50 protein-coding genes and 1 pseudogene (1 of these 51 running past the window's edge) are annotated in these 57,671 nt (G+C 47.0%); 44 read left to right on the top strand and 7 right to left on the bottom strand.

What is annotated here, in order from left to right; translation table 11 throughout:
• A protein-coding gene (locus tag A6049_RS11005; protein ID WP_063564691.1) for an AraC family transcriptional regulator crosses the window boundary here: on the bottom strand, positions 1-354 show its beginning. Its footprint begins 528 nt before the window's first position; 354 of the gene's 882 nt are visible here — the first part of the coding sequence; its start codon is at positions 352-354; its stop codon lies off the left edge, out of view.
• Positions 355-557: 203 nt separating this feature from the next.
• On the opposite strand from A6049_RS11005, the gene A6049_RS11000 reads away from it, so the two are divergent.
• The gene (locus A6049_RS11000) at positions 558-2,072 is read left to right on the top strand and encodes a tagaturonate reductase (protein WP_063564690.1); all 1,515 of its coding nucleotides are present in this window, start codon (positions 558-560) and stop codon (positions 2,070-2,072) included.
• Positions 2,072-3,586, top strand: coding sequence for a UxaA family hydrolase (locus A6049_RS10995; protein WP_063564689.1), 1,515 nt, complete (start codon positions 2,072-2,074; stop codon positions 3,584-3,586). Before A6049_RS11000 ends, A6049_RS10995 begins: the two co-directional genes overlap by 1 nt.
• Positions 3,587-3,695: 109 nt before the next feature.
• Here A6049_RS10995 and A6049_RS10990 read toward each other — a convergent pair whose 3' ends face one another.
• The 3 genes from A6049_RS10990 to A6049_RS10980 all read right to left on the bottom strand — a co-directional run bounded on the left by A6049_RS10990 (position 3,696) and on the right by A6049_RS10980 (position 7,814).
• The gene (locus tag A6049_RS10990) at positions 3,696-4,382 is read right to left on the bottom strand and encodes an AlkZ-related protein (RefSeq protein ID WP_063564688.1); all 687 of its coding nucleotides are present in this window, start codon (positions 4,380-4,382) and stop codon (positions 3,696-3,698) included.
• A 19-nt stretch (positions 4,383-4,401) separates the two neighbouring features.
• Entirely contained in the window at positions 4,402-5,373 is a 972-nt protein-coding gene (locus A6049_RS10985; protein WP_063564687.1) for a helix-turn-helix transcriptional regulator, read from the bottom strand.
• 413 nt (positions 5,374-5,786) lie between these two features.
• Complete coding sequence (locus A6049_RS10980; protein ID WP_063564686.1) at positions 5,787-7,814, bottom strand: beta-galactosidase; 2,028 nt, start codon at positions 7,812-7,814, stop codon at positions 5,787-5,789.
• Between the two features lie 133 nt (positions 7,815-7,947).
• Here A6049_RS10980 and A6049_RS10975 point away from each other — a divergent pair, with 133 nt between their 5' ends.
• The 16 genes from A6049_RS10975 (at position 7,948) to coaD (ending at position 28,090) form a co-directional block, all read left to right on the top strand.
• Positions 7,948-8,781 (top strand): AraC family transcriptional regulator, encoded by an 834-nt coding sequence (locus A6049_RS10975; RefSeq protein WP_063564685.1) that lies wholly within the window; start codon positions 7,948-7,950, stop codon positions 8,779-8,781.
• A gap of 200 nt (positions 8,782-8,981) precedes the next feature.
• Positions 8,982-9,770, top strand: coding sequence for an alpha/beta hydrolase (locus tag A6049_RS10970; RefSeq protein ID WP_095206049.1), 789 nt, complete (start codon positions 8,982-8,984; stop codon positions 9,768-9,770).
• A gap of 99 nt (positions 9,771-9,869) precedes the next feature.
• On the top strand, positions 9,870-10,532 hold the full coding sequence (locus tag A6049_RS10965) for an SGNH/GDSL hydrolase family protein (RefSeq protein WP_063564684.1): 663 nt from the start codon (positions 9,870-9,872) through the stop codon (positions 10,530-10,532).
• Between the two features lie 15 nt (positions 10,533-10,547).
• Positions 10,548-11,444 (top strand): SMP-30/gluconolactonase/LRE family protein, encoded by an 897-nt coding sequence (locus tag A6049_RS10960; RefSeq protein ID WP_063564683.1) that lies wholly within the window; start codon positions 10,548-10,550, stop codon positions 11,442-11,444.
• Between the two features lie 364 nt (positions 11,445-11,808).
• A complete protein-coding gene (locus A6049_RS10955; protein ID WP_063564682.1) occupies positions 11,809-14,892 on the top strand; it encodes a X2-like carbohydrate binding domain-containing protein in 3,084 nt (1,027 codons plus the stop codon).
• Positions 14,893-15,275: 383 nt separating this feature from the next.
• Positions 15,276-16,823, top strand: a complete 1,548-nt coding sequence (locus A6049_RS10950) for a response regulator transcription factor (RefSeq protein WP_063564681.1) — start codon at positions 15,276-15,278, stop codon at positions 16,821-16,823.
• A 19-nt stretch (positions 16,824-16,842) separates the two neighbouring features.
• Positions 16,843-18,609: a cache domain-containing sensor histidine kinase gene (locus tag A6049_RS10945; RefSeq protein ID WP_063564680.1), complete on the top strand. Its 1,767-nt coding sequence runs from the start codon at positions 16,843-16,845 to the stop codon at positions 18,607-18,609.
• A 373-nt stretch (positions 18,610-18,982) separates the two neighbouring features.
• Positions 18,983-20,266 carry an ABC transporter substrate-binding protein gene (locus A6049_RS10940; RefSeq protein WP_371121407.1) on the top strand — a complete coding sequence of 428 codons (1,284 nt, stop codon included), beginning with the start codon at positions 18,983-18,985 and terminating at the stop codon, positions 20,264-20,266.
• A gap of 152 nt (positions 20,267-20,418) precedes the next feature.
• A complete protein-coding gene (locus tag A6049_RS10935) occupies positions 20,419-21,306 on the top strand; it encodes a carbohydrate ABC transporter permease (protein ID WP_053783937.1) in 888 nt (295 codons plus the stop codon).
• A complete protein-coding gene (locus A6049_RS10930; protein WP_063564679.1) occupies positions 21,299-22,129 on the top strand; it encodes a carbohydrate ABC transporter permease in 831 nt (276 codons plus the stop codon). Before A6049_RS10935 ends, A6049_RS10930 begins: the two co-directional genes overlap by 8 nt.
• A 174-nt stretch (positions 22,130-22,303) precedes the next feature.
• Positions 22,304-25,351: a beta-galactosidase, LacZ type gene (gene lacZ, locus A6049_RS10925; RefSeq protein WP_063564678.1), complete on the top strand. Its 3,048-nt coding sequence runs from the start codon at positions 22,304-22,306 to the stop codon at positions 25,349-25,351.
• A 142-nt stretch (positions 25,352-25,493) separates the two neighbouring features.
• Positions 25,494-25,799: a hypothetical protein gene (locus A6049_RS10920; protein ID WP_063564677.1), complete on the top strand. Its 306-nt coding sequence runs from the start codon at positions 25,494-25,496 to the stop codon at positions 25,797-25,799.
• A 105-nt stretch (positions 25,800-25,904) separates the two neighbouring features.
• The gene (locus A6049_RS10915) at positions 25,905-26,204 is read left to right on the top strand and encodes a hypothetical protein (protein WP_139209279.1); all 300 of its coding nucleotides are present in this window, start codon (positions 25,905-25,907) and stop codon (positions 26,202-26,204) included.
• 1 nt (position 26,205) lies between these two features.
• Complete coding sequence (locus tag A6049_RS10910; RefSeq protein WP_063564675.1) at positions 26,206-26,631, top strand: hypothetical protein; 426 nt, start codon at positions 26,206-26,208, stop codon at positions 26,629-26,631.
• A 339-nt stretch (positions 26,632-26,970) separates the two neighbouring features.
• Positions 26,971-27,582, top strand: a complete 612-nt coding sequence (gene rsmD / locus A6049_RS10905; protein WP_063564674.1) for a 16S rRNA (guanine(966)-N(2))-methyltransferase RsmD — start codon at positions 26,971-26,973, stop codon at positions 27,580-27,582.
• A gap of 1 nt (position 27,583) precedes the next feature.
• The gene (gene coaD / locus A6049_RS10900) at positions 27,584-28,090 is read left to right on the top strand and encodes a pantetheine-phosphate adenylyltransferase (protein ID WP_090807427.1); all 507 of its coding nucleotides are present in this window, start codon (positions 27,584-27,586) and stop codon (positions 28,088-28,090) included.
• Here coaD and A6049_RS10895 read toward each other — a convergent pair.
• Positions 28,068-29,324: a nucleoside recognition domain-containing protein gene (locus A6049_RS10895; protein WP_095206048.1), complete on the bottom strand. Its 1,257-nt coding sequence runs from the start codon at positions 29,322-29,324 to the stop codon at positions 28,068-28,070. The genes coaD and A6049_RS10895 overlap by 23 nt on opposite strands.
• A gap of 203 nt (positions 29,325-29,527) precedes the next feature.
• Between A6049_RS10895 and A6049_RS10890 the strand changes: the two genes are divergently transcribed.
• The gene (locus A6049_RS10890) at positions 29,528-30,568 is read left to right on the top strand and encodes a SepM family pheromone-processing serine protease (protein WP_063564673.1); all 1,041 of its coding nucleotides are present in this window, start codon (positions 29,528-29,530) and stop codon (positions 30,566-30,568) included.
• 286 nt (positions 30,569-30,854) lie between these two features.
• Here the strand turns inward: A6049_RS10890 and A6049_RS10885 are convergent, their stop codons facing one another.
• Positions 30,855-32,087, bottom strand: a complete 1,233-nt coding sequence (locus tag A6049_RS10885) for a nucleotidyltransferase (protein WP_063564672.1) — start codon at positions 32,085-32,087, stop codon at positions 30,855-30,857.
• Positions 32,088-32,571: 484 nt separating this feature from the next.
• Here A6049_RS10885 and A6049_RS10880 point away from each other — a divergent pair, with 484 nt between their 5' ends.
• From A6049_RS10880 to A6049_RS10785, 20 genes are all read left to right on the top strand, one after another.
• Positions 32,572-33,078, top strand: coding sequence for a YceD family protein (locus A6049_RS10880; protein WP_063564671.1), 507 nt, complete (start codon positions 32,572-32,574; stop codon positions 33,076-33,078).
• 68 nt (positions 33,079-33,146) lie between these two features.
• Positions 33,147-33,320 (top strand): 50S ribosomal protein L32, encoded by a 174-nt coding sequence (gene rpmF, locus A6049_RS10875; RefSeq protein ID WP_017689233.1) that lies wholly within the window; start codon positions 33,147-33,149, stop codon positions 33,318-33,320.
• 449 nt (positions 33,321-33,769) lie between these two features.
• A complete protein-coding gene (gene fapR, locus A6049_RS10870) occupies positions 33,770-34,318 on the top strand; it encodes a transcription factor FapR (RefSeq protein WP_063564670.1) in 549 nt (182 codons plus the stop codon).
• On the top strand, positions 34,315-35,310 hold the full coding sequence (gene plsX, locus A6049_RS10865; RefSeq protein ID WP_063564669.1) for a phosphate acyltransferase PlsX: 996 nt from the start codon (positions 34,315-34,317) through the stop codon (positions 35,308-35,310). The genes fapR and plsX overlap by 4 nt, the downstream gene beginning before the upstream one ends.
• An 8-nt stretch (positions 35,311-35,318) precedes the next feature.
• Positions 35,319-36,308, top strand: coding sequence for a beta-ketoacyl-ACP synthase III (locus tag A6049_RS10860; RefSeq protein ID WP_063564927.1), 990 nt, complete (start codon positions 35,319-35,321; stop codon positions 36,306-36,308).
• Between the two features lie 27 nt (positions 36,309-36,335).
• Entirely contained in the window at positions 36,336-37,268 is a 933-nt protein-coding gene (gene fabD, locus A6049_RS10855; protein WP_063564668.1) for an ACP S-malonyltransferase, read from the top strand.
• 37 nt (positions 37,269-37,305) lie between these two features.
• Positions 37,306-38,055 (top strand): 3-oxoacyl-[acyl-carrier-protein] reductase, encoded by a 750-nt coding sequence (gene fabG, locus A6049_RS10850; RefSeq protein ID WP_063564667.1) that lies wholly within the window; start codon positions 37,306-37,308, stop codon positions 38,053-38,055.
• A 151-nt stretch (positions 38,056-38,206) separates the two neighbouring features.
• Positions 38,207-38,440 carry an acyl carrier protein gene (gene acpP / locus A6049_RS10845; RefSeq protein ID WP_024630176.1) on the top strand — a complete coding sequence of 78 codons (234 nt, stop codon included), beginning with the start codon at positions 38,207-38,209 and terminating at the stop codon, positions 38,438-38,440.
• 180 nt (positions 38,441-38,620) lie between these two features.
• Positions 38,621-39,859 carry a beta-ketoacyl-ACP synthase II gene (fabF, locus tag A6049_RS10840; protein WP_024630177.1) on the top strand — a complete coding sequence of 413 codons (1,239 nt, stop codon included), beginning with the start codon at positions 38,621-38,623 and terminating at the stop codon, positions 39,857-39,859.
• A gap of 13 nt (positions 39,860-39,872) precedes the next feature.
• Complete coding sequence (rnc, locus tag A6049_RS10835) at positions 39,873-40,571, top strand: ribonuclease III (RefSeq protein WP_024630178.1); 699 nt, start codon at positions 39,873-39,875, stop codon at positions 40,569-40,571.
• Positions 40,572-40,760: 189 nt separating this feature from the next.
• The gene (smc, locus tag A6049_RS10830; RefSeq protein ID WP_063564666.1) at positions 40,761-44,330 is read left to right on the top strand and encodes a chromosome segregation protein SMC; all 3,570 of its coding nucleotides are present in this window, start codon (positions 40,761-40,763) and stop codon (positions 44,328-44,330) included.
• A gap of 75 nt (positions 44,331-44,405) precedes the next feature.
• Positions 44,406-45,419, top strand: a complete 1,014-nt coding sequence (gene ftsY, locus A6049_RS10825) for a signal recognition particle-docking protein FtsY (protein ID WP_063564665.1) — start codon at positions 44,406-44,408, stop codon at positions 45,417-45,419.
• Between the two features lie 137 nt (positions 45,420-45,556).
• Positions 45,557-46,204 (top strand): PAQR family membrane homeostasis protein TrhA, encoded by a 648-nt coding sequence (gene trhA / locus A6049_RS10820; protein WP_063564664.1) that lies wholly within the window; start codon positions 45,557-45,559, stop codon positions 46,202-46,204.
• Positions 46,205-46,465: 261 nt separating this feature from the next.
• Positions 46,466-46,816 (top strand): putative DNA-binding protein, encoded by a 351-nt coding sequence (locus A6049_RS10815; RefSeq protein ID WP_063564663.1) that lies wholly within the window; start codon positions 46,466-46,468, stop codon positions 46,814-46,816.
• Between the two features lie 65 nt (positions 46,817-46,881).
• On the top strand, positions 46,882-48,258 hold the full coding sequence (ffh, locus tag A6049_RS10810) for a signal recognition particle protein (RefSeq protein WP_063564662.1): 1,377 nt from the start codon (positions 46,882-46,884) through the stop codon (positions 48,256-48,258).
• A 54-nt stretch (positions 48,259-48,312) separates the two neighbouring features.
• Positions 48,313-48,585, top strand: a complete 273-nt coding sequence (gene rpsP / locus A6049_RS10805) for a 30S ribosomal protein S16 (RefSeq protein ID WP_024630184.1) — start codon at positions 48,313-48,315, stop codon at positions 48,583-48,585.
• Positions 48,586-48,608: 23 nt separating this feature from the next.
• A complete protein-coding gene (locus A6049_RS10800) occupies positions 48,609-48,839 on the top strand; it encodes a KH domain-containing protein (protein WP_063564661.1) in 231 nt (76 codons plus the stop codon).
• Positions 48,840-49,078: 239 nt separating this feature from the next.
• Positions 49,079-49,591 carry a ribosome maturation factor RimM gene (rimM, locus tag A6049_RS10795; RefSeq protein WP_063564660.1) on the top strand — a complete coding sequence of 171 codons (513 nt, stop codon included), beginning with the start codon at positions 49,079-49,081 and terminating at the stop codon, positions 49,589-49,591.
• A 1-nt stretch (position 49,592) separates the two neighbouring features.
• Positions 49,593-50,360 carry a tRNA (guanosine(37)-N1)-methyltransferase TrmD gene (trmD, locus tag A6049_RS10790; protein WP_063564659.1) on the top strand — a complete coding sequence of 256 codons (768 nt, stop codon included), beginning with the start codon at positions 49,593-49,595 and terminating at the stop codon, positions 50,358-50,360.
• 215 nt (positions 50,361-50,575) lie between these two features.
• Entirely contained in the window at positions 50,576-51,832 is a 1,257-nt protein-coding gene (locus tag A6049_RS10785) for a hypothetical protein (protein ID WP_063564658.1), read from the top strand.
• Position 51,833: 1 nt separating this feature from the next.
• Here A6049_RS10785 and A6049_RS10780 read toward each other — a convergent pair whose 3' ends face one another.
• A complete protein-coding gene (locus A6049_RS10780) occupies positions 51,834-52,799 on the bottom strand; it encodes a polysaccharide deacetylase family protein (protein WP_063564657.1) in 966 nt (321 codons plus the stop codon).
• Positions 52,800-53,313: 514 nt separating this feature from the next.
• Between A6049_RS10780 and rplS the strand changes: the two genes are divergently transcribed.
• The 5 genes and pseudogenes from rplS to A6049_RS10755 all read left to right on the top strand — a co-directional run.
• On the top strand, positions 53,314-53,655 hold the full coding sequence (rplS, locus tag A6049_RS10775; RefSeq protein ID WP_024630190.1) for a 50S ribosomal protein L19: 342 nt from the start codon (positions 53,314-53,316) through the stop codon (positions 53,653-53,655).
• 256 nt (positions 53,656-53,911) lie between these two features.
• Positions 53,912-54,532, top strand: coding sequence for a signal peptidase I (lepB, locus tag A6049_RS10770; RefSeq protein WP_063564656.1), 621 nt, complete (start codon positions 53,912-53,914; stop codon positions 54,530-54,532).
• A 166-nt stretch (positions 54,533-54,698) separates the two neighbouring features.
• Complete coding sequence (ylqF, locus tag A6049_RS10765) at positions 54,699-55,562, top strand: ribosome biogenesis GTPase YlqF (RefSeq protein ID WP_063564655.1); 864 nt, start codon at positions 54,699-54,701, stop codon at positions 55,560-55,562.
• Positions 55,563-55,964: 402 nt separating this feature from the next.
• Positions 55,965-56,669 carry a ribonuclease HII gene (locus A6049_RS10760; protein WP_090805376.1) on the top strand — a complete coding sequence of 235 codons (705 nt, stop codon included), beginning with the start codon at positions 55,965-55,967 and terminating at the stop codon, positions 56,667-56,669.
• A gap of 31 nt (positions 56,670-56,700) precedes the next feature.
• A pseudogene (locus A6049_RS10755) lies at positions 56,701-57,671 on the top strand (hypothetical protein); the annotation flags it as partial.

Here is a 57,671-nt window from a genome sequence, read left to right as displayed (position 1 = left end):
GCGTTTGCGGCAGCGTTCAAATAGAGAGAGCATGGCTGACGCATTGCCTCCCGCTGTGGAGGCCAGTAATCCTGGACTGAAGAATAAGGCCGACGAAGTCACCAGATTCCCGGCATCAGGCAATGCGCGATGTACCGTGCTGCCAGGAATGATGAACAAATCACCCTCCTGCATGTCTTCAAGACCGGTATCAATGAAAATGGTGCCTTGACCCCTATATACATAAATAATTTCATGCCAGTCATGAAGATGATCCGGCAACTCGTTCTGGGGGGACTTGGTATCTGCATACACCAGACGAAAGGGAATCCCCGATTCCGCCTGAATGGTTGTACGAACGGGCGAACGTTCCATTCGATCTCCTTTCAAAACAGTGCTTACAAAAAAAAGTGGTTATTTCTGATCATGAAAGAGTACATTTACCGCAATATAAGCAATTAAATTTCCTTTTATTGATGATACAATGAATTTAAAGCGTTTTCAATGGAAGCTAAGCGGCTGTGTGCCGTGCAGCGGGACATCTAATGTTGACAAATAAAACGATGAGGTGAGTGTTCATGTCGGCGAGCACGAAAAGACCAAGGCTAAAGCTGAATCTGCTTGGAAGTGATAGCCAGCGCAAGTGCAAAGAAGTGATGGAACGTCCCGTAAAGGTACTACAGATTGGGGAAGGCAACTTTCTGCGTGGGTTTGCAGATTGGATGCTTCATGAGAGTGCCAGACAAGGCAAATTCCATGGAAGTGTTGCGGTGACCCAGCCTCGGCCTGGGGGAAAGGCAAAGCTGGAACAAATTCGTGATCAGGACGGATTGTATACGATGATTACCCGGGGGCTGTCACAGGGAAAAGCAGTGGAACGGACGGAAATGATCTCGATTTTTTCACAGTGTATTAATCCATACGAAGAATGGCAGGATTTTCTGAAACTAGCGGAATTGCCCTCCCTGGAGTTTGTCATCTCCAATACAACCGAATCGGGATTGAAATATACGCATTCAGAGTACACGCAGGGTGAACCGATACTATCATTTCCGGGTAAGCTGACGGTCTTCTTGCATCAACGTTATCTGCGGTTTGATGGGGACCCATCCCGAGGGTTGATTCACCTGCCGTGTGAGTTGCTTGAGGGCAACGGGGATGTACTGCGCAGTTGTGTGCTGCAGCATAGTGAAGATTTCGGTTATTCTGAAGGCTTCCGTTCATGGATTGAGAACCATAACTTGTTCCTGAACAATCTGGTTGACCGGATTGTCACGGGTGCACCGACTTCGGAAGAAGCCGATTCCCTGACCAATCGCTGGGGATACGAGGATCAACTGGTCAATACGGCAGAGCCATATCATTTCTGGGCCATTCAGGCAGATGAAGCACTGGATAAGAAACTCCCCCTGAAACAGGCGGGACTCAACGTACATTGGGTGAAGGATTTGAAACCTTTTCAGCTGCGCAAGGTTCGTATTTTGAATGGTGCTCATACCCTCATGTCTTCGCTCGGCATTCTGCAAGGCAAGGAACATGTGAGAGAAACGATGGAAGACCCAGAGTTTGGCTCTTGGGTCAGAGAAGCGGTACATCAGGAGATCGTGCCTGCACTGGATATGCCGGATCATCATCTGGATCAGTACGCAGGGGAAGTGTTTGAACGTTTCCTCAATCCGTATATTAATCACAAGCTGCAGGATATTGCATTAAATACAGTAGGAAAGTTCAAGGTCCGTGTGCTGCCTACACTTTTGGCCTATGAGCAAAATCAGGGAACCTGGCCGGCTCGGCTCGTGAAAGGATTTGCGGGATTATTGTGTCTGTATCGTCCAGTGAACACGCCGGACGGTTATATGGCACAACGATTGAACGGTGAGTCTGTCCTGCTTCGGGATGATGCGGATGTACTGGCTGCACTCGCCATACATTGGGATCGTTATGATCCTCTGAAGAGGGATACGCAGCAATTAGACCAGAGTGTCGCTGCTGTATTATCTGATGTATCGATCTGGGGAGAGAATCTGGATGATCGACAGGGGCTTCGCGAAGCACTCGTTCACGAAATTGGTTTGCTGGAAGGTGAGAGTTAATGAACACAACACGTACAGTCAATGACTGGATTGCGATTCAACCGCAGGATGATGTCATTATAGCTCTTCGGGATTATGTAAAAGGGGAAAGTATTATACTGCCAGACAGCACTACTTTTACACTAAGGGATGATGTGCCCAAAGGTCATAAAATTGCTGTGCATACCCTCGCACCGGGCGAGGATGTTATGAAATATGGTTTTTCCATTGGGATAGCCAAGGAACAGATCGAACAGGGGAGCTGGATTCACAGTCACAATCTGAAAACAGGACTTCACGGTTTACTTGAATACCAGTATCAGCCGGGACCATCTGTCCAGACGGACATGCCTCCGGAACATCTACGTTCATTTGATGGGTATCTGCGTCCTAACGGTGAAGCAGGTATCCGTAATGAAATCTGGATTGTAAATACGGTCGGCTGCATTAATAAAGTATGTGAGGCATTGGCTCGTATGGGCCTGTCGCAGTTCGGCAGCAGGGTGGATGGTGTATATCATTTCCCACACCCATTCGGATGCTCGCAGCTTGGAGATGACCTGAAATATACGCAGCAGGTATTGGCTTCCCTAGTGGAACACCCGAATGCTGGCGGCGTGCTGGTCATTGGTCTGGGTTGCGAAAATAATCAGGTAGACCAGTTCCGCGAATGTATCGCACCGGAATATCAGGGGAAAGTCCGTTTTCTCAAAGCGCAGGAAACAGATGACGAACTTGAGGAAGGACTGCGTCTGATGGAAGAACTCGTGGAGCTCGTCGAACATGAACAGCGTCAGCCACTACCTTTGAGCAAGCTCAAAATTGGATTGAAGTGCGGCGGTTCGGACGGTCTGTCCGGGATTACGGCGAACCCGCTCGTTGGCTCCGTTGCGGATATGCTGGTTGCTGCCGGAGGTACGGCTATTTTGACCGAAGTTCCCGAGATGTTTGGTGCAGAGACCATACTGATGAATCGGGCGGCCAATGAGCAGGTGTTTGATAATTTGGTAGACTTGGTGAACGGCTTCAAGCAATACTTTGTGAACCACGGTCAGAATATATATGAAAATCCTTCACCAGGGAATAAAGCAGGCGGGATTACCACGCTGGAAGAAAAGTCTTTGGGATGTACGCAAAAGGGAGGACGTTCTTCCGTAGTTGATGTACTTCGTTACGGCAAACGTGTCACTCAAACCGGCCTGAACATCGTGGAGGCTCCGGGGAATGATCTCGTGTCTGTTACAGCACTGTCAGCTGCGGGTGCGCACATTGTTCTTTTCACGACAGGTCGCGGAACGCCGTTTGGAGGCCCGGTACCTACTGTCAAGATTGCAACCCAATCTGACCTCGCAAATCGGAAAAAGCACTGGATCGATTTTAACGCAGGTCAACTGCTGGAAGGTAAGACGATGGAAGACGTGAAAGTGCAGCTGTTCAGTCAACTGATCGATATTGCTTCAGGACGGGCGCATACGCTTAGCGAGCAGCATGGATTTCGGGAAATTGCGATATTCAAGGATGGAGTTATCCTGTAATTGTACTCGTTCGTTGCTTTATATCTGTTGCATGTATAGTAAAGGTATATACAGCAAATCCCGGTGGCCCTCTTCGGCTTCCGGGATTTGTCGTTTATAAGTATTTCAATCAATGTATCGCAAAAGATTTTTTGATTTTGGTCAGTGCGGCAGCAGAAGTGTGTTTCTCCAATTGCTGTACCAGGAGTTCGCTCGCATCTGCAACGCTGCCCTCAAACGGTTCAATACCTTGACGCTTCATCCAGCAGCCTGAGGTCTCATAAGCAGAGCTGTTCCAAGCGACCTTGCCTTCAGCGAGGCCTTCTTTTTCTTTGGTGCCGCAGATGACAATGGCGCTAATGCCTTGAAGGTCCAGCAGCCCCTGGTCAAATGCTTTTTTGTCCTCTTTGGCTCCAAAACCTGCTTGTGAACGCAGCGTCCGTCCATCAATCCCCTCATGCTTCTCGATTATCTCATACAGTTTGAATGCTTCTCGAGAGAGCAAACCCGCGTCATATTGTTCCTCCATGACTCTGGAGTCCGCTAGCAGACGGTGTACCCATGGGAAATATTCGCGTGAGACAAGAATGGCTTTCTTTTTGAGAAATTTGCCATAAGCAGCGATCCCTTCCTCAGCCAGACGTGAACGCCACAACCAGGGATCAAGCGCGTTATCTTTGTGCCAGTTTTCTTGAGGCGTTATGGAGGACAGTGAAGGGTATTCAGGAAATAAAGGGGCGAGTGGGAGCAGTCCCACAGCCTCTATTCGCTGCACAGCTTCTTCGTAAGTTACGATCGATTCATGCTCATTCATCATGATTTTGGCAAGCTCCTTTTTAGCGTGTGCTACAACGATTATTGTTGGAGGTAAGATACATCTGGTATACTTCCTCGGCATGTTTGCGAATCTCGCAGCGAAGGTTCTCGGGTTCAAGTACTTCTGCTTCACTTCCAAGTCGATAAAAGAATCGTACGGCCCAAGCCCACTCACCGGGAGGGCAGAGAAAGGACAGTTCCCATACATCCGGAGCAATCTCGGTCATCCGTTCGCCAATATGCTTGTCCTGTTCTGCCTCGATCATTCCGCTGTAACTCAGACGTGCGGTAACACGTGTCGGAGAAGGTTCGGGAGATTTCGGTTTGCTGCGCTGTCGCTTTGCCTGTTCTGCCAGCTGTTGTGATTCAAGCAGCTCAACCGGTGTAATGTCCAGAATGCGGTCTGCCCTGAACAGGCGCTGTTCACCGTGCTCCTCTGAATACGCTTCACAATACCAGAAACCGGCTGAAGCATACACTCGAATGGGGCAGATCGTTAGCCAGCGTTGACGGGAAGCAGAGCGGTACAACATACGCAACCACCCTTGTTCCGGGATACAAGCCATAAGCGGTTCCAGATGATGAAGGATGTAGTTTCGTTCGGGAACATCATGCTTCAGTTGTTTGAGCATAGGATCCATCCTTGCTTTGACATCATCCGGAATAATGCTTTTGATTTTGTCCATTAATGTCCAGCGTTTCTCTTGAAAAGGGGTATCTGCATAATGGCTTAGGCCTTCGAGAGCAAAGATGAGAGTAGCTGCTTCAACCGGGTCTAATTGCAGTGGGGGCAGTACATACCCCTCCATAAGTCTGAAGCCGCCTCCGGGACCGGAGATAGCAATGATCGGGACATTCATCTCTGAGAGAGATTGGATATCCCGCAGGATGGTACGGCGGGAAACTTCAAACTTTTCTGCAAGTGAATGTGCCGTTTCGTGACCGTGCTGCAATGCCATAACGATGGCGGCAAGCCGATTTGTTCTATTCATGTCAGCCACTCCGTTTCGAGGGTTGCGCCGCCGGAAAGGATGCTGGAGTGTTCCTCCCATTGTAGCAGTGTATAAGTGACATCATGATTGTCACCAATATTTCGCAGCATTATATTATTTATTCTATACAGTGCAGCGCCTACTTTCGGAGGGCCGCTTCCTTTTCCCGGCGGGGCGTCGTTAAATTGTGTGTCTCGTCCAATTCGCTTCGCTTCTCGGTATTTCCTTCTAACCGATAGCCTCACAAATAATGACAAAAAACCGTATCCGGTCTAAACGGATACGGGAAGTAGCAGATTGAAACAAGTTCAATCATATAATACTTTAAATTTTAACAATTGACACGCTTTTAAGCCACAAATAACGATCAGTGCGATCTCCATGTAACATGTTGTATCATCGATTTTCGAATATTATTTCATTTCAAGCAGTTGTACACCGCGTCCTTCAATCTCGATCGTACCTGAAAGGGACCGATCTGTAAGCAAATCATGAGCCTCTGCTTTACCCAAATCATAGGATTGAGCGGTAGCATTGTGATTCATGATAAACAGGTACTGTTGTCCATCCTTGGTACGAGCAGTCACTTCGACACCTTCCGGAGTATCCAGAAGAGAAGCAATATTTTTGGTTGCAGCCAGTTGTCCCAGCAAGCCGTCCAGGAATCGATCTTCCGGGTCGGAAGCTACGTACCAGGCTTCACCTTGACCAAATGTGTTACGGGTTACCACAGGCATGCCTTTGTAGAAGTCGTCTCCATACTCGGCAATGATCTCTGCACCTTCACTGTGCAGCAAGTCACACAACATGCCGCAACCATAGTCTCCTTGAAGATCGCCATAAGCCTCTTTCATGACCATACGGTTTCTTTGCTCAGGCAGCAGTGCATCAATTTCTTCAACCCAGATACCGAGCAGTTTGCGAAGTTCACCCGGATAACCCCCGGTTGTTACGATATCACTCTCATTGACGATACCACTGAAGAAGGTTGTCAGGAATGTACCACCTGCTTCAACGAACTTCTCCAGTTTGGACGCAAAGCCTGGTTTAACCATATAGAGCACCGGAGCGAGCACGATGTCGTATTTGCTGATATCGGTATCCACACTAACGATGTCCACCTGAATGTTGCGGCGGAAGAAGGCAGCGTAGTATTTGTGAATTTGATCTACATAGTTCAGTGCAACCGTAGGTCCGCTGGATTTCTCGATTGCCCACCAGTTATCCCAGTCAAACACAATCGCGACTTTGGCATCCACAGTAGCATCCAGCGTTTTGTCTCCCAGCAACTGTAACTCCTTGCCCAGCTCCGCGACTTCACGGAATACACGGGTATGCTCATGTCCTACATGTTCAATGACTGCACCGTGATATTTCTCGCAGGCGCCCACAGAGCGGCGGAGCTGGAAGAACATGATCGTATCCGCACCATGGGCAACGGACTGGTAGCTCCACAGACGCATGACGCCGGGGCGTTTCAATGAGTTATAAGGCTGCCAGTTCTGCTGGCTTGGTGTCTGTTCCATGAGCATGAACGGCTGTCCGTCCTTCAATCCACGCATCAGATCATGAGCCATAGCTGTGAAACTTACCGGAGTCGCAAGACCCGGATAGCTGTCCCAGGAGACGATATCCATATATTTGGCCCATTTGAAATAGTCCAGCTGTTTGAAGAATCCCATCAGATTGGTCGTAACGACCGAATCCGGGATATGTTTTTTGATCGCATCATATTCCAGACGGTAACAATCGAGCATACTGTCGGAGTTGAAGCGGGAGTAATCAAGTGAGATGCCCTGGAAGGTGGAATTGTTGTTTCCCCAGTGCTCGCTCAGGTTACTTGGCAGTACAATCTCATCCCAATCGTAGAATGTATGCCCCCAGAAATTGGAGTTCCATGCTTTGTTGAGCTGCTCCAGGGTCTGATAACGTTCTTTGAGATACACGCGGAACGCTTTCTCGCAGTTATCACAATAACAGTCGCCGCCATATTCGTTGGAGATATGCCATACAAGCACACCAGGGTGATCCTTATAACGTTCCGCCAGCTTGTCTGCAATTTTCTCGGAGTATTTGCGGTAGGTTGGGCTATTCGGACAGGAGTTATGCCGTCCACCGAATTTGCGTTTACGTCCATCTGCATCCACACGCAGTACATCCGGGTATTTCTTCGCCATCCATGCTGGATGAGCAGCAGTGCTTGTCGCTAGGCAAATGTAAACGCCGCTTTCATAGAGACTGTTAATTAACTGGTCGAGTCCTTCAAAATTATAAGTGACTTCATCAGGCTGAATCAGTGCCCATGAAAATACGTTGATGGTCGCAATATCAATACCTGCCAATTGGAACATGCGCAGATCTTCAAGATGAGTCTCATGATCCCATTGTTCAGGGTTATAGTCGCCGCCGTAGAACATTTTGGGTAACTTGCTGCTAATCAAATGTGTTCACCTCTTGTATAAGAATAAATCTATACTATATGATGGATATGACTTTTAAAATATAAGAAAAGTAATGAGACATATAAGAATACGGAACTGTAATTTTGCTTTTTGTTCAAAGGAGAGAATCCCTATGCTCATCACACCCGATCATCGGCGCTATTTTATGACCCCACGGGATCAGCCGCTTCCGCTCTACATCGAGAGTATAGGATATAACGGCAATCAGGAGAATGTGTACAGACCTGCTGGATATCCTTGTTATCACTGGCTCCAGACGGTAAAGGGAGCTGGAGAGTTCAGATTTGCAGGTTCAACTGTACAGCTAGGGGAGACATCCGGCATTTTGCTGCCGCCGAATGAGCCTCACGAGTATGTGCGCTCGCAAGGAGAATGGGAGACCCTCTACATTACATTTGGAGGCTCCCAGTGCCCGGCCATTACAGAGTCGCTTGGTTTGGGGGAGGCAGCCCTTCACCAGTGGGACTCAGAGAGCCCGCTTGAATATTATGGCAGGGAAGTGCTGGGTTCCATCAGCAGTGACCAGGATTTATCCGGTTTGGAAGCGTCAGCGGACATGTACCGATTTCTGATTTTGCTCAAAAAACATGGCATGACGGGCAGTCGTTCTTCGATCTCCCATGCCGTGGAACGGCTGGCTCCTTTAATTTCATTTATGAATGAACACTATGCCGATCCCGAAATCGGTCTTGAACAGATGGCCGCCATACCAGGCATTACGCCTAGGCATCTGAATACCCTTTTCAAACAATCCTTTGGCATGACCGCCTACAGTTATTTCATTCTCCTTCGTATTCGCAAATCGAAAGAATGGATGACAGGGGACAGCAAACTAACCGTCAAGGAAACGGCAGCGAAGGTTGGTTTTCGGGATGCGAGTCATTTTGTGGCTACGTTTCGGCGGATTGAGGGCGTAACTCCTGAGCAGTATCGAACGTTATATTAATCATTCTGAGGTTTAAATGTGCTATAAAACACTGTTCAAGTATGAGGATTCCGTGTAACCTGTTACAAATTGAACAAAAAGTGATGCCAGGAAGGTATTGATGCGCAAGGGTGCTTCCCGTTATGATGATATCGATTCCTTAGATTGGAAAATGACTATACGGATCAACGTATCCGTTCAACTTAGAGAGGATGATAGAAGTGATAGCAACTATACCATTGTGGGACCATGCAGCACCTTATGCAGCCAAGGGTCATGAGGATGAAATGCCCCATCTGATTCCATTTATTCAGCCGGGTTCCGAGAGCGCTGTCATTATATGTCCGGGTGGGGGTTATGGATTTTTGGCCGATCATGAAGGAGCCCCAATCGCTGAATTGCTGAACCGTGCTGGAATTAGCGCATTTGTGCTGAAGTACCGTGTGGCGCCCCACCAGCATCCGGCACCCATGACAGATGGTCAGCGTGCGATTCGTTATGTACGGGCTCATGCCGAGCAATATGGCATTCAACCTTCCAAAATTGCCGTACTTGGTTTCTCGGCGGGCGGTCATCTTACAGCCACGTTGGGAACCTTGTATGACGAGGGTCAACCAGATCACGAGGACCCTATTGAAAGGGAGAGTTCACGCCCGGATCGGGTTATTCTTTGTTATCCGGTAATAACGATGGACTCCTATGGACATGCCGGTTCTCGTGAAAATCTGCTTGGGTCAGATGTGTCTGCTGAACAGATCAAGGCTTTCAGTGCAGAGCAGCAGGTGAAAGCAGACGCTCCTGAAGCATTCATCTGGCATACGAGTGATGATCAAGCGGTCCCTGTAGAAAACAGTTTGCGTTACGCGCTTGCTCTGGGTGCACACGGCATTCCTTATGACTTGCATGTATTCGAAAAAGGTTCACATGGTCTGGGATTGGCAGAGGATGATCATGCCGTTCGGGCTTGGTCTGATCTGTGCCTGACCTGGCTTAAGAATCAAGGGTGGTAACCCGGCACTTGGCTGATCTATGTCTTCCCTGAATATGAAATGTGAATACGAGTGATCTCACATATTTTAACGCTTATGAGAGCGAAGGAGAAAACGACAATGAAATTGCAAAAGAATGATAAGCTGCTTTTTATCGGAGATTCAATCACAGATTGTGGCCGTGAACATCCTGTTGGTGAAGGGAGTTCTGGACTGGGGCACGGCTATGTGGCGCAAGTGTATGCCTTGCTGCGTTCCATATATCCGGAATTGATGCTGCGGATTCAGAATGTGGGTAATAGTGGGAATACAATCCGGGATTTGAAGCAGCGCTGGGACCGTGATGTGCTTGATCTCAAACCGGATTGGCTAACGATTATGATCGGGATCAATGATGTATGGCGTCAATTTGACAATCCGTTATCCACAGAATCGCAAGTTTTTCTGGAAGAGTATGAATCCACACTACGAGATCTGGTTGCTTCTGTTCGTCCTGGGTTGAAAGGACTTGTTCTGATGTCTCCTTATTATTTGGAAGCCAATCCGGAAGATCCGATGCGGGCTACGATGGATATATACGGTGAGGCTGTTCGTAGAGTAGCCGCTGAAAATGACGCCATTTTCGTGGATACACAGGCTGCATTTACTCCATTCTGGGATCATTTCTATACGTCTGTGCTGACTTACGATCGGGTTCATCCCGATGCAACAGGCCATATGGTGCTTTCCAAAGCGTTCTTGGATGCCATTGGTTTCGAATGGTCAGGCGGCGTCAAATCTTAAAAAGGACGTGATGGCATGAGCGATTTGAACATTGCAGTACATACCCCGGCACTGTTGGGCGAAGGTCCTAGCTGGGATGCTGAACACAATCGATTATTATGGGTGGATATTGAAAGCTACAAGATCCATGTATACGTTCCAGCTACAGGAGAAGATCGGACTTATGATGTTGGCGAGCATGTAGGTGCGGTTGTGCCATACCATGATGATGAGGTTGTCGTTGCTTTGCGCAGTGGCTTCCACAGCTATAACTTGCTCACGGGAGAGTTACAGCCGATTGAAGATCCGGAGAAAGGCAAGGACAACAACCGTTTCAATGACGGGAAGTGTGACGCTCTTGGACGCTTCTGGGCAGGGACGATGAGCATGAACAATGAAAGCAAGGCAGGGGCGTTTTATTGCCTGGAGGAAGGACAGCCTGTTCGAACGTTGTTCAGGGATGTATCCACATCCAATGGTTTGGGCTGGAGCCCGGATCAACAGAAGATGTATTACATTGATACGCCGACACGATCCATTGACCGTTTTGATTTTGATCTGGCTGCTGGAGAGATAACGAACCGGACAAGTGTAATTGCTATACCGGAGGAATTTGGCTATCCGGATGGAATGACTGTAGACAGTGAGGGAATGCTGTGGGTTGCCCACTGGGGCGGAGGAAGAGTTACTCGCTGGAATCCGCATACAGCAGAGCTGATGCAACAGATTGAGGTACCTGCAGATCAGGTGACATCCTGCTGTTTCGGAGGGCCGGAGTTGGAGGACTTATATATTACGACTGCCCGAATCGGTATTCGAGAAGAGCGGCTGACGGAGACGCCGAATGCTGGATCTCTATTTGTAATTAAACCGGGTGTGAAAGGGCAGAAAACCTACGCTTTTGGCGGGGGAGCACAGTCGGATACCGAATAAATGAAGGACACAGTGTTACTAGAATTTTGTTCTTCGTCTATAAAATATTTATCAATGGAGAAGGGTGCTGTTTAAACAGCATCCTTTTTTTATGTTTTCAAAAGCGATATGCAGAAAAAAATACAAAAAATAGAATTTGGGCAGAAGGGGTTTTTTAATTGCCATCGAATGTTATTTATTGCAAGGTTAATCCAATGAATGGTAATCAAAATTGATTTATGAAAGCGTTTTATAAAAATAGAGAGGAGGTGGGGCTGGTTGCCTGTTCCAATGCATTAAATGTCTGACACTGCACTCATCAACATGATGACACAGCGGGGTTTACCGGATGCGATGAACATATTGAAGAGGAGGCTAAGTAATTATGAAAACGTTTTTGGGAAAGCTGCGGGTGATGAGTTTGACGGTTGCTGTTGCAGCAGTTTCGTTGGGAGTACTCGTTGGAACAACAGATGCGGCACCGAGTGATTCATACCAGTGGAAAAATGTCGTGACCGGGGCTGGCGGCGGTTTTGTGCCGGGGATTATTTTCAATGAGTCAGAGAAGGATTTGATCTATGCCCGGACGGATATCGGAGGAGCCTATCGCTGGAATCCTGCGAATGAGAGTTGGATTCCACTCACCGATTTTGTTGGCTGGGATGATTGGAACAAAAACGGTGTCGATGCGCTGGCAACAGACCCGGTTGATCCGAATCGAGTGTATATGGCTGTCGGCACGTACACGAATTCATGGGACAAAAACAACGGCTCTATTCTGCGTTCTACGGACCGTGGTGATACTTGGCAGACTACCACTCTTCCGTTCAAAGTCGGCGGAAACATGCCGGGACGTTCCATGGGGGAACGCCTGACCGTTGATCCGAATAAAAATAGCATTTTGTATTTTGGTGCACGTAGTGGCAACGGACTCTGGAAAAGTACGGATTACGGCGTAACCTGGAACAAAGTAACGAGCTTCCCGAATCCGGGCACGTATGTGGAGGACCCGTCTTATGAGTATACCAGTGACATCGTAGGTCTTTCCTGGATCACGTTTGACAAATCAACAGGTTCTGCTGGACAGGCAACACAGACCATCTATGTTGGGGTAGCCGACAAAAATCAAAGCATATACCGCAGTACGAATGGAGGCGCAACGTGGACTGCTGTTGCTGGACAGCCTACAGGGTATTTACCTCATCACGGAGAACTGGATGCCAATGGAAATCTCTATATTTCATACAGCGATGGTGCAGGCCCTTATGATGGGGAAAAGGGAGACCTCTGGAAACTAAATACGACTACAGGGGTATGGACCAACATTAGTCCAGTGCCGAGCAGCAGCTCGGACAATTATTTTGGATACGGCGGACTGGCTGTAGATGCTCAGCATCCTGGTACACTGATGGTGGCAACCCTCAACTCTTGGTGGCCTGACGCGAATCTGTTCCGCAGTACGGACAGTGGAGCTACTTGGACCCGCATTTGGGAATTTGAAGGATATCCAAACCGTAAAATGCGCTATACACAGGATATTTCGGCCGCTCCTTGGTTGACCTTTGGGACGAATCCTGCACCGCCTGAAGTTTCTCCAAAGCTGGGCTGGATGATTGGCGATCTGGAGATTGACCCGTTTGACTCTGACCGCATGATGTATGGAACAGGTGCGACCATCTACGGCACGAAAAATCTGACAGACTGGGATGACGGCAACAAAATCAATATTTCAGTGATGGCCAAAGGGGTCGAGGAGATCGCGGTTCTGGATCTGATCAGCCCGCCAAGCGGTGCACATTTGTTAAGTGGGGTAGGGGATGTCTCGGGATTCCGTCATAACAATCTGGATCAGTCACCAGCTACGATGTTTACCAGCCCCAACTACTCTTCTACGGAAAGTCTGGATTTTGCAGAGTTAAGTCCGAATACCATGGTTCGCGTTGGTAAAGCAGACTATACTGCTGATCCGAATGCAAAATCCATTGGTTTATCCAGCGATGGTGGGACCACGTGGTATAAGGCAAACGCAGAGCCTGCCGGTACAACCGGAGGAGGAACCGTAGCTATCTCGGCAAATGGTAATCGACTTGTATGGAGCACGTCGGACAAGGGTGTGCATTATTCCACTGGCGGCAACTCATGGACAGCGAGTTCAGGTATACCCGCACAGGCAAAAGTGGTCTCCGACCGGGTAAATTCGAACAAATTCTATGGATTTGCTGCCGGTAAAGTCTATGTGAGCACCAATGGTGGTGCCTCCTTCACTGCATCTGCGGCAACTGGGCTTCCGGTAGAAGGTAACGCGGATCTGGACGCTGTTCCAGGAACGGAAGGCGAACTTTGGTTTGCAGGCGGCAGTGAAGAGGAAGGGCCATATGGTCTGTGGCATTCCACCGATTCAGGAGCGACCTTTACCAAGCTTGCAAATGTGGAGGAAGCGGACAGCATCGGTTTTGGTAAAGCGGCACCTGGGCAGAACGTGGTCGCGCTGTACACGATTGCTAAGATTGATGGAACACGTGGATTTTTCCGTTCCGATGACGGCGGGGCGAATTGGGTACGGATTAACGATAATCAGCATCAATATGCACGTGTGACCACGATTACAGGTGATCCACGTTTGTATGGAAGAGTGTATCTGGGTACGAATGGACGAGGCATTTTATATGCTGACCGTATTGGTGGGAACAATGGCGGTGGAGAAGGTGGAGGCGAGACTCCGGTGAACAGTTCGGCCATCACACCAGTGAATGCGGAATTTGATAAAAATACAGGCAATCAGGTAGATATTTCTGTAACGTTGACACTGAACGGAAACACTTTTAGTGCAATACGTAATGGCAATACAACGCTGGTTTCAGGTACGGATTACACATTATCGGGCAATCAGGTCGTGTTGAGTAAAACCTATCTGGCTTCTTTGCCCAAGGGAAGCGCAGCGTTAACCTTTCATTTTAGTGCAGGCAATGATGCGATCCTAAATCTGACGATCAAAGACACGACGGCTGTACCCGCAGGAGCCATTCGAATTGAGATGTTTAATGGAACGACTTCAGCAACGGGGAACTCCATTAATCCTAAGATCAAATTAACGAATACAGGTACTTCGGCCATTAATCTTTCCGACGTCAAAATTCGTTACTATTATACGATCAATGGCGCTCAAGCCCAAAACTTTTTCTGTGACTGGGCAACAGCTGGAAACGACAATGTTATAGGGGCGTTTAGCGCGCTGTCGACCCCAGTGACCGGAGCAGATTCCGTGCTGGAGATTGGTTTCAAAGCTTCTGCGGGTTCATTGGCAGCGGGGCAAAGTACTGAAATTCAGGCACGGTTCTCCAAAACAGACTGGACCAACTACACTCAGACGGATGATTATTCGTTTGCTCCAAGTCAAACAGCCTATACTGACTGGAACAAAGTAACGGGATATATTGCCGGAAGTCTTCAATGGGGTATCGAACCTTAGACCTGAACTTGAAATGAAAGTATGACTTAATTTAAACGTATATCGATAAGAAGTCCTGGCTCGCCGAAAATGATTCATGGCGGGCCGGGGCTTCTTATTTTGTCGAAATATAGTGTAAACTAAAGTGAGTTTCCGTTAGCATTTTGCATTATTCGAATCAACTCACTCCCGGGTACAAGATAAAAATCTTGCTGATTGAAAGTCGCTCTATGGATTTATGCAAAATGCCTACCATTGCTTAAACGTTCGTTTTGAGATATAAAAAGAAGTACAAAACTTTTAAATTAATGTAACCGCTAACACGGGGAAGCCATTCTATCCGATATATGATGGTATATCTTGAACAGACATAGAAGAAAGATTAGACAAGGGGGTCAAGGGTCATGAACCGGTTGTGTAAGGTGCTGATTGTTGACGATGAGTTTCTTGTAAGGCAAGGCATTAAGCACCATATGAACTGGGAAGCTGAAGGTTTTCAGATTGTAGGTGAAGCTTCCAACGGGGAAGAAGGGCTTGAACAGGTACACTCATTACAGCCGGATATTGTCATTACGGACATCGTAATGCCTGTGATGGATGGGGAAACATTTGTCCGGACGTTAAAAGCCAGTCATCCGCAGATTGAGGTTATCGTACTTAGCAGCTTCAGTGAATTTGAATATGTACGTTCAACGCTCCAAAATGGAGCAGCAGACTATATATTGAAACCCAAACTGGATACCAATGAATTATTACAAGTACTTCAGCGTACGGCTGGCAAAATTCCCGAATTGCAGTTTGAGCCTTCTCATGATGGGTGGAGGCTCGGACAACTGATGGAGAAAATGCTGTCCGGTTTTACGTTGGATGAGGATAATGAGTTGCTTATGATTAGGGAGACGTTTCCTCACCGATGCTTCCGCTTACTCGTATATAAGCCGCAGGATACACAAGTACGTGTGCACAAGCTGGATAACGAGCAATTGGAGTCCAGGTTACGGGATCTGCTCCCCGACGTGGAGTGCGCAATCGTTCCGGCCGAAGGTACCTCGCCAGTGGTGCTCCTTAATGTTGAGCCTACGAAGGATGAATGGATGGTGCAGCGAATTAAGGAGTTGGCGAGCGAGAATAAGGACGGGCAGGACGGACCTTGCTGGGTGCTGAGCGACAGCTTCTCTTCATTTGAAGAGATGGGGGACGTATATCGAACACGTCTGATCAAGCTAATGGAGTATCGCTTTTATTATGAGGACCGATCTATTCTGGTGTATGGCGAACTTCCGCCTCTTCACCCTGCAGGATATCAGTTCAATGTGAACATGTTTTTGCAGCATGTGAAGCGAAATCGAACAGAAGCCGCAAGAGAATATTTGCAGGAGCATGCCCTTACGTTGGGGCGGGATTATATTGCGGATGTGTTTGAAATTAAGTCCTTTCTGGGCAATCTAATCTTTAACGTAACCATTACCTTGGCTGATATGGATGTGCAGTCCGCTGCACTGGAAGAGAGCAAGTATGCCTATTTCAAACATGTGGATGGCGCCTCTAGTCTAACAGAAGCGATGAATGTGCTGGATCAGTTCATGGCTGAGGTACAGGAGTGCACGACTGGAGAGGGCGCAAGACGAAGTGATCCGAATATGAAAATGCTGCTGGAATATATGCATCAGCACTTTGATCAGCCACTCGGACTTGCCGAAGTAGCCAAGCATTTTCATTTTAATCCATCGTACTTGTCCAGTTATTTCTCTTCACACAAAAAAGAAGGCTTTAACGAATATTTGAATAAAATTCGGATTGAAAAGGCAGAGGAACTCCTCCGCTCAGACGATGTTACCATTTCCGAAATTAGCAGCATGGTAGGGTATTCCGACCACAGTTACTTTTGCAAGGTGTTCAAAAAATTTACCGGACTGTCACCGAGCCGATACCGGCGAAAATTCTGGGCATAACGTCAGAAGGAAGAAATAAATGAAGAAATGGATGAATGCATTCTCAAGGCTTGGACTTTTCCCAAAACTGTTCCTCGTTATGTTCGTTAGCATCATTCTTGTCTCCGTGCTCATTCTATGGACATCGATTCATATGTCGACCAAGCTGTTTACCGAGACGTTCAGTATTACGAACTCCAAGGTACTTAGCCAGATTAAAACGAACTTTGAATCCTTCAACGATGCGATTGCTGCTGTATCCAATAATGTTAGCCAAAGCGGGGCAATTCGTGGTTATCTGTCTGAGGGGGAGGGTGACTCCCTCACGATGGCAAAATCCTATTATAATATGAGAGAAACGATGGACCGGATTCAATCAATTACGGAGTCCTATGAAGTTGGTATAACGATTAGCGGTATTAATGGGCGTACGTATTCCACCGATCGATCTCATCTTCGTTTATCAGCAGATGAATTGAAAGAGCAGCCGATTACGCTGGAAGCAGCGGCCAGTCCGAACCGGATCATTTTTGACGACTATCAGACGAATGATGAGACTGCCCAGCAGATGATCTCAGCGACCAAGGCATTGACGGATCGTGCTGAAAACCGACTCTATGGTACGTTGTATGTCACCATGAGAGAGAACGCATTTCGTCAGTTCTATAGCAGTTTCACGAGCAGGGGCAATGATGTGGTTATTCTGAATGATACGGGTGAGATTGTATCGTCCAATCGTGAAGAGTGGATCGGCACCACTCAACTCGAATTGCTGACCTATGCCAGAGAAATGAATAACGAAAGTGTAAAAGGTGTAAATGCACGGGTCATGGATCAGGACAGTGTGGTATTGTCCGAGTACTTACCATTTTATCGGTTTTATATTGTAAACGTCGTCGATAAGGATCTCGCGATGGGGCAGCTGATTGACATGAAGACGATTGCTCTGATCTGTGCAGCCATTGTAGCCGGAGCTCTCATACTCGTGTTCCTTATTACGAATCAGATCACGAAGTCGCTGCGCAGACTTGTGAAGCAGATGTCCAATATAACCAAAAGTGATCTGGACAACTATATTCCAGTCAGTGGGAGTTATGAGAGTCGACAGTTAGGTCACGCCTATAACTACATGCTGGACGAACTTCATGACTATGTGGATCAGCTGGTACTTACACAGCGGGAGCAACGAAATGCCGAGCTGGCGGCGCTGCAAAGCCAGATTAATCCTCATTTCCTGTACAATACCCTGGCTTCCGTGAAAGTCCTGGTTCAGCAAGGCAACAAGGATAGGGCTGCCGAAACCATCAATGCGTTAATCTCCTTATTGCAGAATACGATTAGTAACGTGAGTGAGACGATAACGGTAGAGCAAGAGGTCGAAAACCTGAAAAACTATGTATTCATTAATCATGTCCGATACGGAGGGCGCATTAAAGCAGCCTTCTACGTAGCTCCGGATTGTACACATTATCATGTACCCAAACTGGTGATTCAGCCCTTTATCGAGAATGCCTTCTTCCATGGATTCATTTCCAAGGAAACAGGCACTATTCATGTGATGGTCTCCAGAGCCGGAGAGTCATTGATTTGCGAGATTATGGATAACGGGGACGGGATAGAAGGATTCTCCATGGGTGAGTCGCTGCCCAATCCGAAGAATAATCGGCAATTGTTTAGTGGTATTGGTATCCGGAATGTACATGATCGCATAGAGCTATTGTACGGGGCACCTTATGGTGTAACCATAATGAGCAAACCGGGAGAGGGTACAAGGGTTACTGTTACACTTCCGTTGATTACGAGCTAATAATAGCTTTTGAGTGAATACAAGGTCGTTATTTTTATGAAAAGGTGGCTTTATAGAAGGTCTTCCTGGGTTGTCGTTGACAACACGGGAGGGCCTTTTTGGTGCTCAGAGCGTAAGAATTCAGCCAGACTTGTAAAATATTCAGATTAAAAAAGTACAAAATCAAAAGAAATTACAAAAAAACAAATTTAATGCAAGCGATTTCTGTAAAGGTTTTCATTGTGGCAATAAGATGACAAATCAACACAAAATTATTACTAACGAATGAAGATTTGGGAATGATAAGATGAATTCATCGAGAGCAAACGCTTTCAGAAAACGCAAACAAATTACACACAAAGAGGTCGAAGGGGAGTTGAATCGTTTGAAAAAAATGTGGGTACTGATGCTCGTTACTGTCCTGCTGTTGTCTGCATGTTCTTCCGGTGGTGGAGGGAACAAGGCAAGTGAGGGTGAAAAAACCGCTAATGAAATTACGATCTGGGCTTGGGATAAAGCGTTTAACGTCGCTGCATTAGAAACAGCAAAAGAAGCCTATCAAAAACAAAATCCTGATCTGAAAATCAACATCATTGAATATGCTCAAGCTGATATTATCCAAAAGCTGAATACAGGTTTGAACTCGGGAACAAGCAGCGGCCTTCCGAACATTGTTCTGATTGAAGATTACCGTGCACAAAGTTTCCTGAACGCTTACCCTGATGCATTTAAAGATATGTCCTCTACAATCAAAGCTTCCGATTTCGCAGAGTACAAACTGGGACCAACCGCTTTTGATGGCAAACAGTTTGGTGTTCCGTTTGACTCTGGTGTAACAGGTCTCTACTACAGAACAGATTTGCTGGAGCAAGCAGGCTACAAAGCAGCTGACCTTCAGGACATCACATGGGATGATTACATCAAAATCGGTAAAGATGTGAAAGCCAAAACTGGCAAAGATCTGATCACACTTGATCCTAACGATTTGGGTCTGATCCGTATGATGATTCAATCCGCAGGTTCATGGTATTCCAAAGAAGATGGTAAAACACCTGATCTGGCTGGCAATGCAGCACTGAAAGAAGCATTTGTAACGTACAAAGCAATGATGGATGCAAATATCGTTAAGTTGAACTCCGACTGGAGCCAATTCGTGGCAGCATTCAACAATGGTGATGTTGCTACCATTCCTACAGGAAACTGGATTACACCATCCGTGCGTCAAGAAGCATCGCAATCTGGCAAATGGGCGGTAGCACCACTTCCTAAAATGGCTGGACAATCGAATTCTGTACACGCATCGAACTTGGGTGGCAGCTCTTGGTACGTTATGAATAATGTTGCTGGTGCAGACCAAGCGGCTGACTTCATGGGTAAAACATTCGGTTCTGATAAACAATTGTATCAAGATTTGCTGAACAACATTGGTGCAATCGGCACGTACAAACCGGCGGCAGAAGGCGAAGCATTTGATAAAGCCGACGAGTTCTTCGGTGGACAAAAAGTGTTTGCTGATTTTGCAAAATGGACACAAGAAATCCCTAGCGTAAACTACGGTATCAACACATATGCCATCGAGGACATTTTGGTTGTTGAAATGCAAAACTTCCTGAACGGCAAAGCGATTGATGACGTTCTGGCTGATGCACAGAAACAAGCTGAAGCACAATTAAACTAAGATGATCCACGGTAACTTATAGAACCCAAGGAAGCATCGGAGCCGTTCCACTGTCTGGCACAAGCAATAGCCGACCCGGACATGGTGGAGGCTCCCTGGGTTCTATCCATGTTACACGGAGAGAGAGGAGCCATACTGTGAAAGCCAAAGCCATGAATACAGGAGACAGTCTGCAAAAGAAAAATAATTTGACTGGATGGGCTTTTATATCGCTCGCTGTTATCGGGATCGTTGCATTTTACTTCTATCCGATGCTGCAAGCGCTGCTCTTATCGTTCAAGTCGGGTGTAGGAGCCAATCTTGAATTTACGGGCCTGGATAACTATAAAAGATTATTCATTGATACAACGTTCCGAACTGCTGTATCCAATACATTTCTGTACTTGATCATTCAAGTGCCTGTCATGATTATTCTCGGTTTGTTTATTTCCGTTTTATTGAATGACAGTACGTTACGCTTCCGTAGCTTCTTCCGTACTGCTATCTTCCTGCCTTGCGTAACCTCATTGGTTGCCTACTCTGTCGTATTCAAATATCTGTTCTCTTCTGACGGTATGGTTAACCAATTCCTGATGAATCTGCACGTGATTGCTGAACCGATTCAATGGATCACTGACCCGTTCTGGGCTAAAATTACGATTATAATCGCCGTTACTTGGCGTTGGACCGGATATAACATGATTTTCTATCTGTCATCTCTTCAGAACATTGATCAGTCGATCTATGAAGCTGCACGGATTGATGGAGCAAATGCTTTCACGCAATTTTTCAAAATTACCGTTCCATTGCTCAAACCGATTATCCTGTTCACCTCCATTACATCGACGATTGGTACATTACAAATTTTCGATGAGATTATGAACATCACCAAAGGTGGTCCGGGTAATGCGACGATGTCCATCTCCCAGTACATTTATAACCTTTCGTTCAAATATTCACCGGACTTCGGATATGCGGCAACCGTTTCGTATTCCATCGTGCTGATGATTATCGTATTGTCCATTATCCAGTTCAAAGTGGCAGGTGAGAGAAATGGCTAAAGCAAAAGCAAAACGTATATTCACATATGTCTTCTTGTCCATCGTTGCATTTGTGTCCATCTTCCCATTCTTCTGGATGCTTGTTAGTTCGACCAATGCTTCTGTAGATGTCACCAAAGGCAGACTGCTTCCTGGATCGGCTTTCCTTGATAACTTCAACAAATTGCTGGATTCAACCAATCTCGTACAGGCTCTTGGAAATTCGGCGATCGTTTCCGTTATTTCCACGATTCTTGCTTTGCTGATTGGTTCCTTGGCCGGTTATGGATTCGAAGTATATCGGACGAAATCACGTGATATCGTATTTAACATTCTGTTGCTGTCGATGATGATTCCGTTCGCAGCGCTGATGGTTCCTTTATACCGGATGTTTGCTACGATCTCTGGTTTTGCACCGTTCATCGGTATCAACACCATGGCCGCAGTTATTCTGCCGACCATCACAACGGCGTTCCTAATCTTCTTCTTCCGTCAGAACACCAAAATGTTCCCGAAAGAGATGCTTGAAGCTGGCCGGATTGATGGTTTGAGCGAAATTGGGATCTTCCTGAAGATCTACATGCCAACGATGAAAACAACATATGCAGCCGCTGCGATCATCACATTCATGAGCAGCTGGAATAACTACCTGTGGCCTCTCGTGGTGCTGCAAACGCCAGACCAACAGACGATTCCGTTGTTAATCTCGAACCTCGGTTCCAGCTATTCACCGGATTATGGTGTCATCATGACCGCCATCGTCATCGCGACATTACCGACAGCCATTGTATTCTTCATTATGCAAAAACACTTTGTCGCAGGTATGGTTGGTTCCGTTAAGTAATGCATCATCATTAAACCGTCTGAATGGACGTCAATGTAGAAGAGAGAGAAGAGGACGCCAGACATGGCGTGCCTCTGTCTTTCTGTTTGTTTATGTTTGTTTCGTAAAAGGAAAATAAGAATCTGTACTGAATAAGTAATAAATATATTTGTTTCAAGAGGGAGAGAGAGCCGAATGAAAGCAACACAAGCAGATATTAACTGGCTGGGCGATGTAAGCGTTTTTGAAGTAAACCGCCTTAACGCTTACTCGGATCATCGCTATTACCGTACTATGGAAGAAGCAAAAGCATCCGGTGCAATGGCTATGCGCTACAACCTTAACGGAACGTGGAAATTTAATTATGCAATCCGTCCGGATTGCCGCCCCGAAGCTTTTTATAAGCAGGAGTTCTCCAATGCTGGTTGGGATGATATTGAAGTACCGGGGCATATTCAGCTCCAAGGCTACGGTCAGATCCAATACGTAAATACTCAATACCCTTGGGATGGCTTAAACGATCTGCGTCCACCTGCATTGCCGCAGGACCAAAACCCGGTAGGCAGTTATATTCGCACATTCCATTTGCCAACAGGCTGGCAGAACAGTCCGGTATATATTTCGTTTCAGGGTGTAGAATCTGCATTCTATGTATGGCTTAACGGACAGTTTGTCGGGTATGGGGAAGACAGCTTTACACCATCCGATTTTGATCTGACACCATTCCTCCAGGACGGAGAGAATAAACTGGCTGTGGAAGTGTATCAACGCAGCACAGGCAGTTGGTTGGAGGATCAGGATTTCTGGCGGTTCTCAGGCATTTTCAGAGATGTGTATCTGTATACTGTGCCGGCTGCGCATATTCGCGATGTGCGGGTTGTAACGGATTTGGACAAGTCTTATACCCATGGTACGTTAAACGTGGATCTGAAACTTGAAGGAAAAGCTGCTGCTGGAGCCAAAGTGAACGCTGAACTAAGGGATGCTGAAGGCAACACGGTGAAAACATTTGGCGGGATTGAAGTTACCAATGGTCTGGTGAGTCTTCGTGAGGAGATTGGCCAAGTAAACCTGTGGAGCGCGGAGATTCCTTACCTGTATCGTCTGTACATTCAAGTATATGATGCAGCGGGCGAACTGGTGGAAGTTCTACCTCAGGCCGTTGGCTTCCGTACATTTGAAATGATCGATAAAGTGATGCACATCAATGGTAAACGTATTGTCTTCAAAGGGGTAAACCGTCACGAATTCAATCCGCGTCGCGGACGCGCTGTAACAAAGGAAGATATGCTGTGGGATGTTCAGACGATCAAACAAAACAATATGAACGCTGTTCGTACATCTCACTATCCAAACCAAAGCCTATGGTATGAACTGTGTGATGAATATGGATTGTATGTGATTGATGAAATGAACCTGGAGACACACGGATCATGGCAAAAACTGGGTGCAGTTGAGCCTTCGTGGGTTATTCCTGGCGACCGTCCAGAGTGGCATGATATCGTTATGGATCGTGCGGTGTCGATGGTAGAGCGGGATAAAAATCATCCGTCCATTCTGATCTGGTCTTGTGGTAACGAGTCTCATGGTGGTGAAGTGATTTATAAAGTTTCGCAATATTTCAAATCGGCTGATCCTACACGTCTTGTTCATTATGAAGGTGTGTTCCACGATCGTCGCTTCAACGACACGAGCGATATGGAATCACGTATGTATGCCAAACCGGCCGACATTGAGGAATTCTTGAACGCGAATCCGGAAAAGCCATATATCAGCTGTGAGTATATGCATGCCATGGGTAACTCCATTGGCGGTATGCATAAGTATACGGAACTCGAAGACAAGTATCCGATGTATCAGGGCGGATTCATTTGGGATTACATTGATCAAGCCATATACAAAAAAGATCGTTACGGCAAAGAGTTCCTTGCTTATGGCGGAGATTTCGGTGATCGTCCTTCGGACTATTCGTTCTGTGGAGACGGCATTGTGTACGCAGACCGCAGAGTGTCTGCCAAGATGCAGGAAGTCAAATTCCTGTACCAGAACATCAAGCTGTTCCCGGATCGGGAAGGCGTGAAAATCGTTAACGATAATTTGTTTGCAGACACATCTGAATTCGAACTGGTATACAGTCTGGATCGGGAAGGTCACGAAGTGCTGCATGGAACGTTTGAGGTAAACGTGGGTCCACAAAGCGAGACCGTTGTGAAACTTCCACTTGATGTGGAATCTCTTGCTGGCGGGGAATACGCAGTGAATACCGCGTTTGTATTAAAAGCAGCAACATTGTGGGCAGAAAAAGGCGAGGAAGTTGCTTTTGGACAGTTTGTATTTGCTCAGGAAAAGTCGGAAATTGTAGAGTCCGATCTGAACCTGACAAATGAAATTCAGGTCGTTGAAGGGGACGTTAATATCGGGGTAAGGGTAGGTCAGACCCATGTCCTGTTCTCCAAGGCTTTCGGAACATTGGTATCCCTGAAGCTGTCAGGTCAAGAGACGATTGCACAGCCTCCAATGCCATTGTTCTGGCGTGCGACCACCGATAATGATAAGGGTACTGCTATGGGCTTCGAGCTTGGGGCTTGGTATGCTGCAAGTCTGCTGCCTAGATGTGTGAACTGGAAAGCGGAACAAAACACGGATCAATATCGGATCGAATTCACGTACAAACTTAATATTTCGGCAGATGTACAAGTGAAAGTGGCTTATACCGTCCGTGCAGATGGTAGTGTGCATGTGCATAATACGTATAAAGGAACGGCAGGTCTGCCAGATCTTCCGATTCATGCGCTTTCCTTCAAAACTTCACCGGAATTTGAAAATGTTGAATGGCTGGCGATGGGACCTGAAGAAAATTATGCGGACCGTGCATTTGGCGCTCGTCTGGGTATCCATGACAGCAAGGTAGCAGATACCGTTGCTCCATATCTTGTACCGCAGGAGTCGGGCAACCGTACGGGTGTACGTTGGGCCAAATTGACCGACAACGCGGGACGTGGCTTCAAAATTGAATCGGCTGGAGTTCCGGTCGAGCTGAATGTATCTCCATATACGGCATTTGAGCTGGAGAATGCACAACATGCATATGAGCTGCCTCCGGTGCATTATACGGTTGTAAGGGTAGCCGGCAAACAAATGGGCGTAGGTGGTGACGATAGCTGGGGCGCACCGGTTCATCCGGAGTACCGCATCGCCTCGGACGGCGAACTGCAATTTGAATTTGTCATTCGTGCGCTGTAATAGCGCTATATAAAGATGTAGCTAAAGGACAGAGGTCTCCAAAACTGGGGGCCTCTGTTTGCTGTTATCAGATGATGAGCTGTGAAACCGCTACCGTACCTGTCTCGTACTGTACTGGACATGGATAAAGGAGGGGTTTATTTTGAGCAGAAAAGCAAAGACAGGTGTATGGGTAACGGTACTCGTTATACTAGGCATCATTGTGGGATGCTTCATCTGGTATTTTAATACGGCTTCAGGTGAACGTGCGCTGAAAACGATGCGATCCAACAACTCCGGGGGTCTGGAACGTGTGGTTAACGTATACAGTAATTCGGGAGAATTGATTCATACGTATGAGGGTAAGATTGATTTGCAAGATACGGAGTATGGAAATAAGGTACTTTTTGATCTGGATGGCAAACGCATTGTGATCTATAACGCGACAGTGATTAGTGAAGAGAAGTAAATGAGGGGCGGTGCAAGAGTTCAGGCAGGAGCATTCCTATGACACTCTTTCGCTCATATGGTAAAATTAATGAAATAAAGTGGAGAGGTGATGAGAGGCATGTTCATGGAGATGTTGTTGGCCCTGATTGCCATACTCGGAATGGTCGCATTCTATTGCTTAATCGCTTATTTCCTAATTCGTCTTATTTCCAGAAAAGCATTCAAGCGTACGTTAACCAAGTATGAAACAATTGAAATATTGGTATGGGCAGCAATGGTGTTCTTTGCTATTGTGATGATTAAGAATCAGTCATGGAATATGTTGCTGCCTGTAGTTCTCCTTATGGTTTCAATGATTAACCTGCACCGTTCAAATCGGAAATACAGAGAGATGAGCAAAGAGATGAACAAAGAGGGACTTTAATATGATACTGGATAAGTCGACAGACACCTCAGGGTTAACACAGGTTGCCGCACTTTCGGATGAGTTGCAGCCTGTGTTTGATAAAGTAGAACGTAAATATCAAGCGTGTGGCATTGAGCTGTTCTTTGTTTTCAGATGTCTGCCTGAAGAATATGAAAGAAAATCGACGGTCAGATATGCAAAGAGGGACAATACGATTTACTTTGATATGACAGTCAGTGAGGATCAGTATAAAACGTTTAGCAAAAGCAGACAGCGATATGAGCTGAGTCATTATTTCTATGCTTTTCTGAACGACAAACTAAAGAAATATAAGATCAAACACTTGGACCATACGGAATTTATCAATGACATGGAAGAATGGCTTAAAGAAATTGGATGGTTACAATCCGAATTAGAGACCAGTATGGATGAATATCGGGAATAAGGTTTTCTGATGGCGGTTTTATAATTAGTCAATGGGGTTATGGTACATAATAAAGATAACAAAAAGAAGCCCTCTTTCGAGAGCTTCTTTTTCATGGGAGAGGAGAAACCGGACGAAGAGCTTATGGGGAAACGTAAGTCTTCTCCGCGGTTGTCTACGACACTTGTGATGTCGATAATTAAAGGATGGCCGGAAAGTTTCCTTTTTATACATATCCGTTAACAATTGCGTCAACAATTTTCTAGACAGAAAGCAGACGCACTATTTTTCAAACTGAACCCGATTGTGGTACGATAGCTTTATCAATAAACTTACATAGAGAGAAAAGGTGACTCATCAGTGAGAGTGGTATCTGGGAGTGCGAAAGGCAGACCGCTGAAGGCTGTTCCTGGCACAGGGACGCGGCCGACCACCGACAAGGTGAAGGAAGCGTTGTTTAGTATGATTGGCCCTTATTTTGAGGGCGGTACAGCATTGGATCTGTTTGCAGGCAGTGGAGGTCTCGGTATTGAGGCGCTGAGCCGCGGCATGGACAAGGCTGTTTTTGTTGACTTGGAATCGAAAAGTATTGAAGTGATCCGTGCAAATCTGAAAGCAACCAAGCTGGAAGATCAGGCGGCCATATACCGGAATGATGCCAGTCGTGCATTGAAGGCGCTCGCCAAGCGAAACACACAATTTGATCTCGTATTTCTTGATCCACCCTACCGTATGAAAAATGGGGACGAGTTAATGCTTACGATGCACGAACTGGATCTGCTTGAACCGGAAGCGACCATCGTGCTTGAATATGAATCCAAATATAGTTACCCTGAGCAATTCGGCCCGTTTGAACAAACGCGCAAGGCATTGTATGGGGAGACAGCTGTATCCATCTATTATTATGCACCTGCTGCAACAACAGAAGATGGAGAACCTAGCGCAGCGGAAGGGGAGGCTCCTCATGAGTGAAATGATACATCGTCAGGAACGAATTGCCGTATATCCAGGCAGTTTTGATCCCGTAACTATGGGACATCTGGACATTATTGCCCGGGCGTCGAAGCAGTTCGATCGCGTCATCGTGGCTGTGTTGAATAATATGAGCAAAAATCCATTATTTACGGTGGAAGAACGCAAGAGTCTTATTACGGAAGTCACGAGTCATCTGCCTAATGTGGAGGTGGACAGCTTCCGTGATCTGACGGCAAATTATGTACGGCAAAAAGATGCTCAGGTCATTGTCCGTGGTATCCGCTCGGTGACGGATTTTGAATATGAGCTTCAGCTGGCTTCGACGAACAGCAAGTTAAATCCGGATGCGGAAACCATTTTTATGATGACCAATCCGAAATATTCTTATCTGAGCTCCAGCATCGTCAAGGAAATTGCCCACTACCACGGAGATGTCACCGATCTGGTCTCACCTGAAGTGGAAGCTGCGCTGCGTCAGAAAATTAGCGAGAAAACCGGCGGTTAAACCAGAAGGTCAGCCCGGATAGGCAGATCATGACGGTGAGCAGCAGTGCCAGACCGATACAGGCAGCAGGGAAACCATTCCAGACGGCATCGATGATGTCGGAGGTGTTCATGCCTACCAGGGACTGCTTGGTTAGGAAAGGTGCCAAACCATTGCCCGGATTGTTCTGAAACGTAGCCCAGACTTCGGAACTGTAACGGCTGAATGGCAGCCACAGCAGCAAGCTGATGAAAAATGCAACCAATGCATGAAGCAGGCGGATTCCGGCAAAATACAACATGGACGTTGTGGCAAGTCCCGCAGCTTTCAGCACGGCGGAGACTTGCAGATGAGAGCACAGACCACCCCAGCCGAGAACAGCTGCAAGCAAAGACATTAGCAGAACGGGTGTCAGTGGGCTCTGACTCAGATGATAAGTTCCGAGATGCAGTTCCAGCAGTGAGGGCCAAAAAGCAACTGAAGTACCGGGGGTGATATAGAGAGTGAGCAGCCGAACAAACACGGCAAACACAATCATATATCCTCCGGTCATCATTAAAGTTTGTACAGCTTGGGAGACCGTGTCTCCAAGCAATTTGCCGAACCCGCGTCCGTCACGTTTCTGGGCTTCGCGGGCTGCAAGCATCATTTGTGACCATAGGCTCCGTCGTTTATACGAAGAAGGGTTTGCAGTTGGGAATTCTTCCCCTTTTGATTCCTTGGGTAGGAGTCGTACTCCGATCATGGCTGCAATCCATCCACTAACCCAGTGAACGATCAGAAGGAAATATCCAGCAGCAGGCTGATGAAGAAAAGCTGCACCGATGACAAGTATAATCATCAATGGATTGGCAAAATGAGATGCTGATGCGACAATACCCGCCTGTTTGGCGGTAATTTGTTGATCCTGCACTAGGCGGGAGGCGGTATCTGCTCCTGCCGGAAAGCCGCCACACATGCCGACAACAATGGCCAGTCCGGCTTTGCCCGGCAGACGGAACCACCGCTGCATTAATGGCCCTAATAAGACGCCAAGTGCGTGGGTAAAGCCGAATGCAGTCAGCATTTGGGATAACATCAGAAATGGAAGCATGGCAGGAAAGATGATTTTCCACCAGATATCCAAACCTTGAATAGAGGCATCGAATGCATCTTTTGGAGATACAACTACTGCAATTACCAGCAATAAAGCGCCTGTACTCATAAGTACCGTTCGTAACGGTCCAGAGCCCGTAACTTCGCTCTGCATTGTCATTGTTTCACCTCATATGGATCGTGCCGTATACACTCGGCCAGGATTAGTTGTGGACGGCCGAATGACGTCCGTGGACGCTTCGGCCTTGACCGGATAAGCTACTGTAAACAGCGGCCTATCCGGCCTGTACCATTGTATGCAAAAGCATGAGAGTGTTAGACTTATAATTATTGAAAGATACGCAAAGAACGGGGGCTCATGCAATGAATCGGATTCGGAAATCTGGCGGATTCAGAGCTTCGATCTTTGTGATCGTGGTGGCTCTGGTCGTCTATGTTGCGGTGTATATGCCAACGCCATATATCATTTATATGCCTGGTAGTGCCGACGAAGTAAAACCCATGGTTACCGTGAAAGAGGGGGATAAGGAAGAACGTGGTGTGTTTATGATGACGACAGTGTCAGCAACATACGCCAATGTGTTTTTGCTAGGAACCTCCTTGTTTAATCAAAATGCTCAAGTGGATAAAAAAGAAGATCGGCTGCGTGGCAAAAGCGAAGCGGAATATTCTGCCGAACAGGTCTGGTTCATGAGTGATTCACAATCCTCGGCCATGGAGGCGGCTTATGAGCAGGCGGGAGTGAAATACTCCATTGTTCCTGAGCATATTTTTGTATTTGGGCTGTCCGAAGATCCAAAACCTAAGGGAGATATTGAGCCCGGAGATATTATTTTGGGTGTAAACGGAACGGCAACTCCGGACAATACAGTGCTGTCTGAGCAGTTAAAGAACAAAAAGGTCGGAGAAACGGTTGAGATGCAATTAGAGCGAGGCGGAGAGACCATCAGCCGCGACGTTCAACTGATTGAAGTGAAAGACAGCAAAACCGGTGAAGTTCGCCCGGCATTGGGTGTCATGATCGGTGCGGTTCAGAAAGTGAAAGCAGAAGATCCGGATAAACAGATTTCCTTCACGGATACTCAGGTAGGTGGTCCATCTGCCGGACTGATGTTCACCCTGGAGATTTACAATCAGTTGACCCCTGGAGATTTGACGAAAGGTCACCGGATTGCTGGCACTGGAACTATTAACAAAGAAGGTGTGGTTGGCGCAATTGGTGGCGTTGTGCACAAAATTGTTGCGGCAGACCGGAAAGAAGCGGAGTTTTTCTTTGTGCCGAAGGATAATTATAAAGAAGCTGAAACTAAGGCTGAACAGATTGGCACCAAAATGAAACTCATTCCTGTTAGCACAGTGGATGATGCGCTGGCTTATCTGAAAACCTTGTCTGTCAAATCCTAAAACAATTATTCGCAACGAATAATGCTTGAACCACTATGAGAATGATGTGAAATCCCCCTATTGCAACGATGCCGAATCGGTGTGCGATAGGGGGATTTTGTTTGAGTAGTCGATATTAAACAACGCATCATCAACAGAGTTTGATTAATCTTATACCCGTAGATCAGGATTGCATCAATCTATGCGTAAGCGTTGGCTCCCGCAAAAACTTGTGAGTCGATCCATTGAACTTGGGGCTTCGAAATCGTTTATGTTGAACCAGCTATGGATATGACTGAACGTAGAGTTAAAGTCTCACAGGTGGTTCATAGTAGTCGCTGTACATCATGCGTGTATCGATGTGTTCACAGGCGAGTGCATATGCTGCCTGAGCTTGCACATCCAGTTCCAACTGGTTATGGACAAAGGTTGATGGTTTCAGCAGAACGGGCAGAGAAGCCGTCTTTTTCATCTGTTTCAAAAGGCCCTGCCCTTGTGAATTGAACCCAAGCACTCGAAGATACGCTGGCCCTTCAGCCAGCTTCTCGGGCGAACATTCGGCCTTGGTATGATTCAGCAGGATATGGGTCAGCATGCGCTGTAGCTTTGTGCGTGTGTACCGTTTCGTTTTAAGTGCGTTCAGCAACGCCTCGACTGAAGGCTCCGGGAGCTGAGCAAGTGTACGGCTCAGCCTGTGTTCGAGTCCTTCCGTGACTTCGGCGATCTGCTCCAGCTCGGAGGCACGGCGTGTGGCCGCGATGTGCAGCAGCGGCTGTGCAAAGCGCTCCCAGTGCACGGGAGCGCGCCCTTCCTGCCATTCGCGCCGCAGAATGGCAAGGGTTGCCGCCGGCACGTATGGCGCGGCGGCTTCGGGCCCGTCCGCCATCAGCAGGTGGCGGACGGCGGTTGCACTGGCGATCGCCCCCGGTCCGGGCGTCGCCTCATGATACGCGGCACCGGTACGCGCCGCCGTAAAGGGCCTGATCGCGCTGCCCAGCCGCTGCAGCGCGATCAGGTAATGCAGCCCAAGCGAATTGTTGGGCTGCCCCAGCAGTGCAGCGGCGTCGTCTGCATCGACGCCGCCAGGCGCCAGCGCTGCCGCCGCACCTGCGTACGCGGCGGGGTAGCTGGCGCCTTCCCGCAGGCGGCGCGCGATATCCTCGCGCAGCCCTGCGGGCTCCACAGCCAGCCCGCGCGCAATGCGCTGCAGGCTGTCCAGGTCGCCGGACTCGCTGCCAAAGCAGAGCGAGTCCACCACGCCTGTGCGGTGCAGAAGTGAAACCGCACCAAAGGCGAACCACTCGGCCGGTTGTACAGCATAGGCAACCGGCAGTTCAAGCACCAGATCGGCGCCAGCATGTAGCGCCATCTCAGTGCGTGCCCTTTTGCCCACGATGGCGGGTTCGCCGCGCTGGAGGAAAGGGCCGCTCATCACAGCCACAACAACGTCTGCTCCACTGAGCCGCCTTGCTTCACTCAGATGGTAGACATGTCCGTTATGTAAAGGGTTATATTCAACAATGACGCCGACGGCTTTCATATGAGAACGCGCTCCTTTCGGTAAATATTCAAATGGGGATCAATCTTTCTCTTCCTAGCCCGATAATATGTGAGCTCATCTTGTTCCATAATAGGACATGGATATACCTTTGTTCAAATCATATCGCAGTGTGTACAACGAAAAAGAAAAGAATCCTTCAGATCGATATAGCCCGAACCCGCCTTCAAAATGCATGACTTGTAGTTTAACTTACAGTAAGCCTATAATGTATCAGAGATCGAATGCGGATTAGGATCGTCAATTTCAAAAAGGGTGTAAAGTTAAAAGTGTTGACAAACGTCTTGGAAAATCGGTATAATGATTTTTGTTTGTTAAGTCAATTTCATAATACTTTTAACGATGAATCGTCAGATTATATACAGTCAGGAATTTGATGTGTTGCAAGAGTCAGGTTTGACCTGTATAACTGTCGTTAGGCGTTTAACTTTAATTATGAGATTGGTTTCGTTTGGAGTGATGGGAAATGTTAATGCCATTTCGCAAAGTGGCTACCAGTGATGGTCCCCTGCAGTTTAATGAACAGTGGGATATCAAGGAACTGGTTTCTAACCGACAAGATATCACAGCCGTTACCCCGCTGACTGCAGATTTATCTGCAGAGTTCAGAGAGGGAGACGTTGTGGATGTTCATGGCAAGCTGACAGTAGGAGTGGACATGTTGTGCTCCCGGTGTCTTAAGCCGATTAATGAACATTTTCATATTGATTTTCATGAGCAATTCAAGAAGGGAAAGCAGCCAGAGGAATTGCACGAAGACGACGATACTTTCTATGTGGATGGAGATAGCGTTGATCTGAAGGGTTATGCTGAGGAAGCTTTTCTGCTGAATCTTCCGTTTATACCGCTGTGTAGCGATACATGCAAAGGGTTATGCCCCAAGTGTGGCCATGAGCTGAACGAAGGTGACTGCGGTTGTGATAACCAAGTTATCGATCCGCGGCTTGCAGGGCTCAAGGATTTTTTTAAATGAGCATGATTGAAAATCGAACATTGTAACAACTACCTGCAAAGGTTTATTTTGATAAGGAGGTGGGAATAATGGCAGTACCTCAACGGAGAACATCCAAGACGCGTCGCGACAAACGTCGCACTCACTTTAAATTGGCAGTACCGGGTATGGTGAAATGTGAACAATGTGGCGAGCTGAAGCTTAGTCACCACGTATGCAAAGTGTGCGGAACGTACAAAGCAAGAGAGATCATCTCTCAATAATAGCTAGACATCAAGTAGCACTTCATTTCGATGAGGTGCTACTTTTTTTAGACTATAGCATCGCAAAAATAACTACCTTTACCTATATTCTATCTTCGTGAATATAGTTCAATATACGTTTTTGGTATTTTAGTAAGGCTCGTTACTGGTTGTGTTCGGGGCTGTGAAGCCAGGCTCCGCAAGGCAGGATTGTTTTTGTTCACCCAGCCTTTCTTTTTGACACGGGATGAGATATACTATAGTTTAGTACCAGGTTCTAAGATTTGACGTTACATAAACATGAACCATGATTCGTGTGAGAACGACCCTGCTGAACAGGGATGCAACTATAGAAGCAACGTGAAAGAGTATTGAACTGACCGGATTGGGCGGTTCCTTAAACGATACAGCGGGGGGTGTCAGGCATCGAACGTGTACCGAAGAGACAGAGGCAGCAGCAGTTAACCAAAATGATCGAAGACAACCCGTTTGTGACGGATCAGGAACTTACACGCCAATTGAAGGTGAGTATTCAGACGATTCGTCTCGACAGACTGGAGCTTGGGATTCCCGAGCTTCGGGAGCGGATGAAACTGATGGCGGAGCGTTCCTATGATCAGGTGCGCTCGTTGCCCCTGCATGAGATTATCGGTGATATTGTGGACTTGCAACTGGACAAGAGCGGGATTTCCTTGTTTGAGATTAAGGAAGAACACGTATTTTCGAGAACGGGCATTGCTCGAGGACACTATGTTTTTGCACAGGCCAACTCGTTGGCTGTAGCCGTTATTAATGACGAGATTGCTTTGACGGCGTCCGCAGACATTCGTTTTGTTCGTTCGGTTCATTTGGCCGAGAAATGTATTGCGAAGGCCTATGTGAGATCGATTCCGGGTCAAAAGGGCAAAGCCAAAGTAGAAGTGTTCACTTATGTGGGTGAAGAAATGGTGTTTCAAGGCAACTTTGTAATCTACCATTCAGGTGGAGAAGACAGCGTAGAAGGAGGTCATTTGGGATGAAAATCGTCATTGATGCCATGGGAGGCGATAACGCACCTGCGTCAACAGTAGAAGGTGCGATCGCCGCGGCTACGGAATGGGCGGATACACAGATCGTCCTGGTCGGCGATGAAGCCAAGCTGGAACCTCTTCTGAGTCAGTCAGGTGCCAAACCTGCTAATCTGACGATTCGGCATGCTTCCGAAGTGATCGGTTCGGATGATGAACCAGTAAAGGCAGTCCGTCGTAAGAAGGATGCCTCCATGGTGGTTGCAGGTCGTATGCTTAAGGAAGGCGAAGCAGACGCCATGATCTCTGCGGGCAATACCGGAGCGCTGATGACAGCCGGCTTGCTTGTGGTAGGTCGTATGGAAGGTATTGAGCGCCCGGCGCTTGCACCCATGATTCCAACGATCGATGATGTGGGTGTACTTGCACTTGATCTTGGTGCGAATATGGATGCCAAACCGGAACACCTCGCACAGTATGGTCTGATGGGGAGCTTGTATCGGCAAAAAGTGCAGGGAATCGCGTCACCAAGAGTGGGCCTGCTCAATGTGGGAACGGAGCCCGGTAAGGGGAATGAGTTGACCAAACATGCCTATCCTTTGCTGGAGCAACTTCCGATTCGTTTTGTTGGTAACGTAGAGGCCCGTGATGTGCTTACAGGTGCGTGTGATGTGCTTGTATGTGATGGATTTGCCGGAAATATATTGCTGAAATCGCTCGAAGGCACAGCAGGTGCCATTTTCGCTCTGCTTAAGGAACAATTCTCATCATCGCTCAAAAGCAAACTGGCTGCTGCTGTGCTCATGCCTGAGCTGCGCGGTTTGAAACGGAAACTGGATTATACCGAGCATGGTGGTGCACCACTCCTCGGCTTGAGCAGACTTGTGGTGAAAAGTCATGGATCGGCTGATGGCAATGCCATCAAAAATGCTGTGCGCCAAGCACGGATTGCAGTACAGAACCAGCTGGTGGAGAGCATATCTAAGGAAATTAGCGGGAAGTGAGTGAAGACATGAATAATTTGCGCCCGGTAGGGGTTATCGGTACTGGTAAATATGTACCTGAGAAAATTTTGACAAACAGCGATTTGGAGAAAATGGTAGATACGAATGATGAGTGGATCGTCAGTCGTACAGGAATCAAGGAGCGTCACATCGCTGCACCGGATCAGGCGACTTCAGATCTGGCATACGAGGCAGCTATCAAAGCACTTGAGTCTGCTGGCATGACTGGCAGCGATCTTGATCTGATTATTGTGGCAACTATTACACCGGATTCTTCATTCCCTTCTACTGCTTGTATTTTGCAAGATAAGCTTGGTGCCAAGGGCGCTGCGGCATTTGACTTGTCTGCTGCCTGCTCCGGATTTGTATACGGTCTGGCAACAGCAACGAGCTTTATCCAAAGCGGCATGTACAACAATGCACTTGTTATTGGTGCAGATTGCTTGTCTCGCATTACTGACTATACCGACCGTAATACCTGTGTGCTGTTTGGCGATGGCGCCGGTGCGGTTATCGTTGGTGAAGTGCCGGAAGGCCGTGGATTTAAATCATTCGATCTCGGAGCTGAAGGTGCGGGCGGAAGCCTGCTTCAAATGGAGGGCGGAGGTTCCCGTCTGCCTGCATCCGTAGAAACGGTTGAGAACAAAAAACATTATATTTACATGAATGGCCGTGAAGTGTTTAAATTTGCAGTACGGGTGATGGGTACAGCGACGATCGAAGTTCTGCGCAAGGCTGGCCTGGAACGTACGGACGTGGATCTGTTTGTTCCTCACCAAGCCAATATCCGGATTATCCAATCTGCAATGCAGCGACTTGAGCTTCCTGAAGAGAAAGTTGTAGTCAACGTGGATAAATACGCCAACACATCTGCAGCCTCCATTCCGCTTGCTCTGGTAGAAGCTGCTGAAGAAGGCCGCATGAAAGCCGGAGATACTGTGCTCATGGTTGGTTTCGGTGGCGGATTGACGTGGGGCGCATCAGTACTCGTTTGGTAAACTAGACAGCTGGGAGAGATGAATTGGATGGGTAAAATAGCATTTGTATTTCCCGGACAGGGATCGCAGGCTGTGGGCATGGCCAAGGACGCGTATGAGTCTGTGCCTGCGGCAACAGAGATTTTTCGCACAGCCGATGAAACGCTAGGTTTCGCGCTGAGCAATCTTGTTTTTGAGGGACCAGAGACCGAGTTGAAACAGACATCGAATACACAACCGGCTCTGCTGACAGCAAGTATTGCATTGCTTGAGGCTTTTAAAGAAAAAGGAATTCAGCCTGATTATACGGCCGGACACAGTCTGGGTGAATACAGTGCACTGGTCGCGGCGGGCGTTCTTTCGTTCGCGGACGCGGTAAGCATTGTGCGGGCACGCGGTCAATATATGGAACAGGCTGTTCCTGGTGGACAGGGTGCAATGGCTGCGGTATTGGGTGCGGATCGGGAAGCGCTGGGGGTGCTTTGCCGGGACGTATCCGAAAGTGGTCATGTGGTTGAACTTGCCAACATCAACTGTCCGGGACAAATCGTGATTTCCGGTGTGAAGGAAGGGGTATCTGCTGTCGCTGAACGGGTCAAAGAAGCGGGCGGCAAACGTGCCATCACACTTGAAGTAAGCGGTCCGTTCCATTCTTCCTTAATGAAGGATGCAGCAGAGAAGCTGGCTGAGAAACTGAAAACTGTTTCGTTCTCACCTGGGGATGTCCCTGTAGTTGCAAATGTGACTGCAAGACCTGTGGAGGACGGTAAGGTTCAGGATTTATTGACAGCTCAGGTCTATTCTCCGGTTTTATGGGAAGACAGTGTGACATGGCTTATTGAGCAAGGTGTAGATACCTTTATCGAGATTGGTTCTGGCAGTGTGTTAACAGGTTTGATTAAAAAAACAGATAAAACCGTTAAACTGTACAATGTAAACAGTCTTGAGACGCTCGAAGCAACGGCAGCTGCACTAATTTGATTAACCATGATTAGATTTGGGGAAAGGAGGAATGATTATGTCTAAACCATTACAAGGCAAAAATGCGCTCGTTACCGGTGCATCCCGTGGTATTGGGCGCAGTATTGCACTCGCTTTGGCCGAGGCTGGCGCCAACGTGGCCGTGAATTATGCGGGCAGTCAAGCGGCAGCTGAGGAAGTAGCGGAAGCGATTCGTGCCAAAGGTGTCCAGGCAATTACGATTCAAGCGAATGTGGGCCAGATGGACGAAGCCGAACAAATGGTCAAAGCTACCATTGAGGCATGGGGCAACGTTGATATTCTTGTCAACAATGCTGGAATTACCCGTGATAATCTGATCATGCGTATGAAGGAAGAGGAATTTGATCAGGTGATCGAAACCAACCTCAAAGGGGTGTTTAACTGCCTTAAGGCGGTTACACGTCCAATGATGAAGCAACGGTCTGGTAGAATTATCAATATCTCCTCTGTTGTGGGTGTGCTCGGAAATGCTGGACAAGCAAACTATGTTGCTGCCAAGGCAGGGGTCATCGGTTTGACGAAGGCGTCTGCTCGTGAGCTTGCCTCCCGCGGCATCACAGTTAACTGCGTTGCACCAGGATTTATTGAGACCGATATGACGAAGGAATTGTCCCAGGAGATCGTGGACAACATGTTGAACGGTATTCCGTTGTCCCGTCTGGGCCAACCGGATGAAATCGCCGGTGTTGTCACGTTCCTGGCTTCAGAAGCTTCATCTTATATGACAGGGCAGACACTGCATGTTGATGGTGGCATGTACATGTAATTCTTCCCGGACTTGAACAATAGTCGGGGAACAGGCGCTGGACGATCCGAAATGCCGGAAAAAGGCCGGGTTCCCCGGCCGGGAGCCGCATATGTCTTCTATGGCATTTTGCCTGCGATTCTCGTATAATACCAAGGAGGAGGTGAACCGGATGTCCGATGTATTGGAGCGTGTAAAACGCATCGTCGTCGACCGCTTGGGCGCAGACGAAGCTGAAGTTACACTTGAAGCATCTTTCAAAGAAGATTTGGGTGCTGATTCTTTGGATGTAGTGGAATTGGTCATGGAATTGGAAGATGAATTCGATTTGGAAATCTCTGATGAAGATGCAGAAAAAATCACGACCGTAGGTGAAGTTGTAAACTACATACAATCTCATACCTAAAGTCAATTCAGTCCCGCACCTGTTTTCGAACAGGCGGGACTTCTCATCATTCATTGGTTTTTCTCATTCCGCAAGCGGCGCTGGTCAAACGGATCTCCGGGTCCTGCTTGGCTAGACGTCTGCTTGCGGATATTCCCACAAAATAATTGCGTAATGCAGTCGATATAGAGGTGAGTCGGTTTGAAACAAAGAGTTGTAATTACCGGAATGGGCGTAATGACATCGCTCGGAAAAGATTTGGAAACGTTCTGGGGCAGTTTAATGGCAGGTAAGTCCGGAATCTCTCAGATTGAGGCGTTTGATGTAAGTGAATATACCACTCAAATTGCAGCCGAGATCAAGGATTTCAACCCGGAAGAATACATGGATCGCAAAGATGCACGTAAAATGGACCGTTTTGTTCAGTTCGCTGTAGCAGCTGGTTTCAAAGCCGTTGAAGACAGTGGTCTGAAAATTGACGAGAACATTGATGCAGAGCGTTTTGGTGTGTCGATCGGATCGGGTATCGGTGGATTGGGTACTTGGGAGGACCAACATAATGCATTGCTGCAAAAAGGTCCTAAACGCGTAAGCCCATTTTTCATTCCGATGATGATCTCCAACATGGCTTCTGGCCAGATGTCGATTTCTCTCGGGGCGAAAGGTCCTAACATCAACGTGGTAACGGCATGTGCTACAGGAACACACTCCATTGGAGATTCCTTCAAGCTGATTGCAAACGGTGATGCGGATGCAATGATTTGTGGCGGTGCGGAAGCAACCATTAGACCAACTGGTCTGGCTGGGTTCTGTGCAATGCGTGCCATGTCTACACGTAATGATGATCCGGCTAAGTCGAGCCGTCCTTTTGATACAGAACGTGACGGGTTTGTTATGGGTGAGGGCGCGGGAGTTCTGATCCTTGAATCCCTTGAACATGCTCAAAAACGTGGTGCTCGTATTTATGGCGAAGTAATTGGCTACGGTCTCACTGGCGATGCACATCACATGACGGAGCCTGATCCGGACGGAGCAGCTCGTTGCATGAAGATGGCTCTTCGTAATGCGGGTATCGAACCAGAAGAAGTGGACTATATCAATGCACATGGTACATCAACACCTGTAGGTGACAGATCCGAAACGCTTGCGATCAAAAAAGCGTTTGGCGATCATGCGTACAAGCTTGCTGTGAGTTCAACCAAATCGATGACAGGTCATATGCTTGGTGCTGCTGGTGGCGTAGAAGCTGTAATCTGCGGATTGTCGCTGACACATCAGACGCTTGCTCCAACAATCAACCTGGAAAATCAGGACCCGGAATGTGATCTGGATTATGTTCCAAACGTTCCACGTCAAACTAAAGTCAACATTGCCATGTCCAATTCATTTGGGTTCGGCGGTCACAATGCCACCATTATTCTCAAAAAATTTGAAGCATAAGGGGCTAGTTCGTTTGAGTGAAGATCTGAAGCAGTTACAACACAAACTTCAAATCAAATTTGACAACAGGCAGCTTTTAAAACAAGCGTTTACCCATGCTTCTTATGTAAACGAACACCGGTTCAGTCAGCATCAGGATAACGAACGTCTGGAGTTTCTGGGCGATGCGGTACTGGAACTGACTGTGTCGGAATACTTGTATCACTTGTTTCCTAACCGGCCGGAAGGTGAATTAACTAAGCTGCGGGCATCCATTGTCTGCGAGCCTTCCCTCGTCAAATTTGCTGAAGCGTTGGGTTTTGGGCAGTATGTACTTCTTGGTAAAGGTGAGGAACTGACGGGAGGACGAACTAGACCGGCTTTGTTAGCGGATGTGTTTGAATCTTTCATCGGTGCATTATATCTGGATCAGGGATTGGCGCCTGTCCGGACATTTCTGGATCAGCATGTATTTCCGTTGATCGTTCTGGGCAGCAAATTGCAAATGAGCGATTACAAAACGGAATTGCAGGAACTCACTCAGCATCACAATATGGGAGCTCTGGAATACCGTATTGTTGAGGAACGGGGCCCTGCCCATGAACGGGAGTTTGTCTCCGAGGTCCATATGGGTCAAGAACGGCTTGGCAGAGGTACAGGACGTTCCAAAAAGGAAGCCGAACAACAGGCTGCATCCGCAGCACTGGATCGACTGAAGCTTCCGGAAGCCTGAGCTTTACCGTAAGCGCATAGACAAACGAAGAGCAAAGAGCAGCCCGCGGGTCCGCCTGGCGGAATTTATCGGCCGGACTGCTTTTTGCTCTTTTTTTTGTAAGGAGGATCAGGATTTTCTTTTCCTGTTCGATAAATAGGCGCTGAATGCAACATTTGAAATTTGCAAGAGGAGGTGACGGGAAACCCTATGTTTTTGAAACGGATTGAACTGGGTGGATTCAAGTCATTCGCCGACAAAACGGAAATGGAATTCGTTCGTGGCATAACCGCTGTTGTGGGCCCGAACGGAAGTGGCAAAAGTAACATTTCAGACGGCATACGCTGGGTTCTTGGGGAACAAAGCGCCAAATCACTGCGTGGTGGCAAGATGGAAGATATCATTTTTGCTGGCAGTGATGCACGGAAGGCTGTTAACTATGGTGAAGTTTCGTTGACGCTGGATAACGAAGATCATGCGCTTGCTTTGGATTTTGGCGAAGTAACGGTAACGCGTCGTGTACATCGCAGCGGAGACAGTGAATATTTTATCAACAAGCAGTCGTGTCGGTTGAAGGATATTACCGAATTGTTTATGGATACCGGGATCGGCAAGGAAGCTTACTCGATTATTGGACAGGGGCGAATCGAAGAGATTCTGAGTACCCGTTCAGAGGATCGCAGGGGGATCTTTGAAGAGGCATCAGGTATTGTTAAATATAAATCTCGCAAACGGGATGCTACTCGCAAACTGGATGAGACGGAACAGAATTTATTGCGCATTCATGACCTGGTCACCGAGCTAGAAGACCAGATTGGTCCGTTAAAGGAACAATCGGAGAAAGCAGTCCATTATAAGGAATTGCGTGGACAGCTGAAATCACAGGAAATCTCCATGTATGTGTATCAGATTGAACAAATTCACGCTTCCTGGAGCAAAGCAAACCAACGACTTGAATCGTTGAAACAGGAAGAAGTAGGATTGGCGGCTATCGTCTCCACTCATGATGCCAAGCTGGAAAGTGACCGGAATGCACTGCGTACGCTGGAGACGGAGACGGAACAGCTGCAATCGGCCTTATTGCAATTCAGTGAAGCAACGGAGAAGAGCGAAGGGCTAGGAGAACTGCTCAAGGAGCGTTCGCGTCATCTGCAGACGAACCAGGAACAGCTTAAAGTGACGCTTGCAGCGAGTGAAGAGAGACATCGGGAGCGTGAAGCCGAGTTACTTGCATTACGCGAAAAGTTTGCCAAGCTTGAACTGGAATTGAGTGACGTAAGAAACCGCCTATCCGAAGAAGAGGCTAAACTTGTCGGTGTTACTGGCGGCATTAGCCAACAGCAGGAGGAAAGCCTTAAGGGCAACTTGCTGGAACTGATGAATCAGATGGCTCAGACACGAAATGAAATTCGTTACGCGGACCAACAGAAAGAAACGCTGGAACGGCGAATGAATCGCGCGACAGAGGAATCCGGCAAGTGGGAAGGCCAGAAGGAAACGCTGGAAGCCCGCAAATCGGAGATTGAGAAAAAAGTTGTTCGCTTGGGCAAGGAAATCAGTGATCTGCGCGGTGGTTACATTACGGAAAGTGAACGTCTCCAATCGTTGCAGAAGCTGCTCGAAGAAAGCCGGGGAACTGTTCGTAAATGGGAGCAGAAGCGTGAAGCCCAGGTCTCCCGTCGCGATACAATGAAAGAGATGCAGGATGATTTTGACGGTTTCATGTTGGGTGTCAAAGAAGTTCTTAAGGCATCACGCAAAGGTACACTGAACGGGGTTCATGGAGCCGTTGCAGAGCTCGTTAAAGTGCCTGAAAAGATCGAACTTGCGGTAGAGACAGCGATGGGCGCTTCCCTGCAGCATGTCGTCATGGAGAATGAATCGGTTTCCAGACAGGCGATCGCTTTTCTGAAACAACGTCAATTGGGCAGAGCTACGTTCCTCCCGCTGGATGTTATTCGTGCACGTACCATTGGTGCGGGTGAACGTTCGATGATCGAAGGCATGGATGGTTTTGTGGGAATTGGTGCGGATCTCGTACAATACGAAGAACGTTATGCTGCGATCATTGGAAGCTTACTCGGAAATGTCATTATTGCGGAGAAGTTGGAGGATGCCAATAAGATCGCGGCTCGCTGCCAATATCGTTTCCGGGTCGTAACCCTGGAAGGCGATGTGGTTAACGCGGGTGGTTCGATGACTGGTGGTAGCCAGCACAAGAAAAATGTAAGTCTGCTCAGTCGCAAACGGCAGCTGGACCAGCTGGACCAGGATATTTTGGATACCGAAAATCAGATCGTAAAACTTCATCGCAGTGTGGATGATGTAAAAACTCAACTGGAGCAGTGCCAGGACAAGCTGGACGAGCTGCGTCAGTCTGGAGATGACACTCGGAATGCAGAACAGCAGGCTTCAATGGAAATGAAGCAGGTTGAACATGAGCTGCGTCACGTGCTGGAACAGGTTGCTGTAGCCGGGCAGGAGAAGAGTGGCTTTACCGAAGAAATCAAAGAGATGGATACAGCTCGCGATGTCGCCGTGAAGAAGCTGGAGCAGCTTGAGGAAGAAGAGAAGGCAACTCATAGGGCCATTCATGCCGCAGAATTTGCACGTAAAGCGAATGAATCGGCGAAGGAGGAATTGCAGACCCAACTCACTGATCTGAAAGTCCGAGAGGGGAAACTGGATCAGGAACGATTCTCCAACGAGGAGCAATTGCGTCGTCTGGAGCGCGAAGTGGATTCACTGGTGAAGGATCTTCGTCAAAATCGTACGTTGCTGGCCTCCATGGAAGCCGATCTGAAGAAAACAGAGACTGAGAGTGTTAAACAGATTGAAGATCTTAACCAATACAAGCTGAAAAAAGCGGAATCTGCACAGGAGCTGGACTTCAAGCGTGCTGCCCGAAGCGAGCTGTCGAAGAAGCTTGAGCTTGCCGAGAGTGAAACGAAGGAACAGCGCACACAGCTGAAAGCTGTGGAGGAACAGATGCGACAAACGGAAATTTCCGTGAACAGACTTGATGTTGAGTTGGAAAATATTCTGCGCAAACTGATGGATGAGTATGAGCTCGGCTATGAACTCGCCAAAGAGCGTTATCCAGTACCAGAAGATGTGGAGAGCACACAAGCTGAGGTTCAGAAACTGAAGCGCAGCATTGCAGCTCTTGGCGACGTCAATCTGGGAGCCATCGAGGAATTCCAGCGGGTTAACGAACGGTATGAGTTCCTCAGCACGCAGAAGAATGACCTGGTTGAAGCCAAAACAACGTTGTATCAGGTTATTCGAGAAATGGAAGAAGAGATGGCCAAACGATTCAAGGCAACATTTGATGCGATTCGCCGAGAGTTTGGGGCTGTCTTCACCAAGCTGTTTGGCGGAGGTCGCGCCGATCTTGTATTGATGGACCCTGAGCGTTTGCTCGATACGGGCATTGATATCGTCGCACAGCCACCAGGCAAAAAGCTGCAAAACCTGCAGCTATTATCCGGTGGGGAACGAGCGTTGACCGCGATGGCTCTCTTATTCGCTATTCTGCATGTTAAGCCGGTACCGTTCTGCGTACTGGATGAAGTGGAAGCGGCACTGGATGAAGCCAACGTGGTGCGTTTTGCCCAGTATTTGCGTGAGTTCTCGGAACAAACACAATTCATCGTTGTTACACATCGCAAAGGCACAATGGAAGAAGCGGATGTGCTGTATGGTGTCACGATGGAAGAGGGCGGAGTATCCAAGCTCGTTTCGGTTAAACTGGAAGATGAGGAAGCTGTCATTGCCTAATCTTTGAGTTGGTTGTCACGCATGAACTCATCTAATATCATTTAAACTAAGAAATGTACACGATGGAGGGGCTTTATGAGTTTTTTTAAAAAGCTGAGAGACAGCATTGCAAGCAAAACGGAGTCGGTTACCAAACAGTTCAAGGACGGATTGGAAAAGACGCGTAAAGGCCTTGTAGAGAAAGTATCGGATCTCGTTATCCGTCGCAAAAAAATCGACGAGGAATTCTATGAAGAATTGGAAGAGATTCTGATTGGAGCCGACGTAGGTGTCAATACGGTCATGAAACTGATTGAAGATCTGCGTGATGAGGTCAAAAAACGTAAAATTGAGGATGCGGCTGAACTACAGCCTGTATTGTCCGAAAAACTGACGGGTTTGCTTCGTGGCGAGCAGAATAATGAACTGAAAATGAATCCGGATGGCATTACGGTCATTTTGTTTGTTGGTGTTAATGGTGTTGGTAAAACAACAACGATTGGTAAGCTGGCCCATCGCTTCAAACAGCAGGGTAAAAAGGTCATTATGGCAGCAGGTGATACGTTCCGTGCCGGAGCGATCGAACAACTCGAAGTATGGGGACAACGTGCTGGTGTGGAAGTCATCAAGCAACAATCAGGTTCTGACCCTGCAGCTGTAATGTATGATGCTGTACAGGCTGCAAAGCAGCGGGGTGCTGATGTATTGCTCTGTGATACAGCAGGCCGTCTGCAAAATAAATCCAATCTGATGGACGAACTCAACAAAATCTATCGTGTCATTCAACGTGAAATTCCGGAAGCGCCTCATGAAGTATTAATGGTGCTGGATGCAACTACAGGTCAGAATGCACTGAATCAGGCCAAACTCTTTGGAGAGAAGAGCGGGGTAACTGGACTTGTACTGACGAAGCTGGATGGTACCGCCAAAGGTGGTATTGTTGTTGCAATTCGTCAGGAGTTGGATCTGCCTGTGAAGCTGGTCGGACTGGGTGAGAAAATTGATGATCTGCAGCCATTCGACTCGGAGCAATTCGTACATGCGTTGTTTGCCGGATTGATTCAAGAACAGCCAGCTGAAAGTGCTGAAGAAGAGGAAGCTAATTCCTAGAATCATTAATAAATAGGATAGCGTTAACCGTATTGCCAGTGATATACGTGATAAGTGTCACGTGTAATGTCACTGGCAATACGTGTATAATGGGAATAAAGCAGGCAATGCTAAAGGGTTAGAAAGGACGGTTGAAAATGGCCAATACTCATACCTATTCTCGCCGTGAAGAAGTCGCCAATGCGGTGACACATGGAATCGGCGCTGCACTCAGTGTAGCTGCACTGGTGATATTGATTGTATTTGCAAGTATGAAAGGCACGGCTTGGCATGTGGTCAGTTTCACGATCTACGGGATCACCATGCTGCTGCTATATACGAGCTCTACACTCGTGCATGCATGGAAAGATGGAAAAGTGAAAGACTTATTTGAGATTTTCGACCATTCTTCCATATATTTGTTTATTGCGGGATCGTACACTCCACTTTTGTTTATTGCTGTTCGCGGCACACTTGGATGGACCCTGTTCGGTATAATCTGGGGAGTCGCATTATTCGGCGTAATCTTTAAGGCGTTTTTTACGAAAAGGTTTCTGTTCATGTCCACGATTTTCTATATTGCGATGGGCTGGCTCATCGTTATTGCCTGGCAACCGCTTATGACTGCCATCCCTACAGGCGGAATTGTGCTGCTGGTTGCTGGAGGTCTGATGTATACACTGGGTACGCTTTTTTATGTGTGGCGTGGATTTCCGTACCACCATGCGATTTGGCATCTCTTTGTGCTCGCAGGCAGTATTCTTCATTTCTTTATGGTACTGCTGTACCTGACACCACTTCGCTAGGCCACGGTAGATAGCGTAAAACGAATCGGCTCCATCTGTGGAGACCCATTCGTTTTTTTGTTCTATATAAAGGGAACAGCAGGCTGAATTCTACTGTAGATAAATGGCTAAGATCAAGAGTGTAGGCACGAAAAATGAGTGTAAAATGAACGTTTTTATTGTGACAAGTATTTTTGCTTGACAACCTGATTTGTTTTAGGTATTATTAGGAACGTTGCAAGAGTGTAAAGTGTTTTTCCTTGACGAAGGGAGTGCCCCGTTATGAGTCAAGAAAACCGGCTTGAGAAGACAAACCGGATTAACTTGCTGTTTGCTTTCTATGAACGGTTGCTTACCGAGAAACAGCAGACTTTTCTAAAGTATTACTTTCATGATGATTTCTCGCTGGGCGAGATTGCAGCCGAGTTCGAGATCAGCCGCCAGGCGGTATACGAGCATATCAAGCGTGCCGAACAAGTGCTGGAAAATTACGAAAGCAAGCTTGGCTTGCTGGAGAAGCACGAACGGCGCAACCGTAATCTTGAAGATTTGCAAAATGCATTGGAGCGCGCAGGCGTTTCCATTGATAACAACCAACAAATAAACGATATTATTCATCAACTCAGAGAGTAGTTCGTAAGAGTTGAATGAAACGTATCGGTCCTGAAAACAGTATTACAGCTTAAGGAGGTGGGATCATGGCATTTGAAGGATTAACGACCCGATTGCAGAATGTGTTCAGCAAGCTGCGCGGCAAAGGCAAGGTGTCAGATGAAGATGTTGCCGAAGCTATGCGCGAGGTACGTCTGGCATTGCTCGAAGCGGATGTAAACTTCAAAGTGGTCAAGGAATTCATCGCCAAGGTGAAAGAGAAGGCTGTTGGCAAAGAAGTCATGGAGAGCTTCACGCCAGGAATGGTCATTATCGACATCGTAAACAAGGAACTGACGGATTTGATGGGTGGAAGCCAGTCGAAGCTGGCTAAAGCGAACAAACCGCCTACGGTACTGATGATGGTTGGTTTGCAGGGTGCAGGTAAAACGACTACATCCGGTAAACTGGCTAAAATGCTGCAAAAGCAGAATAGTAGACCGTTGCTTGTTGCAGGAGATATTTATCGTCCAGCAGCGATCAAGCAGTTGCAAGTGCTCGGCGAGCAGATCAAAGCGCCAGTATTTACCCTGGGAGATCAGACAAGCCCTGTAGAAATTGCACGTCAGGGTCTGCAGCATGCCAAGGACAACGGTAATGACTATGTCATTATCGATACAGCTGGACGCCTGCATGTCGATGAAGAACTGATGGAAGAGCTTCGTCAGATTCACAGCGTAGTAAATCCCGATGAAGTATTGCTTGTCGTAGACAGCATGACAGGTCAGGATGCAGTTAATGTGGCAGAACACTTTAACCAGCAGCTTAATCTGACGGGTGTCGTTTTGACCAAGCTTGACGGAGATACTCGTGGTGGTGCCGCGCTTTCCGTTAAAGCAGTCACCGGTTGCCCAATCAAGTTTGCTTCCCTTGGTGAGAAACTTGATGCACTGGAACCTTTCCATCCGGAGCGTATGGCTTCACGTATTCTTGGTATGGGTGATATGCTCTCTCTGATTGAGAAAGCACAGTCCAACATTGATACCGATAAAGCCAAGGAAATGGAACGGAAGATGCGTAATGCAGAATTCACGTTTGAAGATTTCCTGGAGCAAATGGATCAAGTGAAAAAGCTGGGGCCAATCGATCAGATCATGGATATGATTCCTGGTATGGGCAAGATGAAACAAGCCAAGGACCTGAAGGTTGATGATAAACAGATGGGCCGGATCGAAGCGATCGTGTACTCCATGACGACCGAGGAGAAACGTAACCCTGATATGATCAACCATAGTCGCCGGAAGCGGATTGCTACAGGTAGTGGAACATCCCTGGCCGAAGTAAACCGTCTGATCAAGCAGTTTGATGAGATGCGCCGCATGATGAAACAGTTCTCAGATATGATGGGACCTAAAGGCGGCAAGAACAAAGCGATGAAGCAGCTCAAGGGTTTGGGCAAAGGAATGAAGTTTCCTTTCCGTTGATTCTGGGAGCAGCTGAACGATATACAGATTTCATTGAAGGAGGTGAATTTTCAAATGGCAGTTCGTATTCGTCTGAAACGTATGGGTGCTCACAAAGCTCCTTTCTACCGCGTAGTGGTATCGGATTCCCGTTCCCCACGTGACGGTCGTTTTATCGAGGAGATCGGTTACTACAACCCGGTTGAACAACCGGCTGTTGTTAAGATCGATGAAGATAAAGCATTGCAATGGCTTCAAAACGGTGCACAAGCATCTGACACTGTCCGCAACTTGCTGAGCAAAGCGGGCGTGATGAAGAAGTTCCACGAGTCTAAATTGACTAAATAAGGTGCTGATTCGGAGGGTCCTCTATGGAAGAATTAGTAAGCATAATTGCTAAGGCTTTGGTCGATCATCCGGAAGATGTGGCGGTTCGGACGGTTGAGAAAGACCGGCTTGTCGTTTATGAGTTAACCGTTCATCCTGACGATGTTGGGAAAGTGATTGGTAAACAGGGGCGAATCGCAAAGTCTCTTCGTACAGTCGTCACATCAGCAGCAGTTAAGATGGATAAACGGGTAACCGTTGATATCTTATCTTAAAGATATACGAAAGGGGGTTAGGATGCATGTCCTAGCCCCTTTTCGTGCATGCTGAAACTTAAATAATAGGATTGAAAAAGCTCGTCAAGTATGATTATCTGCGGAAGTAGTGAAGGGTACGGAATCGATTCTGAAGAAGCGTTAGGATAACAGCGATCCGAAGAACGATCCGTAACCAGAACGGCTGCGGGAGATCATCACATATACGTACCAATATGAATGGATTGTAGGAGGAAAGTATGGCAGAGTTTATGAATGTAGGTAAAATCGTCAATACGCATGGAATTCGTGGCGAGGTGAGAATCATGCCTTTAACTGATTTTCCGGAAGTGCGTTTTGCGAAAAATGCAGAGTTGTTTTTCTTTACACCAGATAATCATCCAGTTATGGTTAACGTGGAATCTGCACGTTTGCATAAGAATATGTATATTCTTCGTCTGAAAGAGTATGGCAACATTAATGAAGTAGAGAAGTTTAAAGGCGGCATGGCCAAAGTGTTAAAAGAGAATCTGGCAGAGCTGGAGGAAGGTGAATACTACTTCCATCAAATCGTTGGGTGTTCTGTCATCACCGAAGAGGGTGAAACACTTGGAACCATCTCTGAGATTTTGACTCCTGGAGCGAATGATGTATGGGTTGTCAAAACGCCTGCAGGTAAAGAAATTCTGCTTCCGGTTATTGATGATGTTGTTCTTGATGTGGATGTTACAGAGAAGCAAGTCAAGGTTCACCTGATGGAAGGGCTGCTATAACATGAAAGTGGATGTATTAACCCTATTCCCGGAAATGTTTGACGGTGTGTTCGGAACCAGCATTCTGGGCAAAGCCCAAACCAAAGGGCTTGTATCTCTGGGAGCAACAAACTTTCGGAATTTTGCGACCAATAAACATAATACAGTTGACGATGCACCTTACGGCGGTGGTGGAGGTATGGTATTAAAGCCAGATCCGATCTTTGCTGCTGTTGAGGATGTATTAGAACAACGGGGCGAAGCGGCGGCAACGATGAAACCGCCACGTATCATTCTAATGTGCCCGCAAGGTGAGACGTTCACACAGAAAAAAGCAGAAGAACTTGTACAAGAAGATCATCTGATTTTTATTTGCGGACATTATGAAGGCTACGATGAGCGTATCCGTGAATTTCTTGTGACGGACGAATTGTCGATTGGTGATTACGTGCTGACGGGTGGCGAACTGCCTGCGATGGTGGCGATTGATAGTATTGTGCGCCTTATTCCGGGTGTACTTGGCAATGAGACAAGTGCTGTTACGGATTCATTCAGTACCGGATTGCTTGAGTACCCGCACTACACACGTCCTCCGGAATTTAGAGGTATGAAGGTGCCCGATATGTTGTTATCTGGACATCATCTGAATATTGAGGCATGGCGCAGGGAGCAATCCTTGCTTCGCACGCTGGAACGTAGACCGGATATGTTGGAGACGGCAGACCTGACGGACAAAGAACGGATTTGGCTAAAGAAGATTCGTTCCGATCGTGAAAAGAATGCAGAGTAATTTGATGATATTTCGTTTGAGTAAGTAAAATAATCTCATTCGAAAGCTTGAAAGACCAGCCTTGTGATATGAAGGTTGGTCTTTTTCTGTATTGAACACTTTTGCCGCTTTGAACATTTTTGCATGTTCCGAAATAGGGTTGTATAAACTGAAAAATTTCTTTATGGTGATCTCAGCTAGAAGCGTATGAAGACGACATGCTGAGGAGGAAGATTATGAATCATCAGCCTTATGAAGTTGGCAGAGTGGATATTAGCGAAGCTGGAGAGCGTTGCAAGATGCTTCTGGGAGATCTAAATGGAGATGGCAGGCTTGAGATGCTGTTGGTGCAGGCAGATGGGGGCATAGACGACCGTTACGTTCCGCATCAGGTATGCTGTTTGTCGGCATATGATCTGGATGGAACATTAATGTGGCAGGTCGGAACACCGGACCCGGATGCAGGTGGTCCAGGATCAGACTATCCCGCTCAGATTGTAGATTGGGATGGGGACGGAAATAATGAAGTGCTGTGTGTAATGAACAAACAATTTCTTATTCTGGACGGAAGAACCGGAGAGATAAAGAAACGTCATGATTTGCCTGGAGAGCAAGCGCATGACTGTCTTATTCTTGCAAACCTGACTGGTGACCAACACACGATGGATATCCTGCTGAAGGATCGGTATAAGACGTTATGGGCATTAGATCACGATTTCAATTTGTTGTGGAAGCATGAAGGCAATATAGGTCATTTTCCGTGGGTCTACGATATCGATGGGGATGGCAAGGATGAAGTGATGGCCGGGTATGACATGCTGGATCATGATGGAACATTATTATGGTCCTGTCAGAATCTTGATGATCACGCAGACTGTATATGGTTTGGCGATGTGGACGAGGACGGGGAGGTTGAAATTGTTATCGGTGGCAGTGTCACGGTGATGATGGATCGGTACGGTAATGAAAAATGGCGTTATGAGGATTCGATTGAATCACAGCATATTGCATTGGGGAAATTTTATAGAGAAAGACAAGGATTACAGATTGCTGGCCTGGATCGGATTATTCGTGGAGATGAGAATGGCAAGGATGGAATGTTTATGCTGGATAGCGACGGAAAGGAACTTTGGAAAGAAGATCGTAAAACGCGTGGATGGTTAACCATTATTGAGCCTGTACGTAACTGGGATGACAGCGGGCTTGACTATATTATGGCTTATCGCCGAGGTGGGGGTGTCCTGCCATCTTTGATCAATGGTAATATGCAAACGGTTGCAACGTTCGGAAAAGATGGCTATGCCTTACATGCCGACTTGTGTCAGAGCGGAAGGGAGCAGGTCATCATCTATGATGCACATGAAGCCGTAATCTATTCCAGCTCAATGAGGGATGTAACCACTCCAACCTCTTTGGACATAAAAAGAGCCCAGCTTCAGCCGAAAAGGCTGTATAGCTCGACTCTTTATCCAGGCGGGGAAGTTTCAATCTAGCTTAATGACTGATCTCTACGACAGGAAGGATTTCCTGTTGGTCTGATTCAGGATGGAGCAATGCAGCCAAATCGGTTCCTGTCGTAACCGTTAATCGTGGGAGCTTCATAGGATTATCCCCAGGTCGAACAAAGCCTGAACGTACGGAAAAGGCCATACGATACCCATTTTGCTGCAGTTGATAGATCATCTGCGTGCTGGTATAACCGAAAGGGTAGGCAAGATACGGCGTATCAATACCAGTTTCTTTCATTAGCTTGACGTCATTATTCAGCAGTTTTGTGTCGAGTCCGACGGGCACGTTGTCGCCGCAACGCATATATCCCTTGTGATGCAGATTATAGGTATGGCTGTTGAACTCAAAGACGTCTTTAGCGGCCTGCATCTCCTGTTTGGAGATAAACGTTTTTTTGGCTGGATCAAAAGCCGAAGGCTGATCCTGAATTTTGCTGCCGATTACAAACAGGGAAGCATGGAAATTATATTTTTTGAGCACAGGGTAGGCTAAAGTATAATTGTTCTGATACCCATCATCAAAGGTGATGACAATAGATTTTTGGGGCAGGGAGATCTGTCCGTTCACGTATTGTTCAAGCTGCTCCAGTGTAATTGTGTTGTAGCCTTCTTCATGCAAATATTTCATGTTTTCTTCGAAGTCTTCCAGATTAATGATCGATTTGTTGTTTGTTTCATGATTATTAATTTTGGGCTGTATGTAATGATACATCAGTACAGGTACTTCAGTAGCTGAACCTTGTGCGATGTGAAAGGTAGCCAGATCAAGTGCAGGTTTGCTGGAATAATCGGAGTGAGACATTAGAAATGCCTTACGTTTGACCATATCCCAGGACGTGCATGCTTTGTGAGACATTGCATTGGTAGGATGAGTTACCGCATACGCATACATTGTAATGGTACAAGTGAGTAATGCGAGTGCAGCAAGAGCAATTTTTTTGAAGTATTTCATAATTCGTTTGGTTCTCCTTTTGCCATTTCATTTCTGCGTGGAATTACATTTAGATGCATCAGCACGTAATCCAACAAGCTATATCATAGACGATCTTTCTTGACAGAAAGTTACAGTATTTTTTCCGTCTAATGCTTGACTTATTCAAGAATACTAATTATTACAATCCATAGGGCGAAGCTTTGATGTGCATAAAGGAATTGTGTAGAAAAGCGCATGGACAGGTGTATTTTAATGGAATTGTAATGAGACTATAATAAAATTCAGGACGTATTTAAGATGAACGTATAACGGATAACGTCTAATTGGAGTAAAGGAAATTAATAAGGATTAAAGGGCATTGAAGAACCAGAGAGTTCTGTCAGCAATTTGTTTATTTTTCCTTGTGTTTTGTTATGGTGCGTGATACAATAAGTCTGTTATGTGGAATACGGCGGTCCTCTATGGATAATGAAGGAGACAAGGTGTTCTCTGGAAGAAGTATGAACGCCTGTACGGAAGGAGGGAGTCATAGATGAATATCGTTCAAGCGATTACACAAGAACAACTTCGTAAGGATATTCCGAGTTTTCGTCCTGGTGACACTTTGAAAGTGCACGTTAAGGTAATCGAGGGAACTCGTGAGCGTATCCAATTGTTCGAAGGTGTTGTGATTAAACGCCGTGGTGGTGGAATCAGTGAGACTTTTACAGTTCGTAAAATTTCTTACGGTGTAGGTGTGGAAAGAGCTTTCCCGCTTCATTCCCCTAAAATCGATAGAATCGAAGTGGCTCGCCGTGGTAAAGTGCGTCGTGCGAAGCTTTATTATCTTCGTGAACTACGCGGTAAAGCAGCGAGAATTAAAGAAATTCGTTAATATAACGGATACCGGGGAGGGCTTGGAGACAAGCCCTTTTCGTTTTTGTCCGGGAAAAGTTGAACCGGAGGTGCACTTCCGAGTAAAATGGTATGGCGGCACACGCGCGAATAGTCCGGGAGGCTTGTGAAATCAGTTATTGAGGGACATTTGAATTGTGGATTAAATGTACTGGTAATGCTTGCGTGTAAGATTACATAACTGATGATGTGTAAAAACTGCTATAACATGTACTGTGAAGAGAGGAAGATCATTAATGGAACAGGAAGTTCAACAGGACCAGGGCAATACTGCCGAAGAGAAAGGCAGTCGATCCAAAAAAGCCAAAAATGAAATTTTCGAATGGCTCAAAGCCATCGTGATCGCACTAGTACTTGTCATTTTGATTCGGTGGTTACTGTTCAAACCGTTTGTTGTGGACGGGCCTTCCATGCAGCCGAATTTTCATACAGGTGAACGTGTGATCGTCAATGAAATTTTATATGATATCAGAGAACCACAGCGCGGAGAAGTAATCGTATTCCACGTTCCAACCGAAGGCCGTGATTTCATTAAACGTGTCATTGCTGTCGCTGGTGATACCGTTGAGGTTCAGGACGATACAGTTCTCGTCAATGGTAAAAAAGTCGATGAGACTTACATTCAGGGAGCAATTGATGCTGCTGAAGCGAACGGTGGAACCTATAACGTGAAGGACTTCCCTAATGAGCAATTCCCGGATGGGAAAGTACCTGAAGGTCATGTTTTTGTAATGGGGGACAACCGTCCGAACAGTACAGATAGCCGTATGATCGGTTATGTGTCACTGACGGATATTGTAGGTCGTGCAGATGTGATTTTCTGGCCGATCGGCGATATCAAATGGATTAACCATTAATATGAATGCAGGATATATAAGCAAAATATAAAGTGTACACCAAAACGTAGAGGGCAGAACTAATCTGGGGATAATAGAAATCTAAGATTGTTTTGCCAGCGAAATGATGCGGTGTGCATGTCGTAGAAAAAGCTTGTATATCAACAAATAATGAGGTGAAGACAAGGTGACGATTCAATGGTTTCCAGGTCATATGACCCGAGCCAGACGCCAGATTCAGGATAAGTTAAAGCTGATTGACGTGGTCATCGAACTGCTGGATGCCCGTCTGCCTGTCTCCAGCCGCAACCCGATGATTGACGAGATTTTACAGGGCAAACCCCGGATGATTTTGTTGAATAAGTCCGACTTGGCGGATGCGAAAGTGACGCAAGAATGGATTGAATATTTCAAAAAAGAGGGAATCACTGCTTTCCCTGTAGATGCTTCAACAGGTACCAACGTGAAAGACATCCCAACGCAAGCGAAGCTTCTCCTTAAAGAAAAAATTGATCGTCAAATAGCTAAAGGGATTAACCCGAGAGCGGTTCGTGGACTGATTGTTGGTATTCCAAACGTGGGTAAATCCACGCTAATTAACCGACTAGCTGGACGGAACATTGCGGCAACGGGAGATCGTCCTGGTGTGACGAAGGGACAACAGTGGATCAAAGTTGGTAAAGAAATGGAACTGCTGGATACCCCGGGTATTCTTTGGCCGAAATTTGAAGATCAAAACGTGGGTTATCGTCTTGCGGTAACAGGTGCAATTAAGGAAGAGATTCTGAATGCAGAAGACATCGCCTTTTTTGGCATCAGTTATCTAATGCGTTATTACTGGGATTCTCTTGAAGAACGCTATGGACTTCAGGAGTTCTCCAAGGATGCGGATGATTCGGACAGCGTTGTTGCGATTATGGAACAGGTTGGTCGTATACGTGGTTGTGTGGTAAGTGGTGGGCGTATCGATTTGGAAAAGGCATCGCGAGCATTTCTGCGTGAATTGCGTGCGGGCAAAATGGGACGTTTCTCTATGGAAGCTCCTTATTAAATAAGAGACAACTGCCGAAAGAAGCGGCCGTTACCGGATTACCGGGAGCGGTCGCTTTTTGCCATACTGGAATTTAAAATAAAGGAACTTTGATTGATCTGGAAGGTGATTCTAGAAAATTGCACTTTATGGGATTGTATTGAACGTATATCTGGGTCTCTTAAATCATGCTATGATGAGTGATGAAGATTTAGCCTGCTCAATGCTGAATATCTTCAATTTAAGCGATCAGATACCGATAAAATAATATCTCATCATCGTATTATCATATATGCTTTACAGAATCTTATTTCTTATTTAATAGGATCTGATACAACAAAAATCGGGAATCTACGTCTATATAATAAAATGATATAAAAGTGATGTGTTGAAGCAAGAGTGGGCAGAGGAGATGACACCGTAATGAATGAAATGAATGAGTTAATTGAATTGACGCAACTGGATGCCCTGGTTGAACCGAAAAAGAAGAAAAAAGAAATGGTGGAGTCCAAAGATCTGCTGATTTATGAGCGTGAATATTGGGAAAGTGGATTTGAAAGTATTGCCGGAATTGATGAAGTGGGACGCGGTTGTTTATTTGGAGATGTAGTAGCGGCAGCCGTTATTTTACCTCGTGATCTGATTTTGGAAGGGGTTAATGATTCCAAGAAATTAACGGAGAAAAAGCGCGATGCATTATATGACATTATAATGGAAAAGGCGTTGTCAGTGGGAATCGGTTATGCAGATGCGGAAACGATTGATCAATTGAATATTAAACAGGCTGCAAGGCTTGCCATGAAACGTGCGGTAGAAGCACTTGAGGGCGTGCCTGACTACCTGTTGGTAGATGCCGAAAAGGTAGATGTGAATATACCGCAGTTGTCCATTATAAAAGGCGATGCAAACAGTCAATCCATTGCGGCAGCATCCATTATTGCGAAGGTTACCCGGGATAGGCTTTGCAAGGAGGATTGGGATACGTTATATCCGGAATATGGTTTATCGATACATAAGGGATATGCAACGAAATTTCATCGTGAACAAATTATGGCTCGTGGTGCTACACCCATGCATCGTCGCAGTTTTCTCGGCAATCTGCTCGGAGAACAGCACACTTTATTTTAATTAAACCATTCACGGAGGGAGGGGTAAGGGTATGAATATAAGTTCCGTGATTCGTGGGCTGCTGGGAGATAGTAAACCGGGAAATGCCAAGCCACTGGAGTTAAAGGAAGGTCAGGTTGTAAGGGGTTCTGTGGTTAGTGTATCCGATGATGGAGCAGATGCGGTTCTTCAGATTCAGGGTGTACAGGTGCGTGCAAAATTAGAAACTCCGCTTCGGCCAGGTGAAACAACACTGCTTCAGGTCCAGCCTCCAGGTGAAAATGGCGTAACGGTAATGAAACCGCTGACGGGTACATTGGCAGAACTGCCACAGGCATCTTTGAACAATTTGCTTCAGGAGGTAGGTTTGCCAGATACCAAGGGGAATCGGGAACTGCTGTTAGCTATGCAGCGAAGCGGATTACCTTTGACCAAGGATAATGTAGCCATGGTTCAAAATATGATGACAACCAAACCTGCACAGGTGCCTGTTGAAGAATGGGTGCAGGCAACAGGTATTGCTTTTCAGCGTGGTCTTCCGGTTACAGCGGAAACGGTAAAGGGTCTACATCAAGCTGTTTTTGGCCCGCCACTACATCAGTTGTTGAAGGGTTTGGCTGAACAGCTGGAGTCCATGCTGACACAAACCGCGGGTAAAACGCTGCCGACTGGTGAACAGGCAGCTACGGTTAAGAATAACATTATGGCTGGAGTGCCTGTACCGTTAAACGGAGAGCTGGCGGGAGAAACGGTAGCTGCGTCAGGCAGTAACCGTCAGGTAGGAGGGGCAACCGGATTGTCCGCGCAACTCGTGCCTGGTGCAGTCGCTGGTGATGCTCAAATGGCAGATGGATCTGTGGATACTGCTGGTGGCGCGGTTAAAGGCAATGGACAGACTGGTGCAGGAAATGCAGAGAATGCTGGGCTTAAAGCAGGGGCCAGCCATGTTGAAACTGCTGGCAAGGTGGGTACAGGTATTCCGGCAGGAACTGGAATACCTGGTGAGAGCCCGCGTGCAGCTGA

Source organism: Paenibacillus sp. O199 (assembly GCF_001636635.1).
In the GTDB taxonomy this organism is placed as follows: Bacteria; Bacillota; Bacilli; order Paenibacillales; family Paenibacillaceae; genus Paenibacillus; species Paenibacillus marchantiae.
Note: the sequence above shows the minus strand (reverse complement) of the source record. Positions and strands in the feature narration are given on the sequence as shown.

Excerpts from the sequence above, each read along its gene's own strand:
- A6049_RS11000 (WP_063564690.1), top strand. The coding sequence starts at position 558 with ATGTCGGCGAGCACGAAAAGACCAAGGCTAAAGCTGAATCTGCTTGGA.
- A6049_RS10995 (WP_063564689.1), top strand. The coding sequence starts at position 2,072 with ATGAACACAACACGTACAGTCAATGACTGGATTGCGATTCAACCGCAG.
- A6049_RS10990 (WP_063564688.1), bottom strand. The coding sequence starts at position 4,382 with ATGATGAATGAGCATGAATCGATCGTAACTTACGAAGAAGCTGTGCAG.
- A6049_RS10985 (WP_063564687.1), bottom strand. The coding sequence starts at position 5,373 with ATGAATAGAACAAATCGGCTTGCCGCCATCGTTATGGCATTGCAGCAC.
- A6049_RS10975 (WP_063564685.1), top strand. The coding sequence starts at position 7,948 with ATGCTCATCACACCCGATCATCGGCGCTATTTTATGACCCCACGGGAT.
- A6049_RS10965 (WP_063564684.1), top strand. The coding sequence starts at position 9,870 with ATGAAATTGCAAAAGAATGATAAGCTGCTTTTTATCGGAGATTCAATC.
- A6049_RS10960 (WP_063564683.1), top strand. The coding sequence starts at position 10,548 with ATGAGCGATTTGAACATTGCAGTACATACCCCGGCACTGTTGGGCGAA.
- A6049_RS10955 (WP_063564682.1), top strand. The coding sequence starts at position 11,809 with ATGAAAACGTTTTTGGGAAAGCTGCGGGTGATGAGTTTGACGGTTGCT.
- A6049_RS10950 (WP_063564681.1), top strand. The coding sequence starts at position 15,276 with ATGAACCGGTTGTGTAAGGTGCTGATTGTTGACGATGAGTTTCTTGTA.
- A6049_RS10945 (WP_063564680.1), top strand. The coding sequence starts at position 16,843 with ATGAAGAAATGGATGAATGCATTCTCAAGGCTTGGACTTTTCCCAAAA.
- A6049_RS10940 (WP_371121407.1), top strand. The coding sequence starts at position 18,983 with ATGTGGGTACTGATGCTCGTTACTGTCCTGCTGTTGTCTGCATGTTCT.
- A6049_RS10935 (WP_053783937.1), top strand. The coding sequence starts at position 20,419 with ATGAATACAGGAGACAGTCTGCAAAAGAAAAATAATTTGACTGGATGG.
- A6049_RS10930 (WP_063564679.1), top strand. The coding sequence starts at position 21,299 with ATGGCTAAAGCAAAAGCAAAACGTATATTCACATATGTCTTCTTGTCC.
- lacZ (WP_063564678.1), top strand. The coding sequence starts at position 22,304 with ATGAAAGCAACACAAGCAGATATTAACTGGCTGGGCGATGTAAGCGTT.
- A6049_RS10915 (WP_139209279.1), top strand. The coding sequence starts at position 25,905 with ATGGAGATGTTGTTGGCCCTGATTGCCATACTCGGAATGGTCGCATTC.
- A6049_RS10910 (WP_063564675.1), top strand. The coding sequence starts at position 26,206 with ATGATACTGGATAAGTCGACAGACACCTCAGGGTTAACACAGGTTGCC.
- coaD (WP_090807427.1), top strand. The coding sequence starts at position 27,584 with ATGATACATCGTCAGGAACGAATTGCCGTATATCCAGGCAGTTTTGAT.
- A6049_RS10895 (WP_095206048.1), bottom strand. The coding sequence starts at position 29,324 with ATGACAATGCAGAGCGAAGTTACGGGCTCTGGACCGTTACGAACGGTA.
- A6049_RS10890 (WP_063564673.1), top strand. The coding sequence starts at position 29,528 with ATGAATCGGATTCGGAAATCTGGCGGATTCAGAGCTTCGATCTTTGTG.
- A6049_RS10885 (WP_063564672.1), bottom strand. The coding sequence starts at position 32,087 with ATGAAAGCCGTCGGCGTCATTGTTGAATATAACCCTTTACATAACGGA.
- A6049_RS10880 (WP_063564671.1), top strand. The coding sequence starts at position 32,572 with ATGTTAATGCCATTTCGCAAAGTGGCTACCAGTGATGGTCCCCTGCAG.
- rpmF (WP_017689233.1), top strand. The coding sequence starts at position 33,147 with ATGGCAGTACCTCAACGGAGAACATCCAAGACGCGTCGCGACAAACGT.
- fapR (WP_063564670.1), top strand. The coding sequence starts at position 33,770 with ATGATCGAAGACAACCCGTTTGTGACGGATCAGGAACTTACACGCCAA.
- plsX (WP_063564669.1), top strand. The coding sequence starts at position 34,315 with ATGAAAATCGTCATTGATGCCATGGGAGGCGATAACGCACCTGCGTCA.
- A6049_RS10860 (WP_063564927.1), top strand. The coding sequence starts at position 35,319 with ATGAATAATTTGCGCCCGGTAGGGGTTATCGGTACTGGTAAATATGTA.
- fabD (WP_063564668.1), top strand. The coding sequence starts at position 36,336 with ATGGGTAAAATAGCATTTGTATTTCCCGGACAGGGATCGCAGGCTGTG.
- fabG (WP_063564667.1), top strand. The coding sequence starts at position 37,306 with ATGTCTAAACCATTACAAGGCAAAAATGCGCTCGTTACCGGTGCATCC.
- acpP (WP_024630176.1), top strand. The coding sequence starts at position 38,207 with ATGTCCGATGTATTGGAGCGTGTAAAACGCATCGTCGTCGACCGCTTG.
- smc (WP_063564666.1), top strand. The coding sequence starts at position 40,761 with ATGTTTTTGAAACGGATTGAACTGGGTGGATTCAAGTCATTCGCCGAC.
- ftsY (WP_063564665.1), top strand. The coding sequence starts at position 44,406 with ATGAGTTTTTTTAAAAAGCTGAGAGACAGCATTGCAAGCAAAACGGAG.
- trhA (WP_063564664.1), top strand. The coding sequence starts at position 45,557 with ATGGCCAATACTCATACCTATTCTCGCCGTGAAGAAGTCGCCAATGCG.
- A6049_RS10815 (WP_063564663.1), top strand. The coding sequence starts at position 46,466 with ATGAGTCAAGAAAACCGGCTTGAGAAGACAAACCGGATTAACTTGCTG.
- ffh (WP_063564662.1), top strand. The coding sequence starts at position 46,882 with ATGGCATTTGAAGGATTAACGACCCGATTGCAGAATGTGTTCAGCAAG.
- rpsP (WP_024630184.1), top strand. The coding sequence starts at position 48,313 with ATGGCAGTTCGTATTCGTCTGAAACGTATGGGTGCTCACAAAGCTCCT.
- A6049_RS10800 (WP_063564661.1), top strand. The coding sequence starts at position 48,609 with ATGGAAGAATTAGTAAGCATAATTGCTAAGGCTTTGGTCGATCATCCG.
- rimM (WP_063564660.1), top strand. The coding sequence starts at position 49,079 with ATGGCAGAGTTTATGAATGTAGGTAAAATCGTCAATACGCATGGAATT.
- trmD (WP_063564659.1), top strand. The coding sequence starts at position 49,593 with ATGAAAGTGGATGTATTAACCCTATTCCCGGAAATGTTTGACGGTGTG.
- A6049_RS10785 (WP_063564658.1), top strand. The coding sequence starts at position 50,576 with ATGAATCATCAGCCTTATGAAGTTGGCAGAGTGGATATTAGCGAAGCT.
- A6049_RS10780 (WP_063564657.1), bottom strand. The coding sequence starts at position 52,799 with ATGAAATACTTCAAAAAAATTGCTCTTGCTGCACTCGCATTACTCACT.
- rplS (WP_024630190.1), top strand. The coding sequence starts at position 53,314 with ATGAATATCGTTCAAGCGATTACACAAGAACAACTTCGTAAGGATATT.
- lepB (WP_063564656.1), top strand. The coding sequence starts at position 53,912 with ATGGAACAGGAAGTTCAACAGGACCAGGGCAATACTGCCGAAGAGAAA.
- A6049_RS10760 (WP_090805376.1), top strand. The coding sequence starts at position 55,965 with ATGAATGAAATGAATGAGTTAATTGAATTGACGCAACTGGATGCCCTG.